The 42,307-nt window shown below is 72.2% G+C and carries 36 protein-coding genes and 2 pseudogenes; 17 read left to right on the top strand and 21 right to left on the bottom strand.

What is annotated here, in order from left to right; genetic code table 11:
• A pseudogene (locus BLW04_RS26095) lies at positions 1-175 on the bottom strand (IS256 family transposase); the annotation flags it as partial.
• Positions 176-457: 282 nt separating this feature from the next.
• On the opposite strand from BLW04_RS26095, the gene BLW04_RS18715 reads away from it, so the two are divergent.
• On the top strand, positions 458-1,432 hold the full coding sequence (locus BLW04_RS18715; RefSeq protein WP_175484141.1) for a methyl-accepting chemotaxis protein: 975 nt from the start codon (positions 458-460) through the stop codon (positions 1,430-1,432).
• Between the two features lie 154 nt (positions 1,433-1,586).
• Here BLW04_RS18715 and BLW04_RS18710 read toward each other — a convergent pair whose 3' ends face one another.
• Together BLW04_RS18710 and BLW04_RS18705 are read right to left on the bottom strand one after the other, a co-directional pair.
• Complete coding sequence (locus BLW04_RS18710; protein ID WP_091544784.1) at positions 1,587-2,018, bottom strand: DUF2795 domain-containing protein; 432 nt, start codon at positions 2,016-2,018, stop codon at positions 1,587-1,589.
• A 47-nt stretch (positions 2,019-2,065) separates the two neighbouring features.
• The gene (locus BLW04_RS18705; RefSeq protein WP_091544782.1) at positions 2,066-2,275 is read right to left on the bottom strand and encodes a hypervirulence associated TUDOR domain-containing protein; all 210 of its coding nucleotides are present in this window, start codon (positions 2,273-2,275) and stop codon (positions 2,066-2,068) included.
• A gap of 334 nt (positions 2,276-2,609) precedes the next feature.
• Between BLW04_RS18705 and BLW04_RS18700 the strand changes: the two genes are divergently transcribed.
• The 5 genes from BLW04_RS18700 to cysD all read left to right on the top strand — a co-directional run bounded on the left by BLW04_RS18700 (position 2,610) and on the right by cysD (position 7,595).
• Positions 2,610-3,386 (top strand): siderophore-interacting protein, encoded by a 777-nt coding sequence (locus tag BLW04_RS18700; RefSeq protein ID WP_091544780.1) that lies wholly within the window; start codon positions 2,610-2,612, stop codon positions 3,384-3,386.
• Positions 3,387-3,507: 121 nt separating this feature from the next.
• Positions 3,508-4,233, top strand: coding sequence for a response regulator transcription factor (locus BLW04_RS18695; RefSeq protein ID WP_091544778.1), 726 nt, complete (start codon positions 3,508-3,510; stop codon positions 4,231-4,233).
• Positions 4,230-5,801, top strand: a complete 1,572-nt coding sequence (locus BLW04_RS18690; protein WP_254781778.1) for a sensor histidine kinase — start codon at positions 4,230-4,232, stop codon at positions 5,799-5,801. Before BLW04_RS18695 ends, BLW04_RS18690 begins: the two co-directional genes overlap by 4 nt.
• A 34-nt stretch (positions 5,802-5,835) precedes the next feature.
• Positions 5,836-6,552: a PaaI family thioesterase gene (locus BLW04_RS18685; protein ID WP_091544775.1), complete on the top strand. Its 717-nt coding sequence runs from the start codon at positions 5,836-5,838 to the stop codon at positions 6,550-6,552.
• Between the two features lie 134 nt (positions 6,553-6,686).
• Positions 6,687-7,595 (top strand): sulfate adenylyltransferase subunit CysD, encoded by a 909-nt coding sequence (gene cysD, locus BLW04_RS18680; RefSeq protein ID WP_091544773.1) that lies wholly within the window; start codon positions 6,687-6,689, stop codon positions 7,593-7,595.
• Positions 7,596-7,633: 38 nt separating this feature from the next.
• On the opposite strand, the gene BLW04_RS18675 is transcribed toward cysD, so the two are convergent.
• The 3 genes from BLW04_RS18675 to BLW04_RS18665 all read right to left on the bottom strand — a co-directional run bounded on the left by BLW04_RS18675 (position 7,634) and on the right by BLW04_RS18665 (position 11,443).
• Entirely contained in the window at positions 7,634-8,377 is a 744-nt protein-coding gene (locus tag BLW04_RS18675) for a glycoside hydrolase family 16 protein (protein ID WP_091544771.1), read from the bottom strand.
• Between the two features lie 133 nt (positions 8,378-8,510).
• Positions 8,511-10,271 carry a glycosyltransferase family 2 protein gene (locus tag BLW04_RS18670; RefSeq protein ID WP_091544769.1) on the bottom strand — a complete coding sequence of 587 codons (1,761 nt, stop codon included), beginning with the start codon at positions 10,269-10,271 and terminating at the stop codon, positions 8,511-8,513.
• Positions 10,268-11,443: a glycoside hydrolase family 26 protein gene (locus BLW04_RS18665; RefSeq protein WP_091544767.1), complete on the bottom strand. Its 1,176-nt coding sequence runs from the start codon at positions 11,441-11,443 to the stop codon at positions 10,268-10,270. The genes BLW04_RS18670 and BLW04_RS18665 overlap by 4 nt, the downstream gene beginning before the upstream one ends.
• A 454-nt stretch (positions 11,444-11,897) precedes the next feature.
• Between BLW04_RS18665 and BLW04_RS18660 the strand changes: the two genes are divergently transcribed.
• Complete coding sequence (locus BLW04_RS18660; RefSeq protein ID WP_091544765.1) at positions 11,898-13,199, top strand: sulfate adenylyltransferase subunit 1; 1,302 nt, start codon at positions 11,898-11,900, stop codon at positions 13,197-13,199.
• A gap of 102 nt (positions 13,200-13,301) precedes the next feature.
• Here BLW04_RS18660 and BLW04_RS18655 read toward each other — a convergent pair whose 3' ends face one another.
• From BLW04_RS18655 to BLW04_RS18645, 3 genes are read right to left on the bottom strand one after another with little or no spacing between them, the layout of a single operon-like run.
• The gene (locus tag BLW04_RS18655) at positions 13,302-14,159 is read right to left on the bottom strand and encodes an FAD binding domain-containing protein (protein ID WP_091544763.1); all 858 of its coding nucleotides are present in this window, start codon (positions 14,157-14,159) and stop codon (positions 13,302-13,304) included.
• Positions 14,156-14,659: a (2Fe-2S)-binding protein gene (locus tag BLW04_RS18650; RefSeq protein ID WP_091544762.1), complete on the bottom strand. Its 504-nt coding sequence runs from the start codon at positions 14,657-14,659 to the stop codon at positions 14,156-14,158. The genes BLW04_RS18655 and BLW04_RS18650 overlap by 4 nt, the downstream gene beginning before the upstream one ends.
• Positions 14,659-16,941, bottom strand: coding sequence for a xanthine dehydrogenase family protein molybdopterin-binding subunit (locus BLW04_RS18645; RefSeq protein WP_091544760.1), 2,283 nt, complete (start codon positions 16,939-16,941; stop codon positions 14,659-14,661). The genes BLW04_RS18650 and BLW04_RS18645 overlap by 1 nt, the downstream gene beginning before the upstream one ends.
• Positions 16,942-17,039: 98 nt before the next feature.
• Here BLW04_RS18645 and BLW04_RS18640 point away from each other — a divergent pair, with 98 nt between their 5' ends.
• Positions 17,040-18,260, top strand: a complete 1,221-nt coding sequence (locus BLW04_RS18640; protein ID WP_217631113.1) for an MFS transporter — start codon at positions 17,040-17,042, stop codon at positions 18,258-18,260.
• A 9-nt stretch (positions 18,261-18,269) separates the two neighbouring features.
• On the opposite strand, the gene BLW04_RS18635 is transcribed toward BLW04_RS18640, so the two are convergent.
• The 3 genes from BLW04_RS18635 to hrpA all read right to left on the bottom strand — a co-directional run bounded on the left by BLW04_RS18635 (position 18,270) and on the right by hrpA (position 24,009).
• The gene (locus BLW04_RS18635; RefSeq protein ID WP_091544758.1) at positions 18,270-19,589 is read right to left on the bottom strand and encodes a cytochrome P450; all 1,320 of its coding nucleotides are present in this window, start codon (positions 19,587-19,589) and stop codon (positions 18,270-18,272) included.
• Positions 19,590-19,736: 147 nt separating this feature from the next.
• Positions 19,737-19,901: a hypothetical protein gene (locus BLW04_RS26930; RefSeq protein ID WP_175484140.1), complete on the bottom strand. Its 165-nt coding sequence runs from the start codon at positions 19,899-19,901 to the stop codon at positions 19,737-19,739.
• A 91-nt stretch (positions 19,902-19,992) separates the two neighbouring features.
• Positions 19,993-24,009 (bottom strand): ATP-dependent RNA helicase HrpA, encoded by a 4,017-nt coding sequence (hrpA, locus tag BLW04_RS18630; protein ID WP_091544756.1) that lies wholly within the window; start codon positions 24,007-24,009, stop codon positions 19,993-19,995.
• A gap of 177 nt (positions 24,010-24,186) precedes the next feature.
• Between hrpA and BLW04_RS18625 the strand changes: the two genes are divergently transcribed.
• The 3 genes from BLW04_RS18625 (at position 24,187) to BLW04_RS18615 (ending at position 28,594) form a co-directional block, all read left to right on the top strand.
• Complete coding sequence (locus tag BLW04_RS18625) at positions 24,187-24,717, top strand: MarR family winged helix-turn-helix transcriptional regulator (RefSeq protein WP_091544754.1); 531 nt, start codon at positions 24,187-24,189, stop codon at positions 24,715-24,717.
• The gene (locus tag BLW04_RS18620) at positions 24,714-26,645 is read left to right on the top strand and encodes an MDR family MFS transporter (protein ID WP_091544752.1); all 1,932 of its coding nucleotides are present in this window, start codon (positions 24,714-24,716) and stop codon (positions 26,643-26,645) included. Before BLW04_RS18625 ends, BLW04_RS18620 begins: the two co-directional genes overlap by 4 nt.
• A 140-nt stretch (positions 26,646-26,785) precedes the next feature.
• Positions 26,786-28,594, top strand: a complete 1,809-nt coding sequence (locus BLW04_RS18615) for an acyl-CoA dehydrogenase (RefSeq protein ID WP_091544750.1) — start codon at positions 26,786-26,788, stop codon at positions 28,592-28,594.
• A 117-nt stretch (positions 28,595-28,711) separates the two neighbouring features.
• Here BLW04_RS18615 and BLW04_RS26925 read toward each other — a convergent pair whose 3' ends face one another.
• A complete protein-coding gene (locus BLW04_RS26925) occupies positions 28,712-28,882 on the bottom strand; it encodes a hypothetical protein (RefSeq protein WP_175484139.1) in 171 nt (56 codons plus the stop codon).
• 303 nt (positions 28,883-29,185) lie between these two features.
• On the opposite strand from BLW04_RS26925, the gene BLW04_RS18610 reads away from it, so the two are divergent.
• Positions 29,186-30,223, top strand: coding sequence for a YihY/virulence factor BrkB family protein (locus BLW04_RS18610; protein WP_091544747.1), 1,038 nt, complete (start codon positions 29,186-29,188; stop codon positions 30,221-30,223).
• Positions 30,224-30,310: 87 nt separating this feature from the next.
• On the opposite strand, the gene BLW04_RS28665 is transcribed toward BLW04_RS18610, so the two are convergent.
• From BLW04_RS28665 to BLW04_RS18595, 3 genes are all read right to left on the bottom strand, one after another.
• Positions 30,311-30,499: a hypothetical protein gene (locus BLW04_RS28665; protein WP_254781777.1), complete on the bottom strand. Its 189-nt coding sequence runs from the start codon at positions 30,497-30,499 to the stop codon at positions 30,311-30,313.
• A gap of 468 nt (positions 30,500-30,967) precedes the next feature.
• Positions 30,968-31,999: an L-glyceraldehyde 3-phosphate reductase gene (gene mgrA, locus BLW04_RS18600; RefSeq protein ID WP_091544745.1), complete on the bottom strand. Its 1,032-nt coding sequence runs from the start codon at positions 31,997-31,999 to the stop codon at positions 30,968-30,970.
• 276 nt (positions 32,000-32,275) lie between these two features.
• Positions 32,276-32,761 (bottom strand): ArsI/CadI family heavy metal resistance metalloenzyme, encoded by a 486-nt coding sequence (locus BLW04_RS18595; RefSeq protein WP_091544743.1) that lies wholly within the window; start codon positions 32,759-32,761, stop codon positions 32,276-32,278.
• 122 nt (positions 32,762-32,883) lie between these two features.
• Between BLW04_RS18595 and BLW04_RS18590 the strand changes: the two genes are divergently transcribed.
• The 3 genes and pseudogenes from BLW04_RS18590 to BLW04_RS18580 all read left to right on the top strand — a co-directional run bounded on the left by BLW04_RS18590 (position 32,884) and on the right by BLW04_RS18580 (position 34,769).
• The gene (locus BLW04_RS18590) at positions 32,884-33,237 is read left to right on the top strand and encodes an ArsR/SmtB family transcription factor (RefSeq protein WP_371327804.1); all 354 of its coding nucleotides are present in this window, start codon (positions 32,884-32,886) and stop codon (positions 33,235-33,237) included.
• Positions 33,234-34,359, top strand: a pseudogene (gene arsB / locus BLW04_RS18585) (ACR3 family arsenite efflux transporter). The gene BLW04_RS18590 and the pseudogene arsB overlap by 4 nt, the downstream one beginning before the upstream one ends.
• Positions 34,356-34,769, top strand: a complete 414-nt coding sequence (locus tag BLW04_RS18580; protein ID WP_091544741.1) for an arsenate reductase ArsC — start codon at positions 34,356-34,358, stop codon at positions 34,767-34,769. The pseudogene arsB and the gene BLW04_RS18580 overlap by 4 nt, the downstream one beginning before the upstream one ends.
• On the opposite strand, the gene BLW04_RS18575 is transcribed toward BLW04_RS18580, so the two are convergent.
• Complete coding sequence (locus tag BLW04_RS18575; protein ID WP_217631112.1) at positions 34,766-35,983, bottom strand: MFS transporter; 1,218 nt, start codon at positions 35,981-35,983, stop codon at positions 34,766-34,768. The genes BLW04_RS18580 and BLW04_RS18575 overlap by 4 nt on opposite strands.
• 25 nt (positions 35,984-36,008) lie before the next feature.
• The gene (locus BLW04_RS18570) at positions 36,009-37,406 is read right to left on the bottom strand and encodes an FAD-dependent oxidoreductase (protein WP_091544739.1); all 1,398 of its coding nucleotides are present in this window, start codon (positions 37,404-37,406) and stop codon (positions 36,009-36,011) included.
• Between the two features lie 88 nt (positions 37,407-37,494).
• On the opposite strand from BLW04_RS18570, the gene BLW04_RS18565 reads away from it, so the two are divergent.
• Both BLW04_RS18565 and BLW04_RS18560 read left to right on the top strand, forming a co-directional pair.
• The gene (locus tag BLW04_RS18565) at positions 37,495-37,854 is read left to right on the top strand and encodes an ArsR/SmtB family transcription factor (protein WP_091544737.1); all 360 of its coding nucleotides are present in this window, start codon (positions 37,495-37,497) and stop codon (positions 37,852-37,854) included.
• A gap of 51 nt (positions 37,855-37,905) precedes the next feature.
• A complete protein-coding gene (locus BLW04_RS18560; RefSeq protein WP_091544735.1) occupies positions 37,906-38,319 on the top strand; it encodes a hypothetical protein in 414 nt (137 codons plus the stop codon).
• Here the strand turns inward: BLW04_RS18560 and BLW04_RS18555 are convergent.
• The 3 genes from BLW04_RS18555 to BLW04_RS18540 all read right to left on the bottom strand — a co-directional run bounded on the left by BLW04_RS18555 (position 38,304) and on the right by BLW04_RS18540 (position 41,964).
• Positions 38,304-40,694, bottom strand: a complete 2,391-nt coding sequence (locus BLW04_RS18555; RefSeq protein WP_091544733.1) for an ATP-binding cassette domain-containing protein — start codon at positions 40,692-40,694, stop codon at positions 38,304-38,306. The two genes, BLW04_RS18560 and BLW04_RS18555, sit on opposite strands and share 16 nt — an antisense overlap.
• 275 nt (positions 40,695-40,969) lie before the next feature.
• Positions 40,970-41,416 carry a pyridoxamine 5'-phosphate oxidase family protein gene (locus BLW04_RS18550; protein WP_091544731.1) on the bottom strand — a complete coding sequence of 149 codons (447 nt, stop codon included), beginning with the start codon at positions 41,414-41,416 and terminating at the stop codon, positions 40,970-40,972.
• A gap of 137 nt (positions 41,417-41,553) precedes the next feature.
• Positions 41,554-41,964, bottom strand: coding sequence for a VOC family protein (locus tag BLW04_RS18540; RefSeq protein ID WP_091544786.1), 411 nt, complete (start codon positions 41,962-41,964; stop codon positions 41,554-41,556).
• Positions 41,965-42,307: the final 343 nt, after the last annotated feature.

Genomic DNA, 42,307 nt, shown 5'->3' with positions numbered 1-42,307 from the left:
CGTCGGCCTCCATCAGCGCGTTCATCACCTGCATCCCGGCGCCAACCGCCAGGGCCAGCAGCCCCTCCTGCATCGATTCGGCGATCTCAGCCATCGCCACGCTCACCCGCTCGGGCACGGCCACCCCGGGCGCGTCCGGTGTGTCGGTCTCGGTCTTCTGGTAGGTCTTGCTCACGGCGGTCCCCTGTTCGGATGGAGTCTTGGCGGACGCCCAACACCTACCTCACGGCCGGTGCAGGCGGGGGACCGCCACCTCAACTTCCACGAGACCCGGGACAACCTCGCTCCTGGCGGCCGTTCCCCGTCGTCCGCGCCACCGGCCGGTGCGGCCGCTACCCGCGGTAGCCGTCAGGATACGGGGAATCGGCCCAGGATCCGGGCGGGCGCGCGGACCAGCGCGTCGCGACCGTGCGCGCTCGTGCGGCGGAGGCCAGCCGGCGCACGTAGCGTCCGGCGGGTGAAGCTCCCGTTCCCCGGCCCCACCGACGTGTTCCACGCAGCCGGGGGCCTGCGGTCCGGCGTCACCGAGGCGCTCGCGCTGCTGCCCCGGGTGGCCGCCGCCGTCGGCGCCATGGAGGGCGTCGTGGACCGGGTCGGTGGACTGCTGGACCGCATCGAGTCCGTGGTGGAGCTCGCCGAGGTGGCCATCGCCGGAGTGGACGAGAGCCGTCTCCTGGCCGATCAGGCGATAGCCGACGTCGCCCAGTCCCGGGCCAGGGCCGACGAGGCGATCTCCAGCGTCGGGCAGACCAACCAGGCCGCCGACGAGGCGATCACCACCATCCGCGCCACCAACCACGCCGCCGACGACGCCATCACCACCATCCGGCAGACCAACCACGCCGCCGACGACGCCATCACCACCATCCGGCAGACCAACCAGGCCGCCGACGAGGCGATCACCACCATCCGCGCCACCAACCACGCCGCCGACGAGCTGGTCGCCGCGGTGGGCGGAACGACCTCGGCCGCGGACGGCGCGCTGGACCGGGCCCAGGCCATGCTGGACAGCGTCACGCCACTGCTGGATGCCTACCGTCCGGCGCTGGCGGCGTTCGAGCCCGCGATCACCCGCTTCGCCGCACAGCTGGACCCCGACGAGGTGCAGGCGCTCATCACCCTGGTCGACCGGCTCCCCCGACTGGTGGTGCACCTCGACGAGGACGTGCTGCCGGTGCTGACCACCCTGGGAGCCGTCGTCCCGGACGTGCACGACCTGCTGGACACGGTGCAGGACATGCGTCAGGTGGTGAAGGGCTTCCCCGGGTCCAAGCTGTTCCGCCGGCGGGGCGCCGAGGAGATCGCGCAGGAAGAAGCAGAGGACCGGGCCGACGACCACAGCGGCGACCGGTCCGGCGACTGGAACGCGCCGGACACCGACCGCGGCGAGGCGCAGGCCGACGAGCAGGTACAGCACTGGGCCGGCCACTGAGCCGGCCACCGGTCGAGAGCCCGGGTGGCGGTGCCGCCCGCCTGCGGGCGGCACCGCCGGCCGTTTGAATCAGCCCGCCGCACGGTGGCCGAGCCACACACCGGAGGTGCACTCAGGGCCGCCGCAGGCGTTCCGGTTCCCCACCGGAGTGCGTTCAGGTCTCGGTCGGGTACCCCAGCGCCCGCACCACGTCGCCGACCCGCTCGTAGACCTCGTCCGCGGGCAGCCGGGACAGTTCGTCGGCCACCGCGTCGGGAGCCCGGTGGTCGCGGGCGGCCTCGACCAGGACGGCGCCGGTGTTCGGGAAGTCGGCCCGGACCAGCCACCGTGCGAGTTCGGCTCGGGCCACCACTGCGTCCGGCGACATCCCGACCGGCACGCCACCGACCAGCGTGTCCGCCGGCGAGGAGTCGACGTCGGGCTCCCCCTCGGCGACCGGCTCCGGGTCGTTCCACTCCTCCGCGTGGGTCGAGCGGCCGGCGCGCACCATGCCCTCGACCTCGTGCTTGAGCTCGTCGTCCTCCCGTGCGCTGTGCTTGGTGCTCCGCGCGGACGTGCCCGCAAAGACGTCGTCGTTCTCGCTCATGGGGTCCTCCTCCTCCGGCCGGGGCCGGTCAGTCCTTGTCCAGTGCGTCAGTCCTTGTCCAGTGCGCTGGGCTTGTGGACGGCGGTCCTGCCCGTCTTGTCGCTCGCCACCTCGTACTGCGACTCGTCTGGACTGGCCCGCACGATGCGACCGGACGCCTCGGTGTCCTCGGTGATCGCCCGGGTGACGGTGCCCTCGACCTCGTTGCCGTGGCTCTGCCAGCTGACCTGGTCGCCCTTCTCCAGCTCGTCCGCCATCGTCGGCCTCCTTCTCGGTACGGACCTGCTGCCTGCCCGGCAGCGGAGGGACGCACACATGAGCGCGCCGGACGCCGAGTCGGTGCGCCCCCGGAGCACGGTCGGAGCGGATCGGCCACCTGAGCTCTCACCCGATCGGGGGAGTACGCCGTCCGGGCTGTGCCGACCGTCGATCGGTCACGTAGCGTGCGTGCTCTACGGGGTGTGCAGCACAGCTCCGCTGACCAGGGCTTCGGCTCCGTGACAGCGAGTGACCAGCCCGTCCGCGATCGCCGGCCCGGTCGGCCCCATTCCCCCGGGGCCGGTCGGGTCGGCCCGTTTACGCTGGGCTCCCGTGAGCACCCCCGAGGGCCTGCGCCCGGTCGACGTCCTGACCGTCGTCGCCGTGACGACCGTGACTCCCGCCGTCCGCCGGGTGACCCTGACCGCGCCGGCCGACGTCGTGGCGGCCGCCGGGCCGACCCTCTCCCTGCTCGTCCCCCGGGTGGCCGACCGCTCCCCCGTGTGGCCCCAGGTGGCCCGGGACGGCCGGATCGTCTGGCCGCAGGGCAGCCACGGCGTGAGCATGCGCCGGTACACCGCGAAGCGTCAGGACCCGCCCGCCGGCGAGCTGGACGTCGACTTCGTCCTGCACGGTGACGGGCCCGCGGCCACGTGGGCCACGGCCGCCCGGCCCGGTGACCTGCTGGGTGTGGCCAGCGCGGCGTCGCTGGGCGAGGCCACGGCCGGATGGGTGCTGCTGGTCGGCGACGAGACCGCGCTGCCGGCGATCGGCCGCATCCTCGGCGCCGCGGCACCCACGACCCGCGGGGTGGCGTTGGTCGAGGTGGCCGGGCCGGAGGAGCAGCAGCCCCTCCCGGCGCCGGCCGGGGTGGAGGTGCGCTGGCTGCACCGCGCCGGCGCCGTTCCCGGTACCGGCACGCTCCTCGCCGACGCCGTCGCCGCCCTGCAGCCGCCCGGCGGAGACGACGTATTCGCCTGGGTGGGCGCCGAGTCCGCGGCCGTCCGGGAGATCCGGGCGGACCTGCGCGGACGCTGGGGGCTGCGCCGCACGCAGCACCACGCCATCGGGTACTGGCGCCGCGGCCGGGCCGCCTCCGTCGCGGACTGACCCAGGTCCCAGCGAGCGCATCCCCAGCCTTCTCACAGGTAATGTCCAGGGCAGCCGCAGCCCCGCGCCCGACCGTCGACGCATGACGTCGACCGCCGCACAGGGTTCCTCGGGAGGGGCCGTGACCAGCAGCAGCCGCAGTGCCCAGACGCCGGAGGCCCGGCTGCTCGTGGTCGACGACGAACCGAACATCCGGGAGCTGCTGTCGGCCAGCCTCCGCTACGCCGGCTTCGAGGTGGCCACCGCGCCCGACGGCCAGCAGGCGCTCACCGTGGCTGCCGAGTTCCGCCCCGACCTGCTGGTGCTCGACGTGATGATGCCCGGGCTCGACGGCTTCGGCGTCGTCCGCCGGCTGCGCCAGAACGGCACCCACACGCCGGTCCTGTTCCTCACCGCGCGCGACGCCGCCGAGGACAAGGTCACCGGTTTGACCCTCGGCGGCGACGACTACGTCACCAAGCCGTTCAGCCTTGACGAGGTGCTCGCCCGGATCCGTGCGGTGCTACGGCGCAGCCAGACCGCGCAGCGCGCCAGCGAGGCCCCCCGCCTCACGTTCGCCGACATCGAGCTGGACGAGGAGTCCCACGAGGTCCTCAAGGCCGGGAAGCTGGTCAGCCTCTCCCCCACCGAGTTCAAGCTGCTGCGCTACCTGATGACCAACGCCGGGCGGGTGCTGTCCAAGGCGCAGATCCTCGATCACGTGTGGAACTACGACTTCAACGGCGAGGCCAACGTCGTGGAGTCCTACATCTCCTACCTGCGCCGCAAGATCGACACCACCGAGCCGCGTCTGCTGCACACCCTGCGCGGCGTCGGCTACTCGCTGCGGCTGCCGCGCGGGACGTGAACGAGCTCGCGGAGGACCGGGCGGTCAGCGCGGGCGCGATCTCCGACCAGCGCCGTCCGGACGACGATCCGCCGTTCCCCGGACCGGGTCCCGCGCCCTCACCGCGGGCTCCCCGCGTCCCGCTGCGGATCACCCTGGTCGCCCTGCTCATGGCGCTGGTGACCCTCGCCCTCGTCGTGACCGGCTTCGCCGCCACCTCGCTGCTGCGCGGGTACCTGGTCGGCCAGCAGGACGCCCAGCTGCGTAGCTCCGCCCAGGAGCTGGACCGCGACCCGTCCAGCACCGTGCAGAGCTGCACGATGCGGGTCTTCCAGTTCGGTGGCGGCTACGTTGCCTGCATCCCGCTCTCCGGTGACGCCCGGGTGTTCAAAGGCCCCCGCACCCCCGACGCCTCGCTGCCCGACGTCTCGGAGATCTCCCCGGCCACGGTGGACCAGTACGACGACGCGCCGTTCACCCTGCGCGCCGCCGACCGCAGCACGTCCTGGCGGCTGCTGGCGACCGAGGTCACCGACGGCCTGGTTGTCGCGGTGGGCATCGACCTGGCCGACGACAACGCCGTCCTCGGCCATCTGGTGACCATCGAGGTGGTCGTGGGGTTGCTGGTGCTGGCCGCGCTCGGCATAGCCGGCTATCTCCTGGTGCGCAACAGCCTGCGGCCGCTGGTCGAGGTGGAGCACACCGCCCAGGCGATCGCCGGCGGCGACCTGTCCCGCCGCGTGCCCGAGGGCGACGACCGCACGGAGGTCGGGCGACTGTCCACTGCGCTCAACGGCATGCTGGGCCGGATCGAGGGCTCGTTCCGTGCCCAGCAGGAGTCCGAGGAGCAGGCCCGGGCCTCCGAGAGCCGGATGCGCCGGTTCGTCGCCGACGCCAGCCACGAGCTGCGGACGCCGCTGACCTCCATCCGGGGCTTCGCCGAGCTGCACCGCCAGGGCGCGGCCTCCGGGCCCGAGGACACCCGCCGGCTCATGCAGCGCATCGAGTCCGAGTCCACCCGGATGAGCACGCTGGTCGAGGACCTGCTGCAGCTGGCGCGGCTGGACCAGCAGCGCCCGCTGACCCTGGCGCCGGTGGACCTCACCGAGCTGGCCGGGGACGCCGTCCACGACGCGCGGGCTGTGCAGCCGGACCGGCCGATCGGCCTGCATCTGGACGCCTCCCTCACCGACGCGCCGGTCGTGGTGGGGGACGAGGCCCGGCTGCGCCAGGTGCTGGGCAACCTGGTCACCAACGCGCTGACCCACACCCCGGTCGACGCCAAGGTCACCGTGCGGCTGTCGGAGGACCCGGCCGACCCCGGCACCGTGGTCGTCTCGGTCACCGACGAGGGTCCGGGACTGGCCCCCGCCGATGCCCAGCGCGTGTTCGAGCGCTTCTACCGGGCCGACACCGCCCGCACTCGCGCGGCCGGTGGCTCGGGCCTCGGCCTGTCGATCGTCGCCTCGCTGGTCGGCGCACACGGTGGCGGGGTAGACCTCACGACCGCACCGGGCGCGGGGGCGACGTTCGCCGTCCGGCTGCCCCGCTCCGGTCCCGCCGCGGCGCCGGCCGGCCCACCCGGCTGACCGGGCCGCACCGCCGGAGGTGTCCAATCCGGGGGTGGACACCCCCGGGACCGACACCGGCGGCGACGCCGACCTGCTGGCCGCCGTCACCGACCTGGGCAGCGCGCTGCGCGAACTGGTCGACGCCTCGGTGACGACCCAGGCGGACCCGGCCGCGCTCCGGGCGGCCGCCGCGGCCGCCCGGCAGGTCACCGCCGGGCTGAGCCGCACCCGCCGGGCTCGCACCGAGCTGCCCGCTCTGGACGACCCGGTCCGCTTCTTCCGTGTCTACAACCCGGTGTCGGGCATCGGCAGCGCCCTGGCCCCGCCGCTGGACGTCCGGGCCGAGGGCGACGGGGTCGTTGGCGAGGTGGTCCTGGGACTGGCCTACGAGGGGCCGCCGAGCTTCGTGCACGGTGGTGTCAGCGCGCTGCTCATGGACCAGCTACTCGGGGCCGCAACCATCGCCAGGGGCCTGTGGGGCATGACCGTGCACCTGGAGCTGGACTACCGCGGACCCGTGCCGTTGGAGACCATGCTGGTGCTGCGCGCCCGGGTGACCGAGGACGCCGGGCGCAAGACCGTGGTGACCGGCACGATCGCCGCCGCGGCCGAACCCGAGCGGGCGCTGGTCGCCGCCTCCGGGGTGTTCGTCGTCCCCCGGCCCGACCGCAGCGAGGCCCTGTTCGGCGCCATCACCGACGCCGTCGGGCGGCACGCCCCGCCGGGGCGCCCCACCGACGCCACCGCCGTGCGCCCGGCCGGGGACTGACGGCCGGCTCTCCACCGCCGGTGCCCATGCCGGACACTGGTGCCGGAATCTGCACCACCGCCGGTGGGTTGCCTGCGAAGGACCTGTCCTCCAGCCGGGTGGCCCCTGCCCGCCGACCTCCGGGAGCTCGCTGCGTGACCACCCCTGACTACCGGCTCACCCAGCTGCAGACGCTGGAGGCCGAGTCCCTCCACGTGATGCGCGAGGTCGCCGCCGAGTGCGAACGCCCGGTGCTGCTGTTCTCCGGCGGCAAGGACTCCCTCGTGATGCTGGAGCTGGCCCGCAAGGCCTTCACCCCGGCCCGCATACCGTTCCCGGTGATGCACGTCGACACCGGCCTGAACTTCCCTGAGGTCCTCGAGTTCCGCGACAAGCGGGTCGCCGAGCTCGGCGTCGAGCTGGTCGTGGCCTCGGTGCCCGACGCCATCGCCGCCGGCACGGTGCAGGAGGAGCCCAACGGCTCCCGCAATCGGATCCAGACCCCGGTGCTGCTGGACGCCGTGGAGGAGCACGGGTTCACCGCGCTGTTCGGCGGCGCCCGCCGGGACGAGGACAAGGCCCGCGCCAAGGAGCGGATGTTCTCCTTCCGCGACGAGTTCGGTCAGTGGGACCCGAAGAACCAGCGACCCGAGCTGTGGGACCTCTACAACGGCCGCATCCACCAGGGCGAGTCGATCCGGGTTTTCCCGCTGTCCAACTGGACCGAGCTGGACATCTGGGCCTACATCGCGAGTGAGGAGATCGGCATCCCCGGGCTGTACCTCGCCCGCGAACGCGACGTCGTCGACCGGGGCGGGATGCTCTACGCGGTCAACGAGTTCATCACCCCCCGCGAGGGGGAGCCGGTCCTGCGTGAGTCCGTCCGCTACCGCACCGTGGGCGACGCCAACTTGACCGCCGCCGTGCGCTCCACCGCCACCACGGTCGCCGAGGTGATCGCCGAGATCTCGGTGACCCGGCTGACCGAGCGCGGCGCGACCCGGGGCGACGACAAGGTCAGCGAGGCCGCCATGGAGGACCGCAAGAAGGAGGGGTACTTCTGATCGGTGCCGGTGCACCGGGGATCCACCGGCTGCGCCACTCAGGCTTGCACGGAGCACCGTACCCAGTCGACGACGAGTGAGGTCACCGGCGGCGTCGAGGCGTCCGGTGGACCCGGCAGGGTTCCTCCCACTGCCACGTTGAGCAACAGGTACTGCTGGCCGGGGAACGGCCAGACGTCGTCACCGGTGGCGTCGCGAGCGGAGACCACGCCCGTGGTGAGTCCGTCGATGCCGAAGACGACGCGGTCCGGGAACCACTGCGCGCTGTAGGTGTGAAAGCTCTCGCACAGTGGTCGCTCCACCGCGGTGGTGACGCCCAGCTGCCAGTGCGTGGCGTCCCGGTGCCCACCGTGCACGGTCTGCAGTGCGGTCGTGGCGTCCCCGACAGACTCGATCAGGTCGATTTCACCGCACGTCGGCCAACCAAGCTGGTCGATGTCCTCGCCCAGGGTCCATGCCGCAGGCCAGATGCCGACACCTGAAGGCACTCTGGCCCGGACCTCGTAGAGCCCGTGCCCCGAGGTGCGCTTGCCGGACGTGGTGATTCTCGCCGAGGTCCAGAGCACGTCACCCGACTCCGTGGTCGTGGCGCGGGCGCAGATGACGAGGTGCCCGTCCCCGTCCAGTGCCACGTTCTCCCGCGCGTCGGTGTAGGTCTGCAGCTCCCGATTGCCCCACCCTCCGCCGCCGAGCTCCGCCGTCCACACGGAGGGGTCGGGGAAACTACCAGCGGGGCCGTCGAAGTCGTCGTGCCACGCGAGGAGCCAGCCGCCGGTCGTCATGATGCTCCTCTCCACTCGCTCGCCACCTCTGGAGTGGCGCGGTCACTCGTGTCGTGCGAGGGCCACTGGGTCGGTGCTGGTCAGGCCTCGGGGCTGACCAGTACCGACCGACCCGGTTACGCGTTCGATCCGCTCAACCGAACGCCGGTTGCAACACGCCGGCCGGTTCGACGGTGTCCGCGCGCAGCGCGGCGAGCCGGCCGGCCGCCACCTGGACCATCGGCGTGAGGCAGATCGCCGCAGTCACCGCGGACCAGAACATCAGCGACCCGTTTGTGTGGTCCAGGAGCAACCCGGCCCCGATGGAGCCGCCTGAGACGGCCAACCACACCATGTGCGGACGGAAGGTCCGCCAGGTGTCGCCGGTGGCAGCACTGCCCTTGGCCGTCACCACGTACGTCAGCGGCCGACCGGCAAGCTGGGCCAACGCTGCCGCGATGTAGATCGGGAAGGTAACCGTGTCGAGCACCATCCCGGCCAGGCCCCAGCTCCGCCGCTCGTGCGCAGCGAGGTTGAAGCGGCGGAGGTACTGGGCGAGCGAGAATCCCAGCACCAGGTTGCTCCCCAGCAGCGTCACCCAGATGTGGAGGGGCAGTTGGGTGACGGAGATGCCACCCACCAGGTAGATCGCCCCCACCGAGACCCCGAACAGCCACGCGGGGGCGGTGATCGGGTAGTGCAGCTGCAGCGCCACGAAGGACAGCATCTGCTGCTTCGTCCCCATCTTCGGCAGCACCCGGGGGCTGTACTGCCGCACGATCTCCCAGACGCCGTACGCCCACCGCTTCTGCTGGGAGAAGTAGTCGCTGTACGTGGCCGGGCCCTCGCCCACCGCTAGGATGTCCGGGGTGTAGACGCCACGCCACGAGTTCCCGGTGTCCGGGTTGGTGTTGGTGTACAGCACGATGGACGTCAGGTGGTCCTCGATGATGCAGTCCTGGTAGCCGCCGATCTGGTCGAAGGCCGTCGGTCGGTAGAGGTGGTTGGTGCCGATGAGCATCGGAGCCTGCCGGCCGTTGCCGCCGCGCTGTACGACGCCGTGGAACATGTACGAGGACTCCGCCGCGCCACGGGCCACGAAGGACTGTTTCAGATTCCCATAGACCTGCGGGGCCACCACGAAGGCCGTGTCCGGGTCAGCGAAGTACCCGAGCGTCCGCTCCAGGAAGTGCGGGTAGGGAACGTGGTCCGGGTCCATCTGGGCCACCACGTCGTAGTCCATCTCGTGCTCGGCGCGCCAGCTGTTGTGGTTGCCGTGCTTGGTCTTGCGGCGGTACGGGCCGGTGTCGGTGTTCCACTCCGCCCGGCCCTTACGGCTGAAGTGCTTCACCCCGATCGCCTCACAGAGGCGTCGCACCTCGGGGTCGTTCCCCTCGTCCAGCAACCACACGTCCAAGAGCCCGTCGTGGCGGATGCGCTTCATCGCCCGCAGCGTGGTCATCACCAGCTCCACCGGCTCCTTGCCGGGCACGATGGTGGTGAGGACAGCCACCCTCTGCCCCGGCTGAGCCACCATGGGGATGGGGTCGCGCGCCACGCGCGTGTGGTAGGTGAGACTCCAGCTTCGCAATCCGGCGATCACCTGCAGCCCCACCATCATCAGAAGCCCTGCCACAGCCACCGCGGCGACGACCGGGTTGGAGCTGAGCTTCGGTAGGTTGGCCGGCAGGATCAGGAAGACCACCAGCGCAGCCGCGAGCGCCATGTGCAGCCCGCCCATCGCGGTCACCGTGATGCGCTGTCCGCGGGAGAGGTTGGAGCGGTAGCGCACGGTGGAGCTGGACGGCTGGAGCTCTCCCGCGATCGTGGACGGCTCCCGACCGTACAGCCGGCCGAGTTCTCGCCGCTCCGGCAGTGAGGCGGGTGGGGCCTGGGGGTGGACGTCGATGCTCATTCTGCGACCCTTCTGGTAGTGGGGAGGATGTGGCGGGAGACGAACGCCTGGTGCCATGCCGCGATGGCAGCTGCCTCGGTCTCGATGCGCCAGTCGATGTTCCGGGCGTCGTCCACGTGGTCGAACCACACGACGCCGGCGACATCTGGCCTGTGCTGCAGCTCGGCGAACGTGTCCGCCAGCCACTGCGCCTTGCTGCCTCCGCTGTTGCTGCTGCCGGTCTCGGCGATCCAGATCGGCTTGGCGGTCAGCGCCTGCAGCGCAGCGATGCTGGGATCGAACAGCGAGTCGAACGACTGCCACACCGTGGTGGAGTAGTCGTGGTGCTGGTCGCCCCAGTTGTAGTTGCTCATGCCGACGAGATCCACGTAGGCATCACCGGGATACAGGCCGGCCAGCGATGCACTCCCGCGGAAGACGCCGTTCGGGGCCCACATCCACGTCACGTTGCTGACGCCCAGAGCGGCGAACCGGTCGTGCACGTGTTGCCAGGCGAGCACGAACTGCCCCGGCTGGTTCCCGTTGACCCCGCTGCCCCACGGGTACCAGTTGCCGTTCATCTCGTGCATGAGCCGGATGGTCACTGGATGCGCGTAGCGCTGGATGGACTCGGCGAACATGTCGATGTAGGCGTCATGGTCGCCGTCGGCTATCGAGGCGAGGCTGTAGTCCGGCTGCGCGGTGTGCGAACCCGTGCTGTCCCACGGTTCCCAGGTGATCGACAGTCGCGCGCCCCGAGCCGCGACCGTGTCCGCGATGCCCCGCTCCAGCGGGCGGTCCAGTGACCAGCCCTCGAACACGTCGACCACCTCCGGGTGCGTGCCGGTCGCGGCGATGAACCGGTCGAGGTCGTCGGTCGTGGGCACCGAGATGCCCATGACGGGCTCCCGCACCGGCGTATCCGCACGCGGAGCCGTGCCGGTCGGCGGAGCCGTGACGGTCGGCGCAACCGGGGCAGGCTGCGCCGCCGTCGGCCCCATCGGAGTGGCCGTCCGGGGCCGGCCGGCAGGAGCCGCGGCGAGCACGACGTAGGCGATCAGCGCGATCAGTGCGGTGGCCGCCACGAGCAGGAACACCAGCCCGCCGTGTCCCTGCTGCCCGGGCGCCCCGCGCACGCCGTCTCGCCGGTCCACGACCCGCGCACCGGTCGGCGGCACCGTCGGTCCCGTCACGTGGTCGAGCCGCGCTGTGAGCGCCCGTCCACGGCGGAGCCCCCGCGGCCGATCGCCCGGCGGTCCCGGCGGCTCACCTGCGGGGTGATATCTGGCACGGTGGATGGTCACGTGAGCTCGCCCCCGACGCTGGTCCGATCGGAGGCGATTGCCCCCGACACCGGCCACTCTGGGCAGGCAACCGCACGCCCACCTGCGGGAATGCGCAAGGTTTGCGCACGATGTAGGCGCCGGTGCGCCTCCCGCCCAGTCGGGACGGACACCACCGGGTTCGCGGCGGGGCGCACCGGCCGCCCTGCAGGGCCAGGATCCGTCCTCTCCAGGTCGGGGATACTGGTTGCCATGTCGAGACCAGGAGCGTGCACGGGCGTGCGCACATGAGCACCGGGGCCGGCGTCCGGCTGAGTGGACCGCGCTCCACTTCGTCCGGGCACGAGGCGGAGGTCTTCAGCTGATGGGCGGTCTTCCCCGGCAAGCAGCGGTGGCCGAGCTGGCCGGCGCGCGCAAGGACATCCTGCGGATCGCCACCGCCGGTTCGGTGGACGACGGCAAGAGCACGCTGATCGGGCGGCTGCTGTTCGACAGCAAGGCGGTGTTCGAGGACCAGTACGAGGCGATCGAGCGGGCCAGCCGCGGCGACTACGTGGACCTGGCGCTGCTGACCGACGGCTTGCGGGCCGAGCGCGAGCAGGGCATCACCATCGACGTCGCCTACCGCTATTTCAGCACCCCGCGGCGCACGTTCATCCTGGCCGACACCCCCGGGCATGTGCAGTACACCCGGAACATGGTCACCGGCGCCTCGACCGCCGACCTGGCGATCGTGCTGGTCGACGCGCGCAAGGGGATGCTCGAGCAGAGCCGTCGACACGCCTTCCTCGCCTCGCTGCTGCGGGTTCCGCACCTGGTCGTCGCGGTGAACAAGATGGACCTCGTCGACTGGTCCGAGGAGGTCTACGAGCGGATCCGGGACGAGTTCACCGCGTTCGCCACCAAGCTCGACGTCCCCGATCTGACCGTCATCCCGATCTCGGCGCTGGCCGGGGACAACGTGGTGACCCGCTCGGTGAACATGCCCTGGTACGGGGGCACCTCGCTGCTGCACCACATCGAGCACGTGCACGTGGCCAGCGACCGGAACCTGGTCGACACCCGCTTCCCGGTGCAGTACGTGATCCGGCCGCAGACCGATGCCCACCACGACTACCGCGGTTACGCCGGCCGGGTCGGCGGCGGGGTGCTGCGTCCCGGTGACGAGGTCCAGGTGCTGCCCAGCGGCCTGACGACGACGATCGCCGCGATCGACGGTCCCGACGGGCCACTCGAGGAGGCGTTCCCACCCATGTCGGTGACCGTGCGGCTCACCGACGACCTCGACGTCTCCCGCGGAGACCTGATCTGCCGGCCGCACAACGCTCCCCAGGTCACCCAGGACGTCGACGCGCTGGTCTGCTGGATGAGCGAGCAGCCGCTGCGCCCACGGCAGCGGCTGGCCGTCAAGCACACCACCCGTTCGGTGCGGGCCGTGGTCAAGGAGCTGCAGTACCGGCTCGACATCAACACACTGCACCGGCAGACCGAGGCCGAGGGCGGCCTGGAGCTGGGGCTCAACGACATCGGCCGGGTGCGGCTGCGCACCACGCAGCCGCTGTTCGTCGACGACTACCAGCGCAACCGGGGCACCGGCCGGTTCATCCTCATCGACGAGGCCACCAACGCCACGGTGGGCGCCGGGATGCTGATCCCCGCCCGCTGACTAAGGACCCGCCCTCGGCTTAGGTATTGGAAGCTTTACCGGCAAGAAGCGGCCGCCCAGCTACCGGTAAAGCTTCCAATACCGAGGTGTTGCGGGCGGATCTCAGGCGGCGCCCGCGGCCGTCTCCAGCGCGCGCCGGGTGAGCAGCCGGGCGAGGTGCCGGCGGTAGTCGGCGTCGGCGTGCATGTCGGCGCCCGGCGAGGTGCCCTGGTCGGCGAGCTCGGCGGCCTCGGCGATCGAGGCACCGCCGGCCAGTGCCTCCTCGGTCGCCGTCGCGCGCAGCACCGTGCCCGCCATGTTGGCCAGCGCGACGCGAAGCGGTCCACCCGCCCCGCCACCCCGACTGCCGACGGCGGCGGCCGCCACGATCGGCCAGTCGTTCTCCCGCCGGGTGAACTTCTCATAGCCCCACCCGGTGGAGCCGGTGCGCGGCACCCGCAGCTCAACGACCATCTCGTCCGGCGACATCGCCGTCTCGAAGAACCCGGTCCAGAATTCGGTCACCGGAACCTCTCGGCGACCGCCCGGCCCCTGCAGCACCACGGTGCCGCCCAGGGCAAGCAGGGCGGTGGGCAGGTCGGACGCCGGGTCGCTGTGCGCCGTGGTGCCGCCGATCGTGCCGCGGTGCCGGACCTGGGGGTCACCCACCCGGCCGGCCACGTGCGGCAGCATCGGCACCTCGGCGCGGGCGACCTCGTCCCGCTCCAGCTCGTAGTGCCGGGTACCGGCACCGATCGCGACGATGGCATCAGCACCGTCACCCTCCACCCGCACGTAGGACAGGTCGGCGATGCCGCTGATGTCGATCAGCGCGCTGGGGATGGCCAGTCGCAGTTTCATGATCGGCAGCAGCGAGTGGCCACCGGCCAGCAGCTTGGCGTCCTCGCCGTGCTCGGCGAGCGCCGACAGCGCCTCGTCGACGGAGGCGACCTTGACGTACTCGAACGGGGCGGGAATCACTGGACGACCTCCTGCGCCTGCGGGACCTGCCCGGCGGCCGGCCCGGCCTGCGCCGCCGTCCGGACCGCCCGGACGATGTTGTGGTAGCCGGTGCAGCGACAGAGGTTGCCCTCCAGTCCCTCCCGGACCTCCCGGTCGGTGGGATCGGGATTGTCGGCCAGCACACCGATGGCGGCCATCACCATGCCCGAGGTGCAGAAGCCGCACTGCAGGCCGTGCTCGGCCCGGAAGGCGGCCTGCACCGGGTGCAGCTCGCCGTCCGACCCGGCCAGGCCCTCCAGTGTCGTGACCTGGGCGCCGTCGGCCTGCGCCGCCAGCACGGTGCAGCTCTTCACGGACAGCCCGTCGACCACGACGGTGCACGCCCCGCAGGACGTCGAGTCGCAGCCGATGTTGGTCGCCGTGAGCCCGCACGTCTCCCGGAGGTAGTGCGCCAGCAGCAGCCGCGGCTCGACCTCGTCGGTGCGCTGCTGGCCGTTGACGGTGATCGAGACCTGCATCAGTTGCCTCCCTGCTGGGCCTGCTGGATCGCCCGGAACACCCGCATCGGGGTGGTGGGCATGTCGATGTGCCGCACGCCCAGGTGGGCGACGGCGTCGATGACGGCGTTCTGCGTCGCCGGGGTGGACCCGATCGTCCCGGCCTCGCCGATGCCCTTGGCACCCAGCGGATTCATCGGGGTGGGGGTGGCCATCTCGACCAGCTCGAAGCTGGGCAGCTCGGTGGCCGAGATGAACGGGTAGTCGGCCAGGGTGGAGGTCGTCGGGTTGCCGTCGGAGTCGTAGAGGACCTCCTCCAGCAGCGCCTGGGCCACCCCCTGGGCGAAGCCGCCGTGCCGCTGCCCGTCGGCGAGCAGCGGGTTGAGGATCGTGCCGGCGTCGTCGACGGCGATCAGCCGCACGACCTCGGTCTTGCCGGACTCGACGTCGACCTCGACGACGACCACGTGCGCGCCGAAGGGGAACGTCGGACCGTTGGCACTGAACGTCGTCTGTACGAGCAGCTGCTCGTCGGCGGCCAGCTCGGCGAAGGTGATCCCGACGCCCGGTGTGCCGCGCACGGCCAGCCCGGCCAGCCCCTGGTCGACGACCAGGTCCTCGGGGTTGGCCTCGAGCTTCTCCGCCGCCCGCTTCTTGGCCAGCTCGACCAGCTCGCCGGCGGCCTGGTGCACGGCGGCGCCGCCCTGCTGGAGGCTGCGCGAGCCCATCGTGCCGCCGCCCCGGGGGATCAGGTCGGTGTCACCGTGCAGCACGGTGATCTTTTCCAGCGGGATGCCCAGCTGGTCGCTGGCGATCATCGCCCAGGCCGTGGCGTGACCCTGCCCGTGCGGGGACGTGCCGGTCAGGACGGTCGCCGTCCCGTCGGGGTGCACCTCGACGGTGGCGTTCTCGCTGGCCGCGCCGGCCTCGCCGCCGGCGCCGGTGATCTCCACGTAGACCGACAGCCCGATGCCGAGCTGGCGGACGTCACCGGCCTCCCGCCGGCGGGCCTGCTCGGCGCGCAGGTCGGCGTAGCCGGCCGCCTCGAGCGCCTTGTCCAGCGCCGCGGCGTAGTTCCCGGTGTCGTAGGTGGCGCCCATGGAGGTGGTGTGCGGGGAGTCGAAGGCCGGGATGACGTTCTTCCGGCGCACGTCGGCCGGGTCCATGCCGAGCTCGGCGGCGAACAGGTCGACCGCCCGTTCCACCGCGGCGGTCGCCTCCGGCCGGCCGGCACCGCGGTAGGCACCGATCGAGGTCGTGTTCGTGCCCAGCACGCGGGCCTGGGCATGCACCTTCGCAAAGGCGTACACCCCGCCGGCCATCAGCATGGTCAGCGTGGGCAGCACCACCCCGAGCCGCGGGTAGGCCCCGGCATCCTGGTCGACCACCAGGCTGTACGCCTCGACCGTGCCGTCGCGGCGGCCGCCGATGGTGACGACCTGGTCCTGCGCGCGACCGTGCAGCATCCCGACCAGGTTCTCCGAGCGGCTCTCCGACCAGCGCACCGGCCGTCCGACGATCTTGGCAACCTGGGCGATGAGCGCGAACTCGGGGTCGGCACCGATCTTGGCGCCGAAGCCGCCGCCGACGGCCGGGGTGATCAGGTGCACCAGCGAGGGGTCGAGCCCGAGCCAGGAGGCGATCTCCATCTTCGCCGCCTGGGCGCCCTGGTTGGAGCACCAGATGGTGACCCGGCCGTCCTCGCCCCAGACGGCCGCGGCCGCCCGGGTCTCCAGGGGCACCGGCGCCACCCGCTGGTTGACGATCCGCTGGGAGACCACGACCTCGCACCCGGCGAAGAAGTCCTCGGGGGCAGGTTCGCCGAACGCGGCGTACACGTTGGTGCCCACGTCGGGGAACAGCAGCACCTCGTCGCGGGCCGCAGCCTGGGTGCCCACCACGGCGGGCAGCGGGTCGATGTCGACCACGACCATCTCGGCGGCGTCCTCGCCCTGGTACCGGTCCTCGGTGAGGACGACGGCGATCAGTTCGCCGACGAAGCGCACGACGTCACTGGCCAGCCACGGCCGGATGACCGCCTTGTCGACGAACGGGAAGCCCGCCGGGATCGGCGCGAGGTCGGTGAGGTCCGTGGCGGTCACGACCGCCACCACCCCGGGCGCCTCGAGCGCCGCCGAGGTGTCCACGGACAGGATCCGGCCGTGCGCGACCTGCGAGCGGACGAAGGTCACGTGCAGCGCCCCGGTCAGGCGCTCGTCGGTCAGGTCGTCGGTGTAGACCGCTCCTCGGGTGAGGAACAGCGGGTCCTCCGTGCGGACGACCCGGGTGCCCAGGATGCTCATGCGCCTGCCCTCCCTCGTGCCAGTTGCGCACACTCAATCAGACCGTGTGACCATCCCCATAACCGCTCCGGTCAACGGTGGTGTGGTGTGCTGGTCGCGTGCAGCAGGGAGCCCTCCCCCGGGTCGACGACGAGGGCCCGGGCACGGGCCGTACTCGCGGCGCCACCCTGCTCCTGGGCACTGCGGTGGTCGTCGTCGCGCTCAACCAGCGCCCGGCCGTGGTGGGCATTGCCCCGGTGCTGCGCGACCTGCGGGCCGACACCGGGCTGACCAGCGCGCTGGCCGGCCTGCTCACCGCACTCCCGGTGCTGTGCTTCGGCGCGTTCGCCCCCTTCGCACCCCGGCTGGCCCGCCGCATCGGGCTGGAGACCGCCGTCGCGGGCTCGCTGGTGCTGCTGGCCGCCGGCATCGCCCTGCGGCTGCTCAGCCCGGTGGCCTTCCTCTACGCCGGCAGCCTCGTCGCCGGGGCGGCCATCGCGGTGGCCAACGTGCTGATGCCGGCCTACGTCAAGCGGGAGTTCCGCCGTCCCGGCACCGTGATGGGCCTGTACTCGGCGGCGCTGAACGTCGGCGCGGCGGCGGCGGCCGGGCTCACCGTGCCGATCGGCGTGGCGCTGGGGCTCGACTGGCGGCTCGCACTGGGCTCCTGGCTGCTGCTGGCCGTGGCCGGCCTGGCCCTGTGGCTGCCGGTGGCCGGGGTGCGCCACGACCGCACGCCGGCCGACCCAGCGGGCCCCGGGGCGTGGTCGCTGCTGCGCACCCCGCTCGCCCGCCAGGTCACCGTCTTCCTGGGTCTGCAGAGCGTGCAGTTCTACTCGATCGGCACCTGGTTGCCCACGCTGCTGGCCGACGCCGGGGTACCGGTCGGCAAGGGCGGGCTGCTGCTGGCGGTGTCGAACGTCGTCGGCGCGGCGGGGGCGCTGCTCGCCCCGACCCAGGCCGGCCGGATGCGCAGCCAGCGGCCGCTGGTGGTCGTCCTCCTGCTGGCCTACGTGGTCGGGCTGACCGGTCTGCTGGTGACGCCGTCGACGGGGACCTTCCTGTGGGTCGCCGTGTTCGGGCTGGCCCAGGGTGGTGGGTTCGCCCTCGCGCTGACCCTGATCGTGCTGCGCAGCGCGACCCCCCTGGTCGCGGCGGGGCTCGGCGGGGTGGCCCAGTGCCTGGGCTACCTGCTCGCGGCGGCGGGGCCGGTGGTGTTCGGCGCCCTGCACGACGTCACCGGCGGGTGGTCCTGGCCGCTCGCGCTCCTGCTGGTCCTGCTCCTGCCGATGGCCTGGGCCGGGTGGGGGGCCGCTCGGCACGCCGTCCTCGGGACCTGACCAGCCGGCTCACTGGAGTGTGACCGGGAGGTGCTCAAAGCCGCGGAGGGTCTGCAGCTCGCGGCGGACCGGGGCACCGGCGACCCGGAGCCCCGGGAATCGCTCGGCGAGCGTCCGCAGCCCCACCACCGCCTCCAGCCGCGCGAGCCCCGCTCCCAGGCAGTAATGCACGCCGCCGGAGAACGCCAGGTGCTCCCGGGCGTTGCCGCGCGTGACATCGAAGCGCGCCGGCAGGTCGAACGGCTCCGGGTCACGGTTGGCCGCCCCGAGCAGCAGGGTGACCCGCGTTCCGGCCCGCAGCTCGCGGCCGGCCACCTGGACGTCGGCGGTGGCGCTGCGCCCGGTGATCTGCACCGGGCTGTCGTGGCGCAGCACCTCCTCGACGGCCGCCGGCCAGCCGCTGGGATCGGCGACCAGCGCGTCCCACTGGCCCCGGTGCGCGTCGAGCAGGAACACCGCGTTGCCCAGCAGGTTGACGGTGGTCTCGAAGCCGGCGCCCAGCAGCAACATCACCGTGGCGTGCAGCTCCCGTTCGGTGAGCGCCTCTTCCCCGGTCAGGCCGACCAGCTGGCTGACCAGGTCGTCGCCCGGGTGCCGACGGAGCCGGTCGAAGTGGCCGCGGAGGAACCCGTGCATCTCGCGCAGCGCCCGCTCGGCGGCTGCGTAGCGGGGGAAGGGCAGCCCGGGGTCGAGCGTGGCGGCCGCGACGCCGCCCCACCGCAGGAAGTCCTCCCGCCGGTCGACGGGCACGCCGAGCATCTCCGAGATCACCAGGACGGGCAGCTGCGCCGCGTAGCCGGCGACCAGGTCGACCGGCCCGGTGCGGTGGGCGAGCCGGTCGAGCAGCGCGTCGGCCGTCGTCTGCACGAGTGGCTCGAAGGCCGCCGTCGCCCGCGGGGTGAAGGCCCGGCTGACCAGGCGGCGGTAGCGGGTGTGGTCGGGCGGGTCGACGACCAGCATGGACGGCGGTTCGGCGACGCCGCTCGCGTCCGGCTCATCGGCCATCCGCAGCCCCCACTGCAGCCAGCGGGGTGCCGCCGAACGGTCCCAGCCCACCCCGAAGTCACCAGAGCGCAGCACCTCGGTGGCGACCGCATGGGACGTGGTGACCATCCCCAAGCTGCTCGGGACCAGCCGGCCCCGCGCCCGCAGCGCCTCGTAGAGGGGGTACGGATCGAGCCGCTGGCCAGGGTCGCGCAGCAGGCGGCCGACGAGGTCACCACGGCGGGCGGCCCGGGAGAGGTACGCGGCCGGCAGTCCGTGCCGGATGCCCCAGCGCAGCGCCGTCCGGGGACGGGGCACGGATGCGGCCACCGACGCGAGTGCCATGCCGCACCTCTCTGCCGCTGCGCGGCCCGGCGCGGGGAGCGGCGGCGACTGCGGCGCAGCGTCAGCCGCAGTCTGACAGGCCGGCGGACCAGCCCCGCCGGCCGCAGGCGCCGCCCGGGGTGCGGACGGCGCCCGCCGGCGGGGAGGTCAGGCCTGGGGGTCGGGCGCCTGCGACGGGTCGCCGTCCCAGTCCTTGCCGGCCTCGGAGGCGTGCTCGGAGGCGCTGTCGGTCGAGCCGGCGACGGACTCGACCATGTCGGCGTCGGTCAGCTTCTCGCCGGCGGCTTCCACGTTGTTGCTGGGTTCGGTCATCGCGACGACTCCTTCGTCCTGCGGTCTCGGTCCCCCGAGCCCTCCCCGCGGCGAGCCGGCGGCAAACTCCCGGCGGCCGGCGGCCGGGACGTCAGGCCGAGACCCGGTCCAGCACCCCGTCGATGGCCTTGTAGATCCGCTGCTCGGAGACCGGCCGGGGCGTGCCGATGGCCTGCGCGAACAGCCCCACCCGCAGCTCCTCGACCATCCAGCGCACCCGGGCGACCGGGTCGTCCGGAGAGCCGCTGGCCGGCACCCGGGCCCGAAGCTGCTCGTACTCGGCGGTCACCGCAGCGACCTGGGCCATCCAGACCGCATCACGCGCGACGTTGACCGGCAGCTTCTCCAGCCGGTGGGCCATCGCGGTGAGGTAGCGGACCAGGTCCGGCAGCCGCTTCCGACCGGCCTCGGCGACGAACCCGCGGTGCAGCAGCCCGCCCATCTGCCGGCGCAGGTCGGCGATCGCGGCGTCCGGCACCCGTCGTCCCGGGGCCGCGCCGATGGCCACCGCCACCTCGCGGGCGGCGGTCAGCACGGCCTCCACCCGGCGCACCGCGTCCGTGGTCAGCGGCAGCAGTTGCTCACGGGCGGTCTGGACCAGCGCCGCGAAGGCCGCCTCGTCCCGCGGCGGGCCACCGGCGGCGGCGATGAGCTCGACGGCGGCGGCGTCCACGCAGTCGGCGACCAGGTCGGGGATCTCGCCGTCCGGGTTGAACTGCAGCGCCAGGCGGGAGCGCGGGGACAACGACTTCACCACCGGCCGGACCGGCGTGCCGGCGCTGAGCACGAGCAGCCGGCGGGCTCCGCGCCAGGTCAGCCGGACCGCCTCCACCTCGGTGGCGACCACCCGGACGCCGACCGTCTCCCCCTCGTCGACCAGCGCGGGGAAGGCGGTCACCACGTGCCCGCCGCGCCGCACCTCCACCGTGCGGGGCAGCGCCCCGATCGACCAGGAGGTCAGCCCGGTGCGCTGGACGTCGGAGGCGGCCCGGGCCAGGCTCGCCCGGCTCTGCGGCGCGACCTGCGCCCGCAGGGCCGCGAGGTCCTTGCCGGTGGCCAGCAGCTGCTGCCGGTCGTCGAGCACCCGGAAGGTCGCCCGCAGGTGGCCGGGGACCTGTTGGGGATCCCAGGCGTCCGGGGGGATGGTGACGGCGGTGGCGCGGCGCAGCTCCCGCTCCAGCGCCGGCAGCAGCGGCTCGGCCGGGTCGATGTGCGGCAGCACCGCGCGCACCCGGTCGGGAATGGGCACCAGCCCGCGGCGCAGCTGCTTGGGCAGCGACCGCAGCAGCTCGGTCACCAGCTCACCGCGCAGCCCGGGTACGGTGAAGGCCAGCGACTCCCCCGACGTCCGGGCCAGCGTGTCCAGCACGCCCAGCGGCACGTCGACGGTCACCCCGTCCTCGTCGGCACCCGGGGCGAACGCATAGCTCAGCGGCAGCGTCAGCCCCTGGGTGAGGCGCACCTCGTCCGGGTAGTCCTCGACGCGCACCTGCCCCGCGGCCGCCGCGTTGGTCAGCAGTTCCGGGGTGAACGTCAGCAGGTCCGGGCGCTCCCGACGGGTGGACTTCCACCACGCGTCGAAGTGCCGCGCCGAAACGATGTCGGCAGGCACCCGGGCGTCGTAGAGCTCGAAGACCGTCTCGTCGTCCACCCGGATGTCGCGGCGGCGGGCCCGCTCCTCCAGGTCGGCGACCTGCTGCAGCGCGTGGGCATTGTCGGCGGCGAAGCGGTGGTGCGTCGTCCACTCCCCCTGCACCAGCGCGTGCCGGATGAACAGCTCCCGGGAGACGACCGGGTCGATCGACCCGTACTGCACCCGCCGGCCGACCACCAGCGGCAGGCCGTAGAGGGTGACCCGCTCGGTGGCCACGACCGACCCGCGCGTGGCGTCCCAGCGCGGCTCGCTGTACTGGCGCTTCACCAGGTGCGCGGCCAGCCGCTCGACCACCTCGGGGTCGACCCGGGCCACCGTGCGGGCGAACAGCCGGCTGGTCTCCACCAGTTCGGCGGCCACCACCCAGCGCGGCGGCTTCCTCGCCAGCTTCGTGCCCGGGGCTAGCACGAAGCGGGTGTTGCGGGTGCCGAGGTACTCCCGGCCCGGCCGGCCGGGCTTGCCGGTGCGGTCCTTGACCGGTTCGGCCTGCATCCCGACGTGGGAGAGCAACCCGGCCAGCAGCGCGGTGGTGATGCCCCGCTCGTCGGGTGACTCGGCCAGCTCGCCGACGCCCATGCCCAGCCGCCGGGCGGTGTTGCGGAGCTGGCCGTGCAGGTCCTGCCACTCGCGGATGCGCAGGTAGTGCAGGAACTCACGCTTGACGGTGCGGCGGAACTGGTTTCCGGACAGGGCGTCCTGCTGCTCGACCAGGTAGCGCCACAGGTTGAGCAGGCCCAGGAAGTCGGAGTTCTCGTCGGCGAACCGGGCGTGCATCTCGTCGGCGGCCTGCTGGTGCTCGGCCGGGCGCTCGCGCGGGTCCTGGATCGTCAGCCCGGCGGCGATCACCAGGACCTCCTCCAGCACCCCGCGGCGGTCGGCCTCCACGACCATCCGCGCCATCCGCGGGTCCAGCGGTAGCGCGGCCAGCGCCCGGCCGGTCTCGGTCAGGCCGTCACCGGGACGGGCCGGACGCCCGCCGTCCGCAACCGGCTGCGACGCCTCCGGCGCGAGCGCGCCCAGCTCCTCGAGCAGCGCGAGGCCGTCGGCGACCGCACGGCGGTCCGGCGGGTCGATGAAGGGGAAGTCGGCAACCTCACCCAGGCCCAGGGCGGCCATCTGAAGCAGCACCGACGCCAGGTTGGTGCGCAGGATCTCCGGGTCGGTGTACTCCGGCCGGGACTCGAAGTCCGCCTCGCTGTAGAGCCGGATGGCGATGCCGTCGCTGGTCCGCCCGCACCGGCCGGCCCGCTGCCGCGCCGACGCCCGGCTGACCGGCTCGATGGGCAGCCGCTGCACCTTGGTGCGATGGCTGTACCGGGAGATGCGAGCGGTGCCCGGGTCGACGACGTAGCGGATGCCCGGCACGGTCAGCGACGTCTCGGCCACATTGGTGGCGAGCACGACGCGCCGGCCGGTGTGCGGCTGGAACACCCGGTGCTGGTCGGCCGCCGACAACCGGGAGTAGAGCGGCAGCACCTCGGTGCCGGGGAACGCACGCTCGTCGAGGGCGTCGGCGGCGTCGCGGATCTCCCGCTCGCCGGCCAGGAAGACCAGGACGTCACCAGGACCCTCGGCGACCAGCTCGGCGACGGCGTCGACGATCGCGCTGACCTGGTCGCGGTCGGGGTCCGCGGCGGGACTCCCCGCGGGGGCTTCCGGGTCGACGACCGGGCGGTAGCGCACCTCGACCGGGTAGGTGCGGCCGCTGACCTCGACGACCGGGACGTCGTGACCCTCTCTGGCGAAGTGCCGGGCCACCCGCTCCACGTCGATCGTGGCCGAGGTGATGATGAGCTTGAGGTCCGGGCGGCGCGGCAGCAGCTGGGCCAGGTAGCCGAGCAGGAAGTCGATGTTGAGGCTCCGCTCGTGGGCCTCGTCGATGACGATCGTGTCGTACTGACGCAGCAGCCGGTCCCGCCGCACCTCCGCCAGCAGGACCCCGTCGGTCATCAGCTTGACCAGCGTCGCGTCACCGACCTGGTCGGTGAACCGCACCTTCCAGCCCACGACCTCGCCCAGCGGGCTGCCCAGCTCCTCGGCGATCCGCTCGGCCACGGTGCGGGCGGCGATCCGGCGTGGCTGGGTGTGCCCGATCCTGCCCCGGACGCCCCGGCCGAGCTCGAGCAGGATCTTGGGCAGCTGCGTCGTCTTGCCCGAGCCGGTCTCACCGGCGACCACGACGACCTGCGAGTCGCGGATCGCGGCGGCGATATCGTCCCGACGTTGGCTGACAGGCAGCTCGGCGGGGTAGCTCACCACCGGGACGGCGGCGCGGCGGCGGGCGATGCGCGACTCGGCGACGGCGACGTCGGCGGCGATGCGCTCGCGCTGCCGGGCGCGCGCCTCGGGGTCCTTGGTGCGACGGGTGCCGTCGAGCCGGCGGCGCAGCTGGTGCTCGTCCTCGAGGGTGAGGGCGGACAGCCGGGAGCGCAGGTCGTCGTGCGGGGTGCTCACGGAGTACTCGTCGTCCTCTCGATGGGGGTAGCTCCCAGGGTCCCACCTGGCGCGCAAGCGTTGCCCAGTTCCCAGTCCGTGTACGGCGCAACTTGTTGCGTGGGCTGCGCAACGGCTTGTACCATGCAACTGTTCTCCGGCGCAGCGTCGCGCCCCTCGTCGACCTCCGGAGGCTCCATGCCGCCCCGCACCGACCTGGCGCCCTCCGCCGGTGACCTCGCTCCCGGAACTGCCGGCGCCTCGTCGCTCTCCGTCGAGCTGACCCGCCTGTCGCGGGTGCTCCACGCCCTCAAGGTGTCGGTCACCACGGGCTCGGGCAACGAGGACCGCGAGCGGGCGGCCCACCTGCTGCTCCTGCCCCTCACCCGGCTGGGGCCGCTGCGCCAGAGCGCCCTTGCCGAACTGGTGCACGCCGACCCCTCGACGGTCAGCCGGCACGTCACCCTGCTCGTCGAGCGTGGCCTGGTCCGCCGGGTGGCCGACGAGCTCGACGGCCGGGCGAGCCGACTGGTCGTCACGCCGGCCGGCGAGACCGTACTGACGGCCATGCGCCAGGAGCGCGACGGCCTGATCTACGAGGTCACCGCCGACTGGACACCCGAGGAGCTCAGCTCCTTCACCGGTCAGCTGCACCGCTTCGTCCAGGACCTGACCGACCACCTGCCCTCCCTCCGCTCCGCCGCCACCCTCCCCGAGAAGGACCGATGACCCAGACCACCGACCGTTCAGCCGCGCCGAGGCGCCGCGGCGCAGCGGCAGCGGCAGCGGCAGCCCCGGATGCCACGGGGACGTTCAGCCACCGGCAGATCATGACCATCCTGGCCGGGCTGTTACTGGGCATGTTCCTGGCCGCCCTGGACCAGACCGTTGTCTCCACCGCGATCCGCGTCATCGCCGACGACCTGCAGGGTTACGACCTGCAGGCGTGGGCGACCACGGCCTTCCTGATCACCTCGACGATCACCACGCCGCTGTACGGCAAGTTGAGCGACATGTACGGCCGGCGGCCGTTCTACCTGTTCGCGATCGCCGTCTTCGTGCTCGGCTCCATGCTGTGCGGGCTGGCGACGTCGATGTACGAACTGGCCGCCTTCCGGGCGTTCCAGGGCATCGGCGCAGGTGGCCTGATGTCGCTGGCGCTGGCGATCATCGCCGACATCGTCCCGCCGCGGGAGCGCTCGAAGTACCAGGGCTACTTCATGGCCGTGTTCGGCACCTCCAGCGTGCTGGGACCGGTCATCGGCGGCTTCTTCGCCGGGCAGTCGTCCCTGCTGTGGATCACCGGCTGGCGCTGGATCTTCTACGTGAATGTGCCGCTGGGCATCCTGGCCTTCGTCGTCGTCTCCAAGGTGCTGCACCTGCCGCACACCCGGCGGGACCACCGGATCGACTGGCCGGGCGCCCTGGCCCTGATCGTCTGCCTGGTCCCCCTGCTGATCGTGGCCGAGCAGGGCCGGACCTGGGGCTGGAGTTCGGGCCTGGCGATGGCCTGCTACGCGATCGGTGTCGCCGGGCTGGTGGGATTCATCCTGGCCGAGCGGGCATACGGGGACGAAGCCCTGCTGCCCTTGCGAATGTTCAACAACCGCACGTTCACCGTCAGCAGCGCCAGCAGCATCGTGCTCGGGGCCGGCATGTTCGGCGGCATTCTGCTGCTGCCGCAGTACCTGCAGATCGTGCACGGCTCCAGCCCGACGATCGCCGGGCTGCAGATGATCCCGCTGGTGCTGGGCATCATGATCGGTTCGATCGTCGCCGGGCTGACCATCGCCCGGATCGGTAAGTACAAGTTCTTCCCGCTGATCGGCGTCGTCTTCATCGTCGCCGCGCTGGTGTCGCTGTCCTTCGTGGTCGGCCCGGACACCCCGGTGTGGCAACTGGTTCCCTTCATGCTGCTGATGGGCCTGGGCCTGGGCTTCAACTTCCAGCCGGTGGTCCTGGCCGTGCAGAACGCCGTCTCCCCCCGGGAGATCGGCGTGGCCACCTCGTCGGTCACCTTCTTCCGGCAGATGGGCGGCACCCTGGGGACGGCGATCTTCCTGTCGGTGCTGTTCACCCGACTGCCGACCGACATCGGCAACGCCCTGACCTCCTCGGCGGCCAGCGATCCGCGGGTCGCCGCGGCGCTGCAGAGCGGGGCGATCAGCTCCAGCGGAAACCTCGACGACACCTCGTTCATCCAGAAGCTGCCGTCGTTCCTGGCGTTGCCCTTCAAGACCGGGTTCGCGAACACGTTGGACCTGGTGTTCCTCATCGCCGCTGTGGTGGTCGCGGTCGGTTTCTTCGTACTGATCTTCCTGCCGCAGATCCCGTTGCGGACGACCTCTGGGATCCAGGGGCAGCAGGAGGATGCCGGTGCGGCAGGCAATGATCCGTCCCTGGCGGCCGAGCACGCCGTCGGCGTGGCGGCCCCGACGTCGACGGCCCCGCCGGTCGCCGCCGACCGGAGCGACGCGGACACCCCGGCTGACCAGCCCAGCCCGGGCGGGTCCACGGCCGCGACGTCCCGGCATGCGGAGCCGGACGACGACGGGTCCGAGGGCGGCCGGCACGAGGCCGCGGCCGACCAGCCCACCGGGCTGGCCTCGCTGCCTGCCGACCACCTCCCGCAGGGAGCCGGTCACCCGCGCCACTGATCCGCCATGAGGACAGGCCCTCTCCCCGCGACCGCGGGGCGGGGGCCTGTCCTCGTCCGGGGACGGCCCCACCGGCAGCGTCGGCCTAACCTGGGAGTTCCGGACGCACCGCGGCGGCCGGCCCACCCCTGGAGGAGCCCGTGCGCCCGTCGCTGGTCCTGTCCCGCCCCGACCTGGACTTCCTGCTCCACGAGTGGCTGCAGGTCGAGACGCTGAGCAAGCGCCCGCGGTTCAGCGAAGACTCGCGGGACACGATCGACGCCGTCCTGGACCTGGCGGAGCAGATCGCCACGGAACACTTCGCGCCGCACACCCGCAAGGCCGACGAGAACGAGCCGTACGTCGTCGACGGCAAGGTCCAGCTCATCCCCGAGGTGGCGGCGGCGCTGGCGGTGTTCGCCGAAGCCGGGATGAACTCGGCGGCGCTGCCCGAGGAGCTGGGCGGCATGCAGTTGCCTGCCGTGGTGAACCAGGCGGTGCACGTGTGGTTCCAGGCGGCCAACATCGGCACCTCGGCCTATCCGTTCCTGACCATGGCCAACGCCAACCTGCTGGTGGCGCACGGCACCCCTGAGCAGGTGCAGACCTACGTGCCGCCGATGGCCGAGGGCCGCTGGTTCGGCACCATGGCGCTGTCCGAGCCGCAGGCCGGCTCGTCGCTGGCCGACATCACCACCCGCGCCGTCCCGCAGGGCGACGGCACGTACCGGCTGACCGGCAACAAGATGTGGATCTCCGGCGGCGACCACGAGCTGACCGAGAACATCGTCCACCTGGTGCTGGCCAAGGTGCCGGGTGGGCCGCCCGGGGTGAAGGGCATCTCGCTGTTCATCGTGCCCAAGTTTCTCGTCCGGGACGACGGGTCGCTCGGGGAGCGCAACGACGTCGTGCTGGCGGGCCTGAACCACAAGATGGGCTACCGCGGGACGACGAACACCCTGCTCAACTTCGGGGAGGGCGTGCACACCCCCGGCGGGCAGCCCGGCGCTGTGGGGTACCTGGTCGGCGAGGAGCACCGCGGCCTCACCTACATGTTCCACATGATGAACGAGGCGCGGATCGGTGTCGGGATGGGCGCCACCGGGCTGGGCTACACCGGTTACCTGCACGCCCTCTCCTACGCCCGCACGCGCACCCAGGGCCGCCCGCTGGTGGCCAAGGCTGCGCAGTCCAAGGACGCCTCCGCGCCGCCCGTGCCGATCATCGAGCACCCCGACGTGCGCCGGATGCTGCTGGCCAGCAAGTCCTACGTCGAGGGCGGCCTGGCGCTCGGCCTGTACTGCGCGCGACTGGTCGACGAGGAGCGCACCGCCGAGAACGAGGCCGACCGCGCCCGCGCCCGGCTGCTGCTGGAGGTGCTCACTCCGATCGCCAAGAGCTGGCCGTCCCAGTGGTGCCTGGCGGCCGACGACCTGGCCATCCAGGTGTATGCCGGGGCCGGGTACACCCGCGACTACCCGGTCGAGCAGTTCTACCGGGACAACCGGCTGAACCCCATCCACGAGGGCACGCACGGCATCCAGGGGCTGGACCTGCTCGGCCGAAAGGTGGTGATGTCCGGCGGAGCCGGACTGACGCTGCTGGTGGAGAGCATCGGTGCGACATCCGCCCGGGCGGCCGGCACGCCGTGGGCCGACCTGGCGGCCACCCTGGACGCCACGGCCGCGCGGCTGGTCGAGGTCACCACGACCCTGTGGGGCGCCGACGACCCGCAGGTCACCCTGGCCAACGCCAGCGTCTACCTGGAGGCGACCGGCCACCTGGTCGTCGGCTGGTTGTGGTTGGAGCAGGCCCTGGTCGCCGAGGGGCACACCGGGAACCTGTACACCGGCAAGCGGCAGGCCGCCCGCTACTTCCACCGCTGGGAGCTGCCCAAGGTCGGCCCGCAACTGGACCTGCTGGCCTCGCTGGACACCACGGTGCTGGAGATGCGTCCCGACTGGATCTGAAGAAGGACCCCGTCCTCCTCATCCCTCGCAAGCTCGGGACGAGCCTCGGGACAGGGCCCGACCGCTGCCCCCGCCCATCGCAGGCTCGCGACGGGACCCTGCAGCGGGGCCGAGGGGTCAGAGGACCGCGGGGGCTGCCACGGTGTCCGGCGCGGTGGAGCGGGGAGCCGGCCCGGAGGCCGCCTGCTTTTCCGCCTCGTAACGCGCCGTGGACTGTGTGCCCATGGCGATCACCAACGCCGTCAGCATGAGGAACCCGAGCAGGGTCACCGCCGGCCACAACACCATCCGTGTGCTCCACGTCCTCTTCGGGGCACCCGCCGGGGAAGGGCGGGCCGTTCGTCTGGCTCATGACTTCCCGGCTCCGGCGCCCGGCAATCCTGTACGGACGGAATTCTCCGGTGAACACTGGGTGACGAGCATCGCTACCGGGAGGCACAACCGGGGCCGCGCAGACCCCCGACGGGCGCGGCGTGGGTCTGCGCGGCGGCCCGACCGGCCGTTATCGGAATGCCGCCGCCGGGAGGAGTGCAGAAGCCGTCGCCGGGGCACGGTGCACCAGACAACCCCGCGATCCCCCCGGAGGCACCGATGGCCGGAGCAAGCAGACCCGACCCCGACCAGCGCGCACGGAGCGGGGTTCCCCAGGACGGCGCCCGGGACACGGCGCCCGACGACGACAAGATCAGCCGCGAGCGCGCCGACTACGCGCCGACCGGCGCCGACCCGAAGCCGACGACCGGCGGCACGCTCAAGCGCACGCTGAAGGAGTTCAGCGAGGACAACCTCACCGACTGGGCGGCCGCGCTCACCTACTACGGCGTCCTGGCGCTGTTCCCGGCGCTGACCGCCCTGCTGTCGATCGTCGGCCTGCTGACCGACCCGCAGCAGCTCAGCGATGCGATCACCACTGTCGTGCCTGCGCAGGCGGCCGACACCCTCAACCCGGTGATCCAGCAGATCGCCGGCAGCTCAGGCACCGCCGGCCTGGCGCTGATCCTCGGTGTGGCCGCAGCCATCTGGAGCGCCTCGGGCTACGTCGGCGCCTTCACCCGGGCCGCCAACGTCGTCTACGAGACGCCTGAGGGCCGCAAGGTCTGGAAGCTCAAGCCGCTGCAGCTGCTGATCACGTTGATCGGCATCCTGTTCGCCGCCCTCATCCTGGCGATGCTGGTGCTCAGCGGCCCGGTCGTCGACGCCATCGGGCAGTCCATCGGCCTCGGCAACACCGTGCTCACCATCTGGAACTACGCCAAGTGGCCGGTGATCCTCGTGCTGCTGGCGCTGATGATCGCCGTCCTCTACTACTCGACGCCGAACGTGAAGCTCCGCGGCTTCAAGTGGGTGAGCGCCGGCGCCGGCGTGGCGATCCTGGTAGCGGTCGTCGCCTCCGCGCTCTTCGCCTTCTACGTCGGCAACTTCGGCAGCTACAACAAGACCTACGGCGCACTCGCCGGCGTGGTGATCTTCCTCATCTGGTTCTGGCTGATCAACCTGGCGCTGCTGTTCGGCATCGAGCTCGACGCGGAGGTCGAGCGCACCCGGGAGCTCAAGGAGGGCGTCCCGCGCGCGGACAAGGAGATCCAGCTCGACGCGCGCGACGACCCGAAGCCCAAGCAGACCACCTGAGGCAAGGCCACGCCTCGGCTGCGCCGATCGCCCTCGCTGTTCCGCCCGAGCGACGCGGGATGCTCCGCATGCCGCACGCTCGGGCGGTCATTCGGCAGAGCGGCGCATAGACCACATCTGGGGTGGGCCGTTCGAACTGGGTGGCGACCTCCAGCTGACGTGCGGGGGCCCGAGCTCCTTGCGGAAGTTGCCGACCGTGGCCCGCGCGAGCTCCGGGTCCTTCGCCACCCGGCCGGCCAGCTCGAGGGCCCGGTCCTCGACCGCGGCGTCGTCCACGGTCTCTCACGCCAGGCCCAGCTGCACGGCGCGCTCCCCGTCGACCTCCTCACCGAACAGCGCCATCGCCGCGGACGGCGGCGATCGTCGGCGCCTTCACGTGGCCCAGCCGGTAGAAGGATTCGTAGTTGGCGCGCATGCCCCGCGTAGGCGTCCGACGCAGCCGGATCGCGGCCGCCGTCGGTCAGCGTCTGCCCGTACCCCCGGCGCGGAAGGACTTCCCGACCTTTCGCACCACGAGGGCACCCACGTCGTCCCGGGCGTCGACCTCGTCGAAGACCGCGATCAGCTCACCGGCCATCGACGGGGTGAGCGCGTTGCGCCGTTACGGCGCGTTGAGCGTGACGACGGCGACGCCCCCGTCGACTTTCAGCTGGACCTCGTCGGACTTGGGGCTCCCTCGGGTCGTCGGCCGGCGGCGGTGCCGGCGCGGTCCCTGCGATCAGAGCACGGGCGCGCACCCGGGGTTCAGCTGGTGCGGAAGCCGGCCCAGAGGTCGATGCCGGCGTCGACGGCGTGCGCGTCGATCGCGGTGAGCTCCTCGTCGGTGAAGTCCAGCCGGTCCAGCACACCCAGACTGTCGTCCAGCTGGGCGACGCTGCTGGCCCCGATGAGCACGGAGGTCACCCGCGGGTCGCGCAGCGCCCAGGCCAGCGCCAGCTGCGCGAGGCTCTGACCGCGCGCCCCGGCGAGCTCGTTCAGCGCCCGGACATGGCGCAGCGCCTCGTCGGTGAGCAGGTCGGTGGACAGCGACTTGTCCTGGCTGGCCCGGGACCCCGCCGGCACACCGTCCAGGTACTTGTCGGTCAGCATTCCCTGGGCGAGCGGGGAGAAGGCGATGCAGCCGGCGCCGGCCTCGGCGAGGGTCTCCAGCAGCCCGTCGGTCTCGATCCAGCGGTTGAGCATCGAGTAGGAGGGCTGGTGGATGAACAGCGGCGTCCCGAGGTCGGCGAGGATCGCAGCGGCGCGCGCGGTGTCGGTTGCGGAATAGGAGGAGACCCCGGCGTAGAGCGCCTTGCCGGCCTGGACTGCGCTGTGCAGCGCGCCCATGGTCTCCTCCAGCGGCGTGGTGGGGTCAAAGCGGTGGGAGTAGAAGACGTCGACGTAGTCCAGGCCCATCCTGCGCAGCGACTGGTCGAGGCTGGCGGTCAGGTACTTGCGGGAGCCGCCGCCCTGCCCGTAGGGGCCCGGCCACATGTCGTAGCCGGCCTTGGTGGAGATGACCAACTCGTCCCGGTAGGGGGCGAAGGAGTCGCGCAGGTGGCGCCCGAAGTTGGTCTCGGCGGACCCGTACGGCGGGCCGTAGTTGTTGGCCAGGTCGAAGTGGGTGACGCCTCGGTCGAAGGCGCGGTGCAGGATGTCCCGCTGCCGGTCGAAGGGCACGTCGTCGCCGAAGTTGTGCCACAGGCCCAGGCTGATCGCCGGCAGGTCCAGCCCACTGGCGCCGCACCGGCGGTAGGACATCGACTCGTAGCGGGACTCGGCCGCGCGGTGGGACATGCCGCTGATCGTGCCGTCCCCGCGGTAACGCTGCGCGCGGGGGTGGCGCTGCCCCGGCCCACCTCGTGCGGACCGGAGCAGCGGAGCAGCACGCCGGGCAGCACACCGTCACCGGGGCGACCGAGCTGCGGAGCCGGCGGGCGAGCCCGGCGACGCGCTCGGCCCCGCCGGACCGCGTCACCAGGTCGGCGCAGCAGCGGCCCGCGGCGGATCGGTGCAGGTCGGCTGTGTGTGCCGCGGCCAGCTGGATGATCAGGGTGGGTGCACGGGAGCTCCTCAGCAGCAGGCGGCGGGCACCGCTGCGTGGTCGGCGGCGGCGGTCGGGTCGGCGCAGCAGGTGCCGTCGCCGGCCACGGCGGACTCCTCGGCCGCCGTCCGGCCCTCGAGGTCGGGCCGCGCGTCTCCCTTGACCGTGTAGACCTCCCACGGCTCGCCGCCCGGGCCGGTGACCCAGACCTTGTCCTGCAGGGCGTAGCAGCAGGTGGTGTCGTCCTCGGGCCGGGTGGCCAGGCCGGCCGCGGTGAGCCGGTCGGTGGCGGCGGCGACGTCGGCGGTCGCGGCGACCTCCACGCCCAGGTGGTCCATCCGGGTGGGCTCCCCGGCCGCCCCCTCCAACAGCACCAGCTTGAGCGGGGGCTCGGCGACGGCAAAGTTGGCGTACCCGGGGCGGCGCTTGGCCGGGGCGGTGTCGAACAGCCGCGAGTAGAAGTCGATGGCTGCCTCCAGGTCGGCGACGCGGAGAGCCAGCTGGACTCGGGACACGGGATCACGTCCTCTCGATAACATCGACAGATGTCGATGTCTGCACTCTTAAAGGATCGATGTTTGTCAATACGATGCTGATCGCTATGATCTGTGCCGAAGCATTACGCCGAGGAGGAACCGTGAGCGACTCTCCCGACTTCGCCTGCTGCACACCGCTGACCGGGACGTCGATGAGCACCGAGCAGGCCGAGCAGGTCGCGCCCCTGCTCAAGGCGCTCGCCGACCCGGTCCGACTGCGGCTGGTGAGCCTCATCGCCTCCTCCGCAGGCGGCGAGGCGTGCGTCTGCGACCTCAACGAGGCCTTCGACCAGACCCAGGCCACGATCAGCCATCACCTGAAGGTGCTGCATGCGGCGGGTCTGCTGGACCGGGACAAGCGCGGGGTGTGGGTCTACTACGCCGTCCGGCCCAAGGCGCTGCCTGCGGTCGCCACCCTGTTCAGCACGCCGGCGCCGACCGGGGCGCGTGGGTGAGCGACGCCGTCCGGGAGACCGCCCGCCCCGAAACCTCTCTCCAGGCGCCGGTCCTGCAGCGGCTGCCCACCCTGGACCGGTTCCTGCCGGTCTGGATCATCGTCGCGATGGCCGTGGGCCTGGGGCTCGGCCGCCTGGTGCCCGGCCTGGACGACGCGCTGGACGCCGTCCGGGTCGGCGACGTCAGCCTGCCGATCGCCGTCGGGCTGCTGCTGATGATGTACCCGGTGCTGGCCAAGGTCCGGTACTCCGAGCTCGACCGGGTGACCGGCGACCGGAAGCTCCTCGGTGCCTCACTGGCGCTGAACTGGCTCGTCGGCCCGGCCCTGATGTTCGCCCTGGCCTGGCTGCTGCTGCCCGACCTCCCCGAGTACCGCACCGGACTGGTCATCGTGGGGCTGGCCCGCTGCATCGCCATGGTGTTGATCTGGAACGACCTGTCCTGCGGCGACCGCGAGGCCGCCGCCGTGCTGGTGGCCATCAACTCGGTGTTCCAGATCGTCGCCTTTGCCGCGCTGGGCTGGTGCTACCTGCAGGTACTCCCCGGCTGGCTGAGCCTGTCGACCACGTCGGCCGAGTTCAGCCTGTGGGCGATCGTGGTCAGCGTGCTGGTGTTCCTCGGCATCCCACTGCTGGCCGGCTTCCTCACCCGGATGATCGGGGAACGGGCCAGGGGACGCTCCTGGTACGAGAGCCGCTTCCTGCCGAAGATCGGGCCGGTTGCGCTCTACGGGCTGCTGTTCACCATCGTGATGCTGTTCGCGCTGCAGGGTGACGCGATCACCTCCCAGCCCTGGGACGTCGCCCGCCTAGCCCTGCCGTTGCTCGCCTACTTCGCCCTGATGTTCGGCGGCTCATTCGCGCTCGGGGTGCGCCTGCACCTGTGGTTACGCGAAGACCGCCACGCTCGCCTTCACCGCGGCGGGCAACAACTTCGAGCTCGCCATCGCCGTAGCCATCGGCACCTTCGTGGTCACCTCGGGCCAGGCCCTCGCCGGCGTGGTCGGCCCGCTGATCGAGGTCCCCGTCCTCGTCGGCCTGGTCTACGTCGCCCTGTGGGCCGCCCGGCGCTGGTTCCCCGGTGATCCCACCGTCCCCGATCCCCTCCGGAGCGCCCGATGAGCACCCCCAGCGTGCTGTTCGTCTGCGTGCACAACGCCGGTCGCTCGCAGATGGCCGCCGGCTGGCTGCGCTCCCTGGCCGGGGACTCGGTGGAAGTGCGCTCGGCCGGCTCGATCCCCGGCGACCAGGTCAACCCCGCCGCCGTGGCCGCGATGGCCGAGGTGGGCATCGACATCTCCGCCCAGCGCCCGAAGGTGCTGACCACCGACGCCGTCGAGGCCTCCGACGTCGTGATCACCATGGGCTGCGGCGACGCGTGCCCGGTCTTTCCGGGCAAGCGCTACCTGGACTGGGCGCTGGAGGACCCGGCGGGCAAGGGCGTCGAGTCGGTGCGCCCGATCCGGGACGAGATCGAGGCGCGCATCCGTGGCCTGCTCGCCGAGCTGCAGGGCCCGGAACCGGTCGGCTAGACCCGGTCGCTCAGGGCCGCAGCCCCGGCAGCGGCCGCCACGACCACTGTTAGGGCGGCGAACATGGCCGGGTAGCTCCCGATGGCCTCGGCGAGCGCGGTACCGCCCCAGGGAGCCAGTGCGGCAGCTCCGGTGACGGGCGCCGCGAAGATGCCGGACAGGGCACCGTAGTTGGCGGTCCCCCAGCGGTCCGCCACGACAGTGGCCTGCAACAGGGTGCCCGCGCCCCGCACGGCGCCCGCGAGCATGGCCAGGGCGACCAGCACAGCTGCCGGCCCGGGCACGGCGGCGAGCAGCGCGATCGCCACAGCCGATGCGACGACGATGACGATCGTCCGCGCCCCCGGGGTCGTCCGGGCGGCGAGCGGGGCGAACCCGATCCGCCCGACGAGCTGGCCGGCGCCCAGGAGCCCGAAGGTCGTAGCCGCGAGGGACGGACTCAACCCACGCCCGGTGAGCAGGGGGATCAGGGTGAGGCTCGCCGAGTAGAGCCCGAAAGCGGTCAGCGTGAGGGCGGCTGAGAGCAGCAGGAAGCCCGGGCTCCGGACGATGGGGCGCCTCGGGGCGGGCGCCACACGGTCTTGGCTGTGGACGGCGTGCCACGGCGGCGTCAGCGCCAGCGCGTGCAGCGGAATCGTGACCACGGCCAGGACGCCGGCCAGGACGACGTAGGTGGTCCGCCAGTCCAGGTGCTGCAGCAACAGACTCGTGACCGGGGCGAAGATGGTGCTCGCCAGGCCCGCCACCAGGGTGACGGTGGTGAGCGCCTTGACGCGGCGGGGCCCGTACCAACGGGTCAGGGCCGCGAAGGCCGCCTGGTAGAAGACGCCGGCCATCGCCACACCCACCACGCACCAGGCGGCCAGGAAGCACCAATAGCTCGGTGCCAGCGCGACGCCGACGATGGCCGGGACGGCGAGCAGCGAACCCGCCGTCATCACCCGCCGCGGCCCCCAGCGGTCCAGCCCGCGTCCGACGGGAACGCCGGCCAGCGCGGAGACGACGAGTCCGGCCGAGAAGGCCGCTGTCGTCGACGTCGCCGACCAGCCGGTGTCAGCGGTGATCGCGGAGAGGGCGACCGGAAAGGCGTAGTAGAGGACGCCCCAGCTGACGACCTCGGTGGCGCACAGCGCCGCCAGGGCCCGGCGGGGCGGACGCCAGCCGGACTCGGCGCCCGCGCCCGCATCGGCCGCCAGCGACGACTTCGGGCTCACGGGGTCGTCCCACCCGCCACCCCCGTCACTGACCGCCGACCCCGACCGCCGCCGGCTGGCTCGTTCCGCAGCAGCCGGTCACCGCGGGCTCCGCTGCCGACCAGCCGTGCGCACCTCCCGTGGCGAAGCCCACGCCGGCGGCCTCGACCGCCGCACGGTCGCCGAGGTCGACCGAGCACACGCCCGTCGCGGGCAGGTCGAGGCAGACGTGGCCGGCCGCCTCGGTGTCGCCGGCGAGCGCGGCCGCGATGGAACGGACCTGCTCGTAGCCGGTGGCCAGCAAGAACGTCGGCGCGCGTCCGTAGGACTTCATGCCGACGATGTAGAAGCCCGCATCGGGGTGGGCGAGCACGCTCTCACCGTGGGGCGGAACGGTGCCGCAGCTGTGCAGGTCGGGGTCGATCATCGGCCCGAGCTGGCGGGGAGCCTCGACTGCCGGGTCCAGCGACAGCCGAACCTCGCGCAGCATGTCCAGGTCGGGACGGAACCCCGTCGCACCCACCACGACGTCGACGAACAGCGTTCTCGCCACTCCGTCGCGCCCGGTGCCGGAAACGCCCAGCCGGCCATCCCCGCCGGGGGGCACGTCGAAGCTCACGAGAGCGAACTCGCGGATCAGCGTGATCGCCCCCGAGGCCACAGCCGCCTTCAGCTCCGCCCCCAGGAGGCCCCGAGCGGGTAGACCATCGGCGTCGCCGCCGCCGTAGAGCCGGGCGGGTGAGCGACCCCGGATGGCCCACGTGATCTCCGTGCCGGGCTCGTCCTCGCGCAGGCGCACCAGTGCCAGCAGGGTGTTGGCTGCCGAGTGGCCCATCCCGACGACCAGGCTGCAACGACCGGCGAACCGGCCCCGGTCCCGCCCGAGGACGTCGGGCAGCGGTCCGGCCAGCCACGGCATCGCGACGTCCTCCGCGACGGCGCCGAGCCCAGCGGGACCGAGCGGGTTGGCGTGGCCCCACGTGCCCGAGGCATCGAGGACCGCCCGGCCGAGCACGTCGACAACCCGACCGTCCCGCATGGTCCGCACAACGTAGGGGCGCCCGTCGCGGCCGACGGTGCGGGTCTTGTCCATGCCCTGCCGGGTCACGGCCAGCACCCGGGTGCCGGTACGGATGCGCGTCGACAGCTGCCGGGTCGCCGCCAGCGGCTCCAGGTACCGCTCGACCAACTCGGCACCGGTCGGAAGACCGTCGGGCGCGGGGGGCGTCCACCCGCTCTCCTCGAGGAGCCGCGCCGCAGCCACGTCGACGTCGTACCGCCACGGGGAGAAGAGCCGGACGTGGCCCCAGTCGCGTACCGCGGCGCCGACTTCGTCGCCGGCTTCGAACACCAGGGGCTCCAGCCCGCGCTCGAGCAGGTGGGCTGCCGCCGCCAGTCCCACAGGGCCACCGCCGATCACGATGACGGGCAGATCCGTGCTCATGGGCCTCTCCCATCCGTGTTCACCACGACGGAGAGAACGTAACAGTGGTCACTGTTGATAGCAACGGACGCCGTGGCATACTGCGCGCATGGCCCAGGACCTGGACGTGCGGCTGCTCGACGTCGACGACCTCACTTCGGCGGCCGACCGTGCCCGCCTGCTCGCCCCTGCGCTCAAGGCCCTCTCCGACCCGAACCGGCTGCACCTCCTCCTGCTGCTCGCCGACGGCCGCCGGTCCGTGCGGGAGCTGACCGAGGCCACGGGCATGAGCCAGACGCTCGTGAGCCACCATCTGACCCCGCTGCGCGAGCAGGGGCTGGTGACCGTCACGCCGCAGGGACGCAGCAACGTCTACGCGCTGTGCTGCGAAGCCCTGGCCGGGCCGGTCAAGCTCCTGGCCACGCTGGCGGCCCTGACCCCCGAGGGCGCCGACGCCTGCTGTTCCTGATCGCCTGCACGCCGGGCCCGTCCGTACGCACGACCGGGAGGGAGGACGCCGATGACCAGCCCCACCGACGCCGGAGCCGGCGCGCCGGTCGGCTGCTCACTCGGCGGTTCGGAGCAGTCGACTCGCATCGCGGAGTGGCACGCACTGCTCAGGCAGGGAACGCCGGTCGCGGCCGCCGAGGGCCGCGCCGTCGATCTGCCACGGCACCTGGCGCACGCGGCCTTCGAGCTGGTCCTGGCCGAGCAGGACTGCTGCCCGTTCTTCCGTTTCACTCTCACGCTCTCCGCGGACGGACTGCGCCTGACCGCCACCACCCCGCCGTCAGCCACGGTCCTGCTCGACGAGGTGTTCGGCGCGAGCGGTGAGCAGCCCGTGTCGACCGCCGTCTCCACCCTCGACTGCTGGCGGGGTGTCGATGCCCCTGCCCGGTCTACCCGCGAGGGCCTCGATCAGCTGGCGACGTAGGCCGCGAGGTGCTCGCCGGTGAGGGTGCAGCGGGCGGCGACGAGGTCGGCGGGTGTGCCCTCGAAGACGATCCGGCCGCCGTCGTGGCCGGCGCCGGGGCCGAGGTCGATGATCCAGTCGGCGTGCGCCATGACCGCCTGGTGGTGCTCGATGACGATGACCGACTTACCGGAGTCGACGAGTCGGTCGAGCAGGCCGAGCAGCTGCTCGACGTCGGCGAGGTGGAGCCCGGTGGTCGGCTCGTCGAGGACGTACACGCCGCCCTTCTCGGCCAGGCGGGTGGCCAGCTTGAGCCGCTGCCGCTCGCCGCCGGAGAGGGTCGTGAGCGGCTGGCCGAGGCTGAGGTAGCCGAGCCCGACGTCGGCCAGGTGGGTCAGGATCTTGTGGGCCGCCGGCGTCTTCGCCTCCCCGGTGCCGAAGAACTCGCCGGCCTCGGTCACCGACATCGCAAGCACCTCGCTGATGTCCTTGTCACCGAAGGTGTACTCGAGCACCTCGGCCTGAAAACGCTTCCCTTCGCACACCTCGCAGACGGTGGCCACTCCGGCCATCATCGCCAGGTCGGTGTAGATGACGCCGGCGCCGTTGCAGTTGGGGCAGGCGCCCTCGGAGTTGGCGCTGAACAGCGCCGGCTTCACGCCGTTGGCCCTCGCGAAGGCCTTGCGGATCGGATCGAGCAGTCCGGTGTACGTGGCCGGGTTGCTGCGCCGCGAGCCCTTGATCGCGCCCTGGTCGACCGACACCACCCCGTCCCGGCCGGACACCGAGCCCTGGATCAGGGAGCTCTTCCCCGACCCGGCCACGCCGGTCAGCACCACCAGCACGCCGAGCGGGATGTCGACATCGACGTCGGCCAGGTTGTGGGTGCTGGCGCCGCGCACCTCCAGCACTCCCGACGGTCTCCGCACGGACGGCTTCACTGAGGCTCGGTCGTCCAGATGCCGCCCGGTCAGCGTGCCGCTGCACCGCAGCCCGTCGACGGTGCCTTCGAAGACCACCTCACCACCCTCGGCGCCTGCGCGCGGGCCGAGATCGACGACGTGGTCGGCGATCGCGATCGCCTCCGGCTTGTGCTCCACGACCAACACCGTGTTGCCCTTGTCGCGCAGCTGCAGCAGCAGGTTGTTCATCCGCTGGACGTCGTGGGGGTGCAGCCCGATCGTCGGCTCGTCGAAGACGTAGGTGACGTCGGTGAGCGAGGAGCCGAGGTGGCGGATCATCTTGATGCGCTGTGCTTCGCCGCCCGACAGCGTGCCCGACGGGCGGTCGAGTGAGAGGTAGCCCAGCCCGATCTCGACGAACGAGTCGAGGGTGTGCCGCAGCGACGCGAGCAGCGGCGCAACGGACGGAACGTCGCGACCCCGCAGCCATTCGGCGAGGTCGCTGATCTGCATCGCGCAGGCGTCGGCGATGCTGATCCCCCTGATCTTCGATGACCGGGCCGCCTCGGACAGCCGGGTTCCGCCGCACTCGGGACACCTCGTGAAGGTCACCGCCCGCTCCACGAAGGCGCGGATGTGCGGCTGCAATGAGTCGACGTCCTTGGACAGCATCGACTTGCCGATCTTCGGGATCAGCCCCTCGTAGGTCAGGTTGATCCCGTCGACCTTGATCTTGGTCGGCTCCTTGTACAGCAGGTCATGGAGCTCCCGCTTGGTGAACGTGCGGATCGGCTTGTCCGGATCGAAGAAGCCGCAGCCGCTGAAGATGCGGCCGAACCAGCCGTCCATGCTGTAACCGGGGATGGTCAGTGCACCCTCGTCGAGGGACTTGCTGTCGTCGTACAGCGCAGACAGGTCGATGTCGGTGACGGAGCCCCGGCCCTCACAGCATGGACACATTCCGCCGGTGATGCTGAAGCTACGACGCTCCTTGACGGTCTGTCCGCCGCGCTCGATGGAGACTGCACCCGCTCCGCTGATCGAGGCGACATTGAACGAATACGCCTGCGGGGAGCCGATGTGCGGCTGCCCGAGTCGGCTGAAGAGGATGCGCAGCATCGCGTTGGCGTCGGTGGCGGTGCCGACCGTGGAACGGGCATTGGCCCCCATCCGCTCCTGGTCGATGATGATCGCGGTCGTCAGCCCGTCGAGGACGTCGACGTCCGGCCGCGCCAGTGTTGGCATGAAGCCCTGCACGAATGCGCTGTAGGTCTCGTTGATCATCCGCTGCGACTCCGCGGCGATCGTGCCGAACACCAGCGAGCTCTTGCCCGACCCCGAGACGCCGGTGAACACCGTCAGCCGGCGCTTCGGGATCTCGACGCTGACGTCCTTGAGGTTGTTGACGCGCGCGCCGTGCACGCGGATCAGGTCGTGGCTGTCGGCACCGTGCAGCGCAGGCGAGTGCGTGTCCGTCCTCGTGACCATGCTCATCGTGCCTCCATCTGTTGGGCGGGGCCCGCCTTCGCGGTCTCCATCGGCGTCGCCTGGGCTCGATCCGACCAGCTTCGAGCAGTACGTCTGGTTCTCCTTCGTCGGCGCGGCACCGGTCCGCTGTCTACCTGATCGGCGGTGTCGGCGGGGGTGGCGCAACGCCCGTCCGGCTGACGCTGGCCGGGGTCGCGCTCGGCGCAAGAACCAAGGCGTCCACGCGGCTTCGGCCCGTGGAGCCTCTGGACCCCGGCCACGCGGCGCGCCCGGCCGAGGCGTCAGACCAACCAGCGGCCGTCGCGCATCAGCTCGCGGTCGGGCCTCACGTTCACCTCGCGCCAAGCCTGGATGCGGCGCGGCGAGATGCGGGACCGGCGGTACGGCGTGGCCAGCGCATGCGGGTCGAAGCCGGTGTGCACGGGGAACCGGTCACCCCGCTCCTGCGGCAGCGCGTCGATCTCGAGGATCTCGACTTCGCCCTCGATCATGGACACGTCGCGGGTGTGGCCCAGCCCCAGCCGAACGGCTCGGGTGGCGGCCAGGTTCCTGCCGGTCGGGCTGTCCGTCGGCGTCGCCATCAGCAGCGCCTCGCCGTCCCAGTCGAAGGACAGCGGCATCAGGTACGGCGCACCGTCCGCCGAGGCACTGGCCACCCGGACATCGATGTCGTTGGTGAGCCGATGCTCGGTGTCGCGACGACGCTGAGCGCGGAGGGGGGCCGGCACTCAACGGTCGGTGAAGCAGCTCGGGGACGTTGCCATCGGGGTCGGTGACGGTGGCCACCAGGCGGCCGCCACCGACGTCGTGCGCGGGCTCCTTCACGGTGCGTCCGTGCAGGTCATGGCTGCGATGGCCGGACGGCTCAGCGCAGCTCCTGAATGCGGATCAGGTTGCCCGCGGGATCGCGGACGGCGCAGTCGCGAACCCCGTACGGCTGCTCGGTCGGCTCCTGGACGACCTCGGCGCCGCTGGCCTGCAGCGGCTCGAAGGTGCCGTCGAGGTCCTTGGTGGCCAGGAGGATGATGGCGTAGGTGCCCTTGGCCATCATCTCGACGATGGTGCGGCGCTCGTCGTCGGTGATGCCGGGGTCGGCGGCCGGCGGATGCAGGACGATGGACGTGCCGGGCTGGTCGGCGGGGCCGACCGTGATCCAGCGCATCCCGCCGTATCCGACGTCGTTGCGGACTTCGAAGCCGAGGGTGTCGCGATAGAAGGCCAGGGAGGCGTCCGGGTCGTCGTGCGGGAGGAAGCTCGCGTGAATGGTGATTTCCATGGCGGTCACGCTAGCCTCGATCTTCCGTGATCTTGATGCGGAGCATGATCATCGGCTTCTGGTCCCGTGTGGGCGTCAGGATGGCATTGGGGTGTGACGGATCGGCCGATGTCGCTCGGGTGGGCGCCGGTTCCACAGGCCGGTGGGTGTCCTTCGGGTCGTCGGGTCAGGTCGCCGGGGGTCAGCCGGAGGCGGCTGCCGGGGCGGCGAGCACCGCGGTGGCGTCGCGGAGTCGTGCAAGCCCGTCGCGGACCAGCGCGGCCCAGGGGTGGTGTTCGGCCAGGTGCAGGATCCGTCGGCGTCCGGTGCGGGCCAGCGTCGCCGGGGTGGTGAACAGGCGGGT

The sequence above is a fragment of the Modestobacter sp. DSM 44400 genome (assembly GCF_900107175.1).
Taxonomy (GTDB): domain Bacteria; phylum Actinomycetota; class Actinomycetes; order Mycobacteriales; family Geodermatophilaceae; genus Modestobacter.
This window is presented reverse-complemented; position numbering and strand designations above follow the sequence as displayed.

Bases quoted from the DNA above. Each gene is read 5' to 3' on its own strand.
- BLW04_RS18710 (WP_091544784.1), bottom strand. From the start codon at position 2,018: ATGAGCGAGAACGACGACGTCTTTGCGGGCACGTCCGCGCGGAGCACC.
- BLW04_RS18705 (WP_091544782.1), bottom strand. From the start codon at position 2,275: ATGGCGGACGAGCTGGAGAAGGGCGACCAGGTCAGCTGGCAGAGCCAC.
- BLW04_RS18675 (WP_091544771.1), bottom strand. From the start codon at position 8,377: ATGACGACCGGCGGCTGGCTCCTCGCGTGGCACGACGACTTCGACGGC.
- BLW04_RS18670 (WP_091544769.1), bottom strand. From the start codon at position 10,271: ATGAGCATCGACGTCCACCCCCAGGCCCCACCCGCCTCACTGCCGGAG.
- BLW04_RS18660 (WP_091544765.1), top strand. From the start codon at position 11,898: ATGGGCGGTCTTCCCCGGCAAGCAGCGGTGGCCGAGCTGGCCGGCGCG.
- BLW04_RS18650 (WP_091544762.1), bottom strand. From the start codon at position 14,659: ATGCAGGTCTCGATCACCGTCAACGGCCAGCAGCGCACCGACGAGGTC.
- BLW04_RS18645 (WP_091544760.1), bottom strand. From the start codon at position 16,941: ATGAGCATCCTGGGCACCCGGGTCGTCCGCACGGAGGACCCGCTGTTC.
- BLW04_RS18635 (WP_091544758.1), bottom strand. From the start codon at position 19,589: ATGGCACTCGCGTCGGTGGCCGCATCCGTGCCCCGTCCCCGGACGGCG.
- BLW04_RS26930 (WP_175484140.1), bottom strand. From the start codon at position 19,901: ATGACCGAACCCAGCAACAACGTGGAAGCCGCCGGCGAGAAGCTGACC.
- BLW04_RS18625 (WP_091544754.1), top strand. From the start codon at position 24,187: ATGCCGCCCCGCACCGACCTGGCGCCCTCCGCCGGTGACCTCGCTCCC.
- BLW04_RS18620 (WP_091544752.1), top strand. From the start codon at position 24,714: ATGACCCAGACCACCGACCGTTCAGCCGCGCCGAGGCGCCGCGGCGCA.
- BLW04_RS26925 (WP_175484139.1), bottom strand. From the start codon at position 28,882: ATGGTGTTGTGGCCGGCGGTGACCCTGCTCGGGTTCCTCATGCTGACG.
- BLW04_RS18610 (WP_091544747.1), top strand. From the start codon at position 29,186: ATGGCCGGAGCAAGCAGACCCGACCCCGACCAGCGCGCACGGAGCGGG.
- mgrA (WP_091544745.1), bottom strand. From the start codon at position 31,999: ATGTCCCACCGCGCGGCCGAGTCCCGCTACGAGTCGATGTCCTACCGC.
- BLW04_RS18580 (WP_091544741.1), top strand. From the start codon at position 34,356: ATGAGCACCCCCAGCGTGCTGTTCGTCTGCGTGCACAACGCCGGTCGC.
- BLW04_RS18570 (WP_091544739.1), bottom strand. From the start codon at position 37,406: ATGAGCACGGATCTGCCCGTCATCGTGATCGGCGGTGGCCCTGTGGGA.
- BLW04_RS18565 (WP_091544737.1), top strand. From the start codon at position 37,495: ATGGCCCAGGACCTGGACGTGCGGCTGCTCGACGTCGACGACCTCACT.
- BLW04_RS18560 (WP_091544735.1), top strand. From the start codon at position 37,906: ATGACCAGCCCCACCGACGCCGGAGCCGGCGCGCCGGTCGGCTGCTCA.
- BLW04_RS18555 (WP_091544733.1), bottom strand. From the start codon at position 40,694: ATGAGCATGGTCACGAGGACGGACACGCACTCGCCTGCGCTGCACGGT.
- BLW04_RS18540 (WP_091544786.1), bottom strand. From the start codon at position 41,964: ATGGAAATCACCATTCACGCGAGCTTCCTCCCGCACGACGACCCGGAC.